48 protein-coding genes and 2 pseudogenes are annotated in these 57,671 nt (G+C 72.0%); 34 read left to right on the forward strand and 16 right to left on the reverse strand.

What is annotated here, in order from left to right:
• Positions 1 to 144 precede the first annotated feature (144 nt).
• Positions 145 to 920, reverse strand: a pseudogene (locus tag ACGFRB_RS31970) (saccharopine dehydrogenase); the annotation flags it as partial.
• Between the two features lie 2 nt (positions 921 to 922).
• On the opposite strand from ACGFRB_RS31970, the pseudogene ACGFRB_RS31975 reads away from it, so the two are divergent.
• Positions 923 to 1,792, forward strand: a pseudogene (locus tag ACGFRB_RS31975) (helix-turn-helix domain-containing protein); the annotation flags it as partial.
• Between the two features lie 302 nt (positions 1,793 to 2,094).
• Here ACGFRB_RS31975 and ACGFRB_RS31980 read toward each other — a convergent pair.
• Positions 2,095 to 3,000 (reverse strand): carbohydrate kinase, encoded by a 906-nt coding sequence (locus ACGFRB_RS31980; protein WP_393248036.1) that lies wholly within the window; start codon positions 2,998 to 3,000, stop codon positions 2,095 to 2,097.
• Positions 3,001 to 3,166: 166 nt separating this feature from the next.
• Between ACGFRB_RS31980 and ACGFRB_RS31985 the strand changes: the two genes are divergently transcribed.
• The 13 genes from ACGFRB_RS31985 to ACGFRB_RS32045 all read left to right on the forward strand — a co-directional run bounded on the left by ACGFRB_RS31985 (position 3,167) and on the right by ACGFRB_RS32045 (position 17,476).
• Positions 3,167 to 3,592 (forward strand): Rieske (2Fe-2S) protein, encoded by a 426-nt coding sequence (locus tag ACGFRB_RS31985; protein WP_361229203.1) that lies wholly within the window; start codon positions 3,167 to 3,169, stop codon positions 3,590 to 3,592.
• A gap of 192 nt (positions 3,593 to 3,784) precedes the next feature.
• A complete protein-coding gene (gene uvrC, locus ACGFRB_RS31990) occupies positions 3,785 to 5,863 on the forward strand; it encodes an excinuclease ABC subunit UvrC (RefSeq protein ID WP_393248038.1) in 2,079 nt (692 codons plus the stop codon).
• Positions 5,864 to 6,021: 158 nt separating this feature from the next.
• Complete coding sequence (rapZ, locus tag ACGFRB_RS31995; RefSeq protein WP_393248115.1) at positions 6,022 to 6,945, forward strand: RNase adapter RapZ; 924 nt, start codon at positions 6,022 to 6,024, stop codon at positions 6,943 to 6,945.
• Positions 6,942 to 7,979 (forward strand): uridine diphosphate-N-acetylglucosamine-binding protein YvcK, encoded by a 1,038-nt coding sequence (yvcK, locus tag ACGFRB_RS32000; RefSeq protein WP_363008365.1) that lies wholly within the window; start codon positions 6,942 to 6,944, stop codon positions 7,977 to 7,979. The genes rapZ and yvcK overlap by 4 nt, the downstream gene beginning before the upstream one ends.
• Positions 7,970 to 8,959: a DNA-binding protein WhiA gene (whiA, locus tag ACGFRB_RS32005; RefSeq protein WP_359884392.1), complete on the forward strand. Its 990-nt coding sequence runs from the start codon at positions 7,970 to 7,972 to the stop codon at positions 8,957 to 8,959. Before yvcK ends, whiA begins: the two co-directional genes overlap by 10 nt.
• 585 nt (positions 8,960 to 9,544) lie before the next feature.
• Positions 9,545 to 10,552, forward strand: a complete 1,008-nt coding sequence (gene gap, locus ACGFRB_RS32010) for a type I glyceraldehyde-3-phosphate dehydrogenase (protein ID WP_363008367.1) — start codon at positions 9,545 to 9,547, stop codon at positions 10,550 to 10,552.
• Positions 10,553 to 10,661: 109 nt separating this feature from the next.
• On the forward strand, positions 10,662 to 11,873 hold the full coding sequence (locus ACGFRB_RS32015) for a phosphoglycerate kinase (RefSeq protein ID WP_393248041.1): 1,212 nt from the start codon (positions 10,662 to 10,664) through the stop codon (positions 11,871 to 11,873).
• A gap of 7 nt (positions 11,874 to 11,880) precedes the next feature.
• The gene (gene tpiA / locus ACGFRB_RS32020; RefSeq protein WP_363008371.1) at positions 11,881 to 12,657 is read left to right on the forward strand and encodes a triose-phosphate isomerase; all 777 of its coding nucleotides are present in this window, start codon (positions 11,881 to 11,883) and stop codon (positions 12,655 to 12,657) included.
• Positions 12,658 to 12,824: 167 nt separating this feature from the next.
• Positions 12,825 to 13,055, forward strand: a complete 231-nt coding sequence (gene secG / locus ACGFRB_RS32025) for a preprotein translocase subunit SecG (protein ID WP_363008373.1) — start codon at positions 12,825 to 12,827, stop codon at positions 13,053 to 13,055.
• A 77-nt stretch (positions 13,056 to 13,132) separates the two neighbouring features.
• Complete coding sequence (locus ACGFRB_RS32030; RefSeq protein ID WP_003976875.1) at positions 13,133 to 13,468, forward strand: RNA polymerase-binding protein RbpA; 336 nt, start codon at positions 13,133 to 13,135, stop codon at positions 13,466 to 13,468.
• 264 nt (positions 13,469 to 13,732) lie between these two features.
• Positions 13,733 to 15,394 (forward strand): glucose-6-phosphate isomerase, encoded by a 1,662-nt coding sequence (gene pgi, locus ACGFRB_RS32035; RefSeq protein WP_393248043.1) that lies wholly within the window; start codon positions 13,733 to 13,735, stop codon positions 15,392 to 15,394.
• Positions 15,395 to 15,467: 73 nt separating this feature from the next.
• Positions 15,468 to 15,950, forward strand: coding sequence for a PH domain-containing protein (locus ACGFRB_RS32040; RefSeq protein WP_393248117.1), 483 nt, complete (start codon positions 15,468 to 15,470; stop codon positions 15,948 to 15,950).
• Positions 15,947 to 17,476 (forward strand): PH domain-containing protein, encoded by a 1,530-nt coding sequence (locus ACGFRB_RS32045; RefSeq protein WP_393248045.1) that lies wholly within the window; start codon positions 15,947 to 15,949, stop codon positions 17,474 to 17,476. The genes ACGFRB_RS32040 and ACGFRB_RS32045 overlap by 4 nt, the downstream gene beginning before the upstream one ends.
• A 59-nt stretch (positions 17,477 to 17,535) precedes the next feature.
• On the opposite strand, the gene pgl is transcribed toward ACGFRB_RS32045, so the two are convergent.
• From pgl to tkt, 5 genes are read right to left on the reverse strand one after another with little or no spacing between them, the layout of a single operon-like run.
• A complete protein-coding gene (gene pgl / locus ACGFRB_RS32050) occupies positions 17,536 to 18,318 on the reverse strand; it encodes a 6-phosphogluconolactonase (protein ID WP_393248047.1) in 783 nt (260 codons plus the stop codon).
• Positions 18,315 to 19,472 (reverse strand): glucose-6-phosphate dehydrogenase assembly protein OpcA, encoded by a 1,158-nt coding sequence (gene opcA, locus ACGFRB_RS32055; RefSeq protein ID WP_393248049.1) that lies wholly within the window; start codon positions 19,470 to 19,472, stop codon positions 18,315 to 18,317. The genes pgl and opcA overlap by 4 nt, the downstream gene beginning before the upstream one ends.
• Entirely contained in the window at positions 19,469 to 21,001 is a 1,533-nt protein-coding gene (zwf, locus tag ACGFRB_RS32060) for a glucose-6-phosphate dehydrogenase (protein WP_363008386.1), read from the reverse strand. The genes opcA and zwf overlap by 4 nt, the downstream gene beginning before the upstream one ends.
• Positions 21,002 to 21,006: 5 nt before the next feature.
• Positions 21,007 to 22,125, reverse strand: a complete 1,119-nt coding sequence (tal, locus tag ACGFRB_RS32065; RefSeq protein ID WP_393248051.1) for a transaldolase — start codon at positions 22,123 to 22,125, stop codon at positions 21,007 to 21,009.
• Positions 22,126 to 22,170: 45 nt separating this feature from the next.
• Complete coding sequence (gene tkt / locus ACGFRB_RS32070; RefSeq protein ID WP_393248053.1) at positions 22,171 to 24,258, reverse strand: transketolase; 2,088 nt, start codon at positions 24,256 to 24,258, stop codon at positions 22,171 to 22,173.
• Positions 24,259 to 24,650: 392 nt separating this feature from the next.
• Between tkt and ACGFRB_RS32075 the strand changes: the two genes are divergently transcribed.
• From ACGFRB_RS32075 to ACGFRB_RS32085, 3 genes are all read left to right on the forward strand, one after another.
• The gene (locus ACGFRB_RS32075) at positions 24,651 to 25,604 is read left to right on the forward strand and encodes a heme o synthase (RefSeq protein WP_393248055.1); all 954 of its coding nucleotides are present in this window, start codon (positions 24,651 to 24,653) and stop codon (positions 25,602 to 25,604) included.
• Between the two features lie 95 nt (positions 25,605 to 25,699).
• Positions 25,700 to 26,020 carry a hypothetical protein gene (locus ACGFRB_RS32080; protein ID WP_361229249.1) on the forward strand — a complete coding sequence of 107 codons (321 nt, stop codon included), beginning with the start codon at positions 25,700 to 25,702 and terminating at the stop codon, positions 26,018 to 26,020.
• 231 nt (positions 26,021 to 26,251) lie between these two features.
• Positions 26,252 to 27,760, forward strand: coding sequence for an Ig-like domain repeat protein (locus ACGFRB_RS32085; protein WP_393248056.1), 1,509 nt, complete (start codon positions 26,252 to 26,254; stop codon positions 27,758 to 27,760).
• Positions 27,761 to 27,894: 134 nt separating this feature from the next.
• Here ACGFRB_RS32085 and ACGFRB_RS32090 read toward each other — a convergent pair whose 3' ends face one another.
• The 3 genes from ACGFRB_RS32090 to ACGFRB_RS32100 form a co-directional block, all read right to left on the reverse strand.
• Positions 27,895 to 28,851: a heme A synthase gene (locus ACGFRB_RS32090; RefSeq protein ID WP_393248058.1), complete on the reverse strand. Its 957-nt coding sequence runs from the start codon at positions 28,849 to 28,851 to the stop codon at positions 27,895 to 27,897.
• 250 nt (positions 28,852 to 29,101) lie between these two features.
• Positions 29,102 to 29,869 carry an ABC transporter permease gene (locus ACGFRB_RS32095; protein WP_363008398.1) on the reverse strand — a complete coding sequence of 256 codons (768 nt, stop codon included), beginning with the start codon at positions 29,867 to 29,869 and terminating at the stop codon, positions 29,102 to 29,104.
• Complete coding sequence (locus tag ACGFRB_RS32100; RefSeq protein ID WP_393248060.1) at positions 29,866 to 30,789, reverse strand: ABC transporter ATP-binding protein; 924 nt, start codon at positions 30,787 to 30,789, stop codon at positions 29,866 to 29,868. The genes ACGFRB_RS32095 and ACGFRB_RS32100 overlap by 4 nt, the downstream gene beginning before the upstream one ends.
• Positions 30,790 to 31,046: 257 nt before the next feature.
• On the opposite strand from ACGFRB_RS32100, the gene ACGFRB_RS32105 reads away from it, so the two are divergent.
• From ACGFRB_RS32105 to ACGFRB_RS32150, 10 genes are all read left to right on the forward strand, one after another.
• Positions 31,047 to 34,652: a S8 family serine peptidase gene (locus ACGFRB_RS32105; protein ID WP_393248062.1), complete on the forward strand. Its 3,606-nt coding sequence runs from the start codon at positions 31,047 to 31,049 to the stop codon at positions 34,650 to 34,652.
• A gap of 229 nt (positions 34,653 to 34,881) precedes the next feature.
• Complete coding sequence (locus tag ACGFRB_RS32110) at positions 34,882 to 35,664, forward strand: DUF72 domain-containing protein (RefSeq protein WP_393248064.1); 783 nt, start codon at positions 34,882 to 34,884, stop codon at positions 35,662 to 35,664.
• 141 nt (positions 35,665 to 35,805) lie between these two features.
• Complete coding sequence (locus tag ACGFRB_RS32115) at positions 35,806 to 36,561, forward strand: helix-turn-helix transcriptional regulator (RefSeq protein ID WP_393248066.1); 756 nt, start codon at positions 35,806 to 35,808, stop codon at positions 36,559 to 36,561.
• Entirely contained in the window at positions 36,558 to 37,973 is a 1,416-nt protein-coding gene (sufB, locus tag ACGFRB_RS32120; protein ID WP_361229270.1) for a Fe-S cluster assembly protein SufB, read from the forward strand. Before ACGFRB_RS32115 ends, sufB begins: the two co-directional genes overlap by 4 nt.
• Before the next feature lie 80 nt (positions 37,974 to 38,053).
• Entirely contained in the window at positions 38,054 to 39,235 is a 1,182-nt protein-coding gene (gene sufD, locus ACGFRB_RS32125; protein ID WP_393248068.1) for a Fe-S cluster assembly protein SufD, read from the forward strand.
• On the forward strand, positions 39,235 to 39,552 hold the full coding sequence (locus ACGFRB_RS32130) for a non-heme iron oxygenase ferredoxin subunit (RefSeq protein WP_363008409.1): 318 nt from the start codon (positions 39,235 to 39,237) through the stop codon (positions 39,550 to 39,552). Before sufD ends, ACGFRB_RS32130 begins: the two co-directional genes overlap by 1 nt.
• Positions 39,553 to 39,559: 7 nt before the next feature.
• The gene (gene sufC / locus ACGFRB_RS32135; protein ID WP_361229279.1) at positions 39,560 to 40,324 is read left to right on the forward strand and encodes a Fe-S cluster assembly ATPase SufC; all 765 of its coding nucleotides are present in this window, start codon (positions 39,560 to 39,562) and stop codon (positions 40,322 to 40,324) included.
• Positions 40,321 to 41,589 (forward strand): cysteine desulfurase, encoded by a 1,269-nt coding sequence (locus ACGFRB_RS32140; RefSeq protein WP_363008411.1) that lies wholly within the window; start codon positions 40,321 to 40,323, stop codon positions 41,587 to 41,589. Before sufC ends, ACGFRB_RS32140 begins: the two co-directional genes overlap by 4 nt.
• 12 nt (positions 41,590 to 41,601) lie before the next feature.
• Complete coding sequence (gene sufU, locus ACGFRB_RS32145; protein ID WP_361229285.1) at positions 41,602 to 42,075, forward strand: Fe-S cluster assembly sulfur transfer protein SufU; 474 nt, start codon at positions 41,602 to 41,604, stop codon at positions 42,073 to 42,075.
• Positions 42,072 to 42,410, forward strand: coding sequence for a metal-sulfur cluster assembly factor (locus tag ACGFRB_RS32150; protein WP_361229288.1), 339 nt, complete (start codon positions 42,072 to 42,074; stop codon positions 42,408 to 42,410). The genes sufU and ACGFRB_RS32150 overlap by 4 nt, the downstream gene beginning before the upstream one ends.
• 148 nt (positions 42,411 to 42,558) lie before the next feature.
• Here the strand turns inward: ACGFRB_RS32150 and ACGFRB_RS32155 are convergent, their stop codons facing one another.
• Positions 42,559 to 43,620, reverse strand: coding sequence for an oxidoreductase (locus ACGFRB_RS32155; RefSeq protein WP_393248071.1), 1,062 nt, complete (start codon positions 43,618 to 43,620; stop codon positions 42,559 to 42,561).
• Positions 43,621 to 43,691: 71 nt separating this feature from the next.
• On the opposite strand from ACGFRB_RS32155, the gene ACGFRB_RS32160 reads away from it, so the two are divergent.
• The 3 genes from ACGFRB_RS32160 (at position 43,692) to dapD (ending at position 45,652) form a co-directional block, all read left to right on the forward strand.
• The gene (locus tag ACGFRB_RS32160) at positions 43,692 to 44,012 is read left to right on the forward strand and encodes a multidrug efflux SMR transporter (RefSeq protein ID WP_363008416.1); all 321 of its coding nucleotides are present in this window, start codon (positions 43,692 to 43,694) and stop codon (positions 44,010 to 44,012) included.
• Positions 44,012 to 44,572 (forward strand): TetR/AcrR family transcriptional regulator, encoded by a 561-nt coding sequence (locus tag ACGFRB_RS32165; RefSeq protein ID WP_393248073.1) that lies wholly within the window; start codon positions 44,012 to 44,014, stop codon positions 44,570 to 44,572. Before ACGFRB_RS32160 ends, ACGFRB_RS32165 begins: the two co-directional genes overlap by 1 nt.
• A gap of 96 nt (positions 44,573 to 44,668) precedes the next feature.
• Positions 44,669 to 45,652 (forward strand): 2,3,4,5-tetrahydropyridine-2,6-dicarboxylate N-succinyltransferase, encoded by a 984-nt coding sequence (gene dapD, locus ACGFRB_RS32170; RefSeq protein WP_363008420.1) that lies wholly within the window; start codon positions 44,669 to 44,671, stop codon positions 45,650 to 45,652.
• A 420-nt stretch (positions 45,653 to 46,072) separates the two neighbouring features.
• Here dapD and ACGFRB_RS32175 read toward each other — a convergent pair whose 3' ends face one another.
• A complete protein-coding gene (locus ACGFRB_RS32175) occupies positions 46,073 to 46,528 on the reverse strand; it encodes a GNAT family N-acetyltransferase (protein WP_393248074.1) in 456 nt (151 codons plus the stop codon).
• Between the two features lie 104 nt (positions 46,529 to 46,632).
• Positions 46,633 to 48,480, reverse strand: coding sequence for an endonuclease/exonuclease/phosphatase family protein (locus tag ACGFRB_RS32180; RefSeq protein ID WP_393248076.1), 1,848 nt, complete (start codon positions 48,478 to 48,480; stop codon positions 46,633 to 46,635).
• Positions 48,481 to 48,727: 247 nt separating this feature from the next.
• Between ACGFRB_RS32180 and ACGFRB_RS32185 the strand changes: the two genes are divergently transcribed.
• The gene (locus ACGFRB_RS32185; RefSeq protein ID WP_393248078.1) at positions 48,728 to 50,236 is read left to right on the forward strand and encodes a hypothetical protein; all 1,509 of its coding nucleotides are present in this window, start codon (positions 48,728 to 48,730) and stop codon (positions 50,234 to 50,236) included.
• Between the two features lie 111 nt (positions 50,237 to 50,347).
• Here the strand turns inward: ACGFRB_RS32185 and ACGFRB_RS32190 are convergent, their stop codons facing one another.
• From ACGFRB_RS32190 to ACGFRB_RS32200, 3 genes are all read right to left on the reverse strand, one after another.
• Complete coding sequence (locus ACGFRB_RS32190) at positions 50,348 to 51,592, reverse strand: TerD family protein (RefSeq protein WP_393248119.1); 1,245 nt, start codon at positions 51,590 to 51,592, stop codon at positions 50,348 to 50,350.
• A gap of 45 nt (positions 51,593 to 51,637) precedes the next feature.
• Positions 51,638 to 51,877: a hypothetical protein gene (locus ACGFRB_RS32195; RefSeq protein WP_363008428.1), complete on the reverse strand. Its 240-nt coding sequence runs from the start codon at positions 51,875 to 51,877 to the stop codon at positions 51,638 to 51,640.
• Positions 51,878 to 51,997: 120 nt separating this feature from the next.
• On the reverse strand, positions 51,998 to 53,173 hold the full coding sequence (locus ACGFRB_RS32200; RefSeq protein WP_393248080.1) for an MFS transporter: 1,176 nt from the start codon (positions 53,171 to 53,173) through the stop codon (positions 51,998 to 52,000).
• Between the two features lie 410 nt (positions 53,174 to 53,583).
• Between ACGFRB_RS32200 and ACGFRB_RS32205 the strand changes: the two genes are divergently transcribed.
• The 3 genes from ACGFRB_RS32205 (at position 53,584) to ACGFRB_RS32215 (ending at position 57,650) form a co-directional block, all read left to right on the forward strand.
• Positions 53,584 to 55,440 carry a protein-arginine deiminase family protein gene (locus ACGFRB_RS32205; protein WP_393248082.1) on the forward strand — a complete coding sequence of 619 codons (1,857 nt, stop codon included), beginning with the start codon at positions 53,584 to 53,586 and terminating at the stop codon, positions 55,438 to 55,440.
• Between the two features lie 72 nt (positions 55,441 to 55,512).
• On the forward strand, positions 55,513 to 56,973 hold the full coding sequence (locus tag ACGFRB_RS32210; protein WP_393248084.1) for a sensor histidine kinase: 1,461 nt from the start codon (positions 55,513 to 55,515) through the stop codon (positions 56,971 to 56,973).
• Entirely contained in the window at positions 56,970 to 57,650 is a 681-nt protein-coding gene (locus ACGFRB_RS32215; RefSeq protein WP_393248088.1) for a response regulator, read from the forward strand. The genes ACGFRB_RS32210 and ACGFRB_RS32215 overlap by 4 nt, the downstream gene beginning before the upstream one ends.
• Positions 57,651 to 57,671: the final 21 nt, after the last annotated feature.

Below are 57,671 nucleotides of genomic sequence, written 5' to 3' on the forward strand. Positions count from 1 at the left end.
GCCCCCCACCTCTCCGGCGCCCCCCCCCCCCCCGGGCGGCCCCCCCCCCCCCCCGGCCCCCCCCCCCTCGGTCGTACCGTTCACAGCCCGGCCCCCCGGCCCCCCGGCCCCCCGGCCCCCCGGCCCCCCGGCACGGGGCGCCGGTCAGCCGAGTGTGCCGAGCGGGACGTGCGGCGAAAGGTGCGTGGACAAGGCGTTCAGGAAGTCCGGGGCGTCGAAGACCGCGCCCGCGGAGGCGACGCCGGTGGTCCTGGTCCGGCCGGTGAGGATGCGGTCGACGGCCTCCACCGCGAGCGGCGCGCTGATGGCGTAGATGTCCTGACCGGAGACGACCGCACGGCGCTCCACGCCGTGGGAGCGGACGAGAACGTCGACGACGAAGGTCTGCGCGGAGCGACCGCGCCCGTCGACGGCGGTCGGGGCCGAGGCGTCGGGAGCGGACAGGTCCGCGGCCGCCTTCGCGGTCATGTAGGTGCGCACCTCCGGGACGGCCAGGTGGCTGGGAATGGTGACGACACATCGGCCATGGTGAACTCCCCGAGGACGCTCTGGGGGCCCAGCGGGGCCGGGAAGGGCCACTCGAGGGTCGGCAGGGCGTCGTCGTGGTACTCCAGCCGGCCGCCGGTGTAGCGGACCCGGCGCCCGCCCCGTCGCCGCCCCGAGACCGCGCCCGCGGCGAGTGTCCCGGCCGTGGGATGCCAACTGCTCAGGCCGTAGGCGATGTGTGCCTCGTCCGCCGCCGTCCAGTCGCCCATCGCGGTGGTGACCAACAGGTCGCCGAGGGCACCGAAGAAGGCCATCGCCGGGACCACCAGGGTGCCCTCGTCGAGGGCGCGCCGCTCGAAGCGCGCGAACGTGTCGAGGTTCGCCTCGATCTCGGCCGCCACGTCGACGTACGGAATGCCGGCCCGCAGCGCCGCTGGTCTTCGGCTCGGCGCCGGACGCCCTGCCGGGTCCCTGGTACGACGTCAGGGTGTGCGGCACGCGAGCCGTGCGGGTCGGCCGGTTCCTGCTGGAGCCGGACTGCGGGCTCGACCGGCTGGCGGACGCCGGCACCGTGATCGTCCCCGCCCTGGCGGACATCGACGAGGACCCGCCGGCCGACCTCGTCGAGGCGGTGCGCGCGGCCCACGCGTCGGGCGCGCGCGTGGTCTCCCTGTGCACGGGGGTGTTCGTGCTCGCGGCCGCCGGCCTCCTGGACGGGCTGCACGCGACCACGCACTGGGCCCACACCGAGGAACTGGCCGCGCGCTATCCCCGGGTGAAGGTCGACCCGGACGTGCTCTACGTCGACAACGGCGGAGTGCTCACGTCCGCGGGCAAGTCCGCGGCGATGGACCTGTGCCTGCATCTGGTCCGCCACGACCACGGCCCGGCGATCGCCAACACGGTCGCCCGCCGTCTGGTCGTGCCGCCCCACCGGGCCGGTGGCCAGGCCCAGTTCGTGGTCACCCCGGTACCCGCCCAGGACGGCCATCCCCTGACCGAACTGCTTCCCTGGGTGATGCGGCGGCTGGACCAGCCGCTCACCGTGGAGGGTCTGGCCCGTCAGGCGAACATGAGCTCGCGCCACTTGGGCCGCCACTTCCGCTCGATCACCGGCACCACCCCGCTGCGGTGGCTGCTGGCGCAGCGGATCCGCCGCGCTCAGGAACTGCTGGAGACCACGGACGACAGCGTCGACACCATCGCCTCGGCCTCGAGTCTGGGCACGGCGACGACACTGCGCCGCCACTTCCATCGCGCGATCGGCGTGCCGCCGGACACCTACCGCCGCACGTTCCGGGCGTGAGACCGCGATCGTTCCCACCCTCACCCCTCTTCCCACCCCCGACCGGAAACGCACCCACCCACCTCCCCCCAAGCGGACGGGGTGCGGGGCGGTGCGCGCGGGACAGCGACGGGAGCGGGGGCCGGGAAGGGGGTCGTGTTCGAAACGTAAAGCGTGATTTGTGGCGCGGAAAAAGAACGTTTTACGCACTACGGAGGCGCCCGCGCCGTAAATCATGCAGTGCGGAACACGAGCCCCCGGACCGGCCCACGCGCCCCCACCACGCCCCCCAGCGCACCGCACCAGCACCCCGAACGCGCCCCCTACAGCTCACCCCCGTACGGCGGCTCCGCCCCCGCCCGCGTACACGTCACCGCCGCCGCCCGCGCCGCGAACGCCAGCAGCTCCCGCCACGCCTCCACCCCCAACGCCCCCAGCGCCTCCGGCGCACAGCGCACCCCGCGCCCCACCAGCCCGTGCAACAACGCCGCGTTCACCGTGTCGCCCGCCCCGATCGTGTCCACGACCCGCACCCGCACCGCCGGCACCGACACCTCGTACTCCCGCGTGAACACGGTCAGCCCCGCCGCGCCCCGGGTCAGGACGACCGCGCCCGGACCCCGCTCCAGCCATGACGCGGGGGTGCCGCCCAGCCAGTCCGCGTCCTCCTCGGACAGCTTCAGGACCGAGACGTGCGGCAGCCAGTTCGCGAAGCGGGTGCGGTAGGCGACGGGGTCGGGCAGCAGCCCGGGCCGGATGTTGGGGTCGAGCAGGGTGAACAGGCCGTCCCGCGCCGAGCGCCGCAGAAGCGCCTCGTAGGCGGTGGCACCCGGTTCGAGGGCCAGGGAGAGGGTGCCGAAGGCGACCGCCCGGACGTCCTCGGGCAGCGGGCCGGGCAGGGCGAACAGCCGGTCGGCGGTGCCTTCCACGTAGAAGCCGTAGCGGGCGGAGCCGTCGGGGCCCACGGAGGCGACGGCCAGGGTGGTCGGTTCGGGTCCGCGCTGGACGAGGTCGGTGGCGACTTCGGCGCCCTGGAGCCCGGCCATCAGCGCGTCCCCGAACGCGTCCGTCGACACACGGGAGCAGAACGCGGCCCGGGCGCCCAGCCGCCCGAGGGCGATGGCCGTGTTGTAGGGCCCGCCGCCGGGCCGTGGCAGCAGCGGGGCCAGGGGGCCGGGCGGCCCGTCGGGAACCAGGTCGATCAGGGACTCACCGGCGACGACGATCACGTACCGGAAGGTAACCCATGAGGTGCCGCGGCGGACAGGAGTGCGTACGGCCCCGGGGGAGGGGGTCGTCCGGCCCGCCGGTATCGTCGACGGGGTCCCCTCTGGATCCCTTGGGTCCCCTTATGCCCCATGGGTCCGTTCTCTCACGACCGCCCGTGGAGTACTCATGTCCGGCCAGTCCACCCGCCGTACCGTCCTCAAAGGCGCCGCCCTCGCCGGAGCCGCCGGACTGGGCGTAGCCGCCTGCTCCACCGACTCCAATCTCGGCCACGCGCAGAACCCGGTGCCGACCGCTCCGGTGGACCTCGGCGCGCCCGCGGACGTCCCGGTGGGCGGTGCCAAGCTCTACCGCGAGCAGCGGCTCCTCGTGCACTGCCCGGCCGAGGGCCAGTACAAGGCGTTCAGCGCCCAGTGCACCCACGCCGGCTGTGTCCTGGACAAGATCGAGAACAACGAGGGCAACTGCCCCTGCCACCACAGCCGCTTCGACGTGGCCACCGGCAAGGCGATCCAGGGCCCGGCGACCGTGCCGCTGCCCGAGGTCCCGGTGCGGGTCGAGAACGGCAAGCTGATCGCCGGCCCCAAGGCCTGATCCCCACTCCCGGGTCCGGGGCGCGCGCCCCGGACCTCCCGGGGTTCCCGAAAGGGCATCCGCCCGCCCCCGGCCCGCTCCCCAGCCGCCGGCCCGCCCGCCCCGGCCCGCTTGCCGTCGGCCCGCCCGTCCCCGCCGGTCCCCCCGATGGAGGCGCCCGGACTGTCGGTTCCCGCCAGTAGGGTGGGAGCCATGGCCGACCCGTCCAGCTACCGCCCCCAGCCGGGGCAGATCCCCGACTCTCCGGGGGTCTACAAATTCCGCGACGAGCACCGCCGGGTGATCTACGTCGGGAAGGCGAAATCGCTGCGCCAGCGCCTGGCCAACTACTTCCAGCCGCTGGCGAGCCTCCACCCGCGCACCGCGACGATGGTGACCACGGCCGCCTCCGTGGAGTGGACCGTCGTGTCGACCGAGGTCGAGGCGCTCCAGCTGGAGTACTCCTGGATCAAGGAGTTCGACCCCCGGTTCAACGTCAAGTACCGGGACGACAAGAGCTACCCCTACCTCGCGGTCACGCTGAACGAGGAGTTCCCGCGGGTCCAGGTGATGCGCGGCCACAAGAAGAAGGGCGTGCGCTACTTCGGTCCGTACGCGCACGCGTGGGCCATCCGCGAGACCGTCGACCTGATGCTGCGGGTCTTCCCCGTCCGTACCTGCTCCGCGGGTGTCTTCCGCAACGCCGCCTCCGCCGGCCGTCCCTGTCTGCTCGGCTACATCGGCAAGTGCTCGGCGCCGTGCGTGGGCCGGGTCACCCCCGAGGAGCACCGCGAACTGGCCGGGGAGTTCTGCGACTTCATGGCCGGCCGCACCGGTACGTACATCCGCCGCCTGGAGAAGCAGATGACGCTGGCGGCCGAGGACATGGAGTACGAGCGGGCGGCCCGGCTGCGCGACGACATAGGCGCGCTGCGCAAGGCCATGGAGAAGAACGCCGTGGTGCTCGCCGACGCCACGGACGCCGACCTGATCGCGCTCGCCGAGGACGAGCTGGAGGCGGCCGTCCAGATCTTCCACGTACGCGGCGGACGCGTGCGCGGCCAGCGCGGCTGGGTCACCGACAAGGTCGAGGCCGTCGGCGCCGCCGGCCTGGTCGAGCACGCCCTCCAGCAGCTGTACGGCGAGGAGAGCGGCGACGCGGTCCCCAAGGAGGTCCTGGTCCCCGCCCTGCCCGAGGACCCCGACGCGGTCGCGCAGTGGCTGGCCGCCCGCCGAGGCTCCCAGGTGTCCCTGCGGATCCCGCAGCGCGGCGACAAGAAGGACCTGATGGAGACGGTCGCGCGCAACGCGCGGCAGGCGCTCGTGCTGCACAAGACCAAGCGGGCCAGCGATCTGACCACCCGCTCCCGGGCCCTGGAGGAGATCGCCGACGCGCTCGGCCTGGACTCGGCGCCGCTGCGCATCGAGTGCTTCGACATCTCGCACCTCCAGGGCGAGGACGTGGTGGCCTCCATGGTCGTCTTCGAGGACGGGCTGCCCCGCAAGAGCGAGTTCCGCCGCTTCCAGATCAAGGGCTTCGAGGGGCAGGACGACGTCCGCTCGATGCACGAGGTGATCGGCCGCCGCTTCCGGCGCTATCTCGCCGAGAAGGAGAAGACGGGCGAATGGGTCGACGGCGGTGTCGGTGAGGCCGACGCCGCCGGTGAGACCGGTGAGCCCGGCGCCGTGCCCGCCGGATCCCCGGCCCAGGACGTCACCGCCTCCGAGAACGACGCCCCGGACCCCTTCGCCGCCCCGGAGGACGACGGACGCCCCAAGCGCTTCGCGTACCCCCCGCAGCTCGTCGTGGTCGACGGCGGACAGCCGCAGGTCGCCGCCGCCCAGCGGGCCCTGGACGAGCTGGGCATCGACGACGTCGCCGTCTGCGGCCTGGCCAAGCGCCTGGAGGAGGTCTGGCTGCCCGGCGACGACGACCCGGTGGTGCTGCCCCGCTCCAGCGAGGGCCTGTACCTTCTCCAGCGGGTCCGTGACGCCGCTCACGACTTCGCCATCCGTTACCAGCGGTCCAAGCGGAGCAAGCGCGTCCGCAGCAGCCCCCTGGACGCGATCCCCGGCCTCGGCGAAACGCGCAAACAGGCGCTCATCAAGCATTTCGGCTCGGTCAAACGTCTCCGGCAGGCGACAATCGAGCAGATCTGCGAGGTCCCCGGCATGGGCCGCAAGACGGCGGAGGCCGTGGCGGCGGCCCTCGCGCAGGCGGCTCCGGCCGCGCCCGCCGTGAACACGGCCACAGGAGAGATCATGGAAGACGACGGGGGCACCACCGCATGACCGAGCACGACCAGCACCGAAGCGAGCACCGAAGCGAGCACCGAAGCGAGCAGCCGACCGGCCAGCGAAGCGCCCGGCAGGAGAACGACGAGCCGAAGGGCGGCGAGCAGATGGCCGGACACGTGGGCGAGCGTGTGCACGAGGACGGAGCGCCGGACATGGACCCGGACACGGCGGAGCCCGCCGCCGACACCAATGCCGCCGACACCAACGGCGACACGCCCATCCCCGAGCTGGTGATCATCTCCGGGATGTCCGGCGCCGGCCGGTCCACCGCCGCGAAATGCCTGGAGGACCTCGGCTGGTTCGTCGTCGACAACCTGCCGCCCGCCCTGATCCCCACCATGGTGGAGCTGGGCGCCCGCTCGCAGGGCAACGTGGCCCGGATCGCGGTCGTCGTGGACGTGCGCGGCCGGCAGTTCTTCGACAACCTCAAGGACTCCCTCGCCGACCTCGACGCCAAGCAGGTCACCCGGCGGATCGTCTTCCTGGAGTCCTCCGACGACGCCCTGGTCCGCCGCTTCGAGTCGGTCCGCCGCCCGCACCCCCTCCAGGGCGACGGCCGCATCGTCGACGGCATCGCCGCCGAGCGCGACCTGCTGCGCGAGCTGCGCGGCGACGCCGACCTGGTGATCGACACCTCCAGCCTCAACGTCCACGAACTGCGCGCCAAGATGGACGCCCAGTTCGCCGGTGACGAGGAGCCCGAGCTGCGGGCCACCGTGATGTCCTTCGGCTTCAAGTACGGCCTGCCCGTCGACGCCGACCTCGTGGTCGACATGCGCTTCCTGCCCAACCCGCACTGGGTCCCCGAGCTGCGCCCGTTCAGCGGCCTGAACGAGGAGGTCGCCGCCTACGTCTACAGCCAGCCCGGCGCCAAGGAGTTCCTGGACCGCTACACCGAGCTGCTCCAGCTGATCGCCGCCGGCTACCGCCGCGAGGGCAAGCGGTACGTGACCATCGCCGTCGGCTGTACGGGCGGCAAGCACCGTTCCGTGGCCACCGCCGAGAAGCTGGCCGCGCGGCTGGCCTCCGAGGGCGTGGAGACCGTGATCGTCCACCGTGACATGGGGCGCGAGTGAAACCGTACCGACGGCGTGCGTCCACCCTGTCGGTGCGGCGCACGCTCCGCAGACGGGGCGCGCAGCCCAAGGTCGTCGCGCTCGGCGGCGGCATGGGCCTGTCGGCCTCGCTCGCCGCGCTGCGCCGGATCACCGGCGACCTGACCGCCGTGGTCACCGTCGCCGACGACGGGGGCTCCAGCGGCCGGCTCCGCGAGGAACTGGACGTACTGCCCCCGGGCGATCTGCGCAAAGCGCTCGCCGCGCTCTGCGGGGACGACGACTGGGGCCAGACCTGGGCCCGGGTCATCCAGCACCGCTTCCAGTCCAAGGGCGAGATGCACGGCCACGCCGTCGGCAATCTGCTGATCGTCGCCCTCTGGGAGCAGCTGGGCGGCGACCCGGTGCAGGCCCTGGACCTGGTCGGCAAGCTGCTCGGCGCGCACGGCCGGGTGCTGCCCATGTCCGCCGTACCGCTGGAGCTCCAGGCCCTGGTCAAGGGGCACGACCCGGCCCGTCCGGACGACGTGGACACGGTACGGGGCCAGGCCACCGTGGCGCTCACCCCCGGCGAGGTGCAGTCCGTGCACCTGGTCCCGCACGACCCGCCGGCCGTCCCGGAGGCGGTCGCGGCCGTCCTGGACGCCGACTGGGTGGTGCTCGGTCCGGGCTCCTGGTTCTCCTCGGTCATCCCGCATCTGCTGGTGCCCGAATTGCTCGACGCCCTGGTGGAGACCAAGGCCCGCCGGGTGCTCTCCTTGAACCTCGCGCCGCAGCCCGGAGAAACCGAGGGCTTCTCTCCGCAGCGTCATTTGGAGGTTTTGGCACGACACGCCCCTAAACTCGCCCTGGACGTGGTGCTGGCCGACGAGGCCGCCGTGCCCGACGCGTCGGCAAGAGAACCCCTCGCCGAAGCCGCCAAGCGGCTCGGCGCCGCGGTCGAGCTGGCGCCGGTGGCCCGGCCCGACGGCACTCCGAAGCACGACCCGGAGCTGTTGGCCGCCGCGTACGACCGTATTTTTCGGATGCATGGAAGGATCGGCCCATGGCGATGACGGCAGCGGTGAAGGACGAGATTTCCCGGCTCCCCGTCACCCGGACCTGCTGCAGGAAGGCCGAGGTCTCGTCGATCCTGCGGTTCGCGGGCGGGCTGCACCTGGTGAGCGGCCGGATCGTGATCGAGGCGGAGCTGGACACCGCGATGGCGGCCCGTCGGCTCAAGCGGGACATCCTGGAGATCTTCGGGCACAGCTCCGAGCTGATCGTGATGGCGCCCGGCGGGCTGCGCCGGGGCTCGCGCTTCGTCGTGCGCGTGGTCGCGGGCGGCGACCAGCTGGCCCGCCAGACCGGTCTGGTCGACGGCCGGGGCCGGCCCATCCGGGGCCTGCCCCCGCAGGTCGTCTCCGGGGCCACCTGTGACGCCGAGGCGGCCTGGCGCGGCGCCTTCCTGGCGCACGGCTCGCTGACCGAGCCGGGCCGCTCCTCCTCCCTGGAGGTCACCTGCCCCGGCCCGGAGGCCGCGCTCGCGCTGGTCGGCGCCGCCCGGCGGCTCTCCATCGCCGCGAAGGCCCGTGAGGTCCGCGGGGTGGACCGGGTCGTGGTCCGCGACGGCGACGCGATCGGTGCCCTGCTGACCCGGCTCGGCGCGCACGAGTCGGTGCTGGCCTGGGAGGAACGGCGGATGCGGCGTGAGGTCCGCGCCACCGCCAACCGGCTCGCCAACTTCGACGACGCCAACCTGCGCCGCTCGGCCCGCGCGGCGGTCGCCGCCGGCGCCCGGGTGGCCCGCGCGCTGGAGATCCTCGGCGAGGAGGTGCCCGAGCACCTCGCGGCCGCCGGGCGGCTGCGGATGGAGCACAAGCAGGCCTCCCTGGAGGAGCTGGGCGCGCTCGCCGACCCGCCGCTCACCAAGGACGCGGTGGCCGGCCGGATCCGGCGGCTGCTCGCGATGGCCGACAAGCGGGCCCAGGACCTGGGCATCCCGGGGACCGAGTCCAATCTGACGGAGGAGCTGGACGACAGCCTCGTCGGCTGACGTCCCCCGCTCCCCACCCGCCCCGACCCTCTCCTCCCTTCTGCCGGTGCCTCCCCGAGGCACCGGCAGAAGCCGTTTCCGGGCCAGGGCCAGGTACTCCGGTCAGGTGCCCGAGTCGCGGGGGAAAAGGGCCGTCGCGGGCCCGTGGTTCGTACCGGACACGCCGATAGGCCGAATCTGCGGCATGGATGGCGCGATTCATTCGAAGACGTGGATTCACGGCCGCGCAGCGGTCACCACCCGTGACATCGTCCACCCCGGCTTCGGCCACGGGCGCGTCCCGAATACGGCGGAACGGGAGGCTCTGCTCGGAATGACCGTCATTTCGCTCCGACGCCATTCCGAGTGCTCAGTCGAGCACCTATTTTCGTCACGCTGCGTAGTCGAAATCAGGGCATCGGGAGGGCTGATACCCAGGGGGAAACAAGGCCTGTAGGCGTTTTACCGGCACATTTCGGGCAGGGGGAGGCGCACTCGATGTCACGCGCGGCCACCATTAGAGGTAGGGTCGTAAGTGGTCGGGGACATCCCAAAATTGAAGCTCGCCGGGCGTCGAAACCCGGCGTACCACGAGGAGATCGGTTCGTGACGATCCGCGTAGGCATCAACGGCTTTGGCCGTATCGGGCGCAACTACTTCCGGGCGCTCCTTGAGCAGGGTGCCGACATCGAGGTCGTGGCCGTCAACGACCTGGGCGACACCGCGACCACGGCCCACCTGCTGAAGTACGACACCATCCTGGGCCGTCTCAAGGCCGAGGTGACCCACACCGAGGACACCATCACCGTCGACGGACACACCGTCAAGGTGCTGTCCGAGCGCGACCCCGCGCAGATCCCGTGGGGTGAGCTGGGCGTCGACATCGTCGTCGAGTCCACCGGCATCTTCACCAAGCGCGCCGACGCCGCCAAGCACCTGGCCGGCGGCGCGAAGAAGGTCCTCATCTCGGCTCCGGCCAAGGACGAGGACATCACCATCGTCATGGGCGTCAACCACGACGCGTACGACGCGGCGAACCACCACGTCATCTCCAACGCGTCCTGCACCACCAACTGCGTGGCGCCGATGGCCAAGGTCCTCGACGAGAACTTCGGCATCGTCCGCGGTCTGATGACCACGGTCCACGCGTACACCAACGACCAGCGGATCCTCGACTTCCCGCACCGCGACCTGCGCCGCGCCCGCGCCGCCGCGGAGAACATCATCCCGACCACGACCGGTGCCGCCAAGGCCACCGCCCTGGTCCTCCCGCAGCTCAAGGGCAAGCTCGACGGCATGGCCATCCGCGTGCCGGTCCCCACCGGCTCGGTCACCGACCTGGTCGTGGAGCTGTCCCGCGAGGTCACCAAGGACGAGGTCAACGCCGCGTTCAAGAAGGCCGCGGAGGGCGACCTCAAGGGTCTGCTCTTCTACACCGAGGACCCGATCGTCTCCTCGGACATCGTGGGCGACCCGGCCTCCTGCACCTTCGACTCGTCGCTGACGATGGTGCAGGACGACAACTCGGTCAAGGTCCTCGGCTGGTACGACAACGAGTGGGGCTACTCCAACCGACTCGTCGACCTCACCGTCTTCGTCGGCGGTCAGCTCTAGACTCTAGGGCGGGCTTCGGCGTGAAGCAGGGCTCGGGCAGTGCGATGGCGCGCTGCGCGGGCCCTGCGTCGTGTGCTCCACCACGTGCAACAGGGAGTCAGAGAAACACATGAAGACGATCGACGAGCTGCTCGCCCAGGGCGTCTCCGGCAAGCGGGTGTTCGTCCGCGCCGACCTCAACGTGCCCCTCGACGGCACGACCATCATCGACGACGGACGCATCCGCGCCGTCGTCCCGACCGTCAAGGCGCTGGCCGAGGCCGGTGCCCGGGTCGTGGTGGCCTCGCACCTCGGCCGCCCGAAGGGCGCGCCCGACCCGGCGTTCTCGCTCGCCCCGGCCGCCGAGCGCCTGGGCGAACTGCTCGGCGCCGACGTGGCGTTCGCGACCGACACGGTCGGCGAGTCCGCCAAGGCCACCGTCGCGGCCCTCGCCGACGGGCAGGTCGCCGTCGTCGAGAACCTCCGCTTCAACGCCGGTGAGACCTCCAAGGACGACGCCGAGCGCGGCGCGTTCGCCGACCGGCTGGCGGGCCTCGCGGACGTGTACGTGGGCGACGGCTTCGGCGCCGTGCACCGCAAGCACGCCTCGGTCTTCGACCTCCCGGCCCGGCTGCCGCACTTCGCCGGCTACCTCATCGCCACCGAGGTCGGCGTCCTGAAGAAGCTCACCGAGGACGTACGGCGGCCGTACGTGGTCGCCCTCGGCGGCTCCAAGGTCTCCGACAAGATCGGCGTCATCGACAACCTGCTCGACAAGGCCGACCGCATCCTCATCGGCGGCGGCATGCTCTTCACCTTCCTGGCCGCCAAGGGGCACGAGGTCGGCACCTCGCTGCTCCAGGAGGACCAGAAGCAGAAGTGCCTGGAGTACCTGGCGGAGGCGGAGCGGCGCGGAGTGGAGTTCGTGCTCCCGCTCGACGTCCTGGTCTCGGCGGAGTTCCCGGACCTGAAGGCGAAGGCCGCGACCCACCCGGAGACCGTCGCCGCGGACGCCATGCCCGCCGGCAAGCTGGGCCTGGACATCGGCCCGAAGACCCGCGAGCTGTACGCCGCCAAGCTCGCCGACGCGGGCACCGTGTTCTGGAACGGCCCGATGGGCGTCTTCGAGCACCCCGACTACGCCGAGGGCACCCGCGCCCTCGCCCAGGCGCTGCTCGACGCGCCCGGTTTCACCGTGGTCGGCGGTGGCGACTCGGCCGCCGCCGTCCGCACCCTGGGCTTCGACGAGAATGCCTTCGGCCACATTTCGACCGGCGGCGGCGCCTCCCTCGAATACCTCGAGGGCAAGACGCTTCCCGGCCTCGCCGCACTGGAGGACTGATCCACCGATGAGCACCCGTACCCCGCTGATGGCGGGCAACTGGAAGATGAACCTCAACCACCTGGAGGCCATCGCCCACGTCCAGAAGCTCGCCTTCGCGCTGACCGACAAGGACTTCGACGCCGTCGAGGTCGCGGTTCTCGTGCCCTTCACCGACCTGCGCTCCGTGCAGACCCTGGTGGACGGCGACAAGCTGAAGATCAAGTACGGCGCCCAGGACCTCTCGGCGCACGACTCCGGTGCGTACACCGGCGAGATCTCCGGACCGATGCTGGCGAAGCTGAAGTGCGCGTACGTGGCCGTCGGCCACTCGGAGCGCCGTCAGTACCACGCCGAGACCGACGAGGTCTGCAACGACAAGGTGAAGGCCGCCTTCCGGCACGGCCTGACCCCGATCCTGTGCGTCGGCGAGGAGCTGCCCGTCCGTACGGCCGGCGACGCCGTCCCGCACACCCTGGCCCAGGTCGAGGGCGGTCTGAAGGACATCCCGGCCGAGCAGGCCGAGTCCGTCGTGATCGCCTACGAGCCGGTCTGGGCGATCGGCACCGGCGAGGTCTGCGGCGCCGACGACGCCCAGGAGGTCTGCGGGGCGATCCGCGGCAAGCTGGCCGAGCTGTACTCGCGGGAGCTGGCCGACAAGGTCCGCATCCAGTACGGCGGCTCCGTCAAGAGCGGCAACGTCGCCGAGATCATGGCGAAGCCCGACATCGACGGCGCGCTGGTCGGCGGCGCCGCGCTGGACGCCGAGGACTTCGTCAAGATCATCCGGTTCCGCGACCAGTGACACCCGGCGGATCCGCCGGTGGCGCCGGAAGACGGCGCGACCAGTGACGATCCGCGTCTGACGATGTAGAGCCGTGACGGCGATCCGTCGTACCCTTGCGGGGGCCGGGCAGGTACCTGCCCGGCCCCTGTCCTTACAAGTCCGAGGAAGTTGGTCCAGCCGTGGTTATGGGGTTTTCGATCGCCCTGATCGTCTTCAGTGCGCTGCTGATGCTGCTCGTGCTGATGCACAAGGGCAAGGGCGGCGGCCTCTCCGACATGTTCGGTGGCGGCATGCAGTCCTCCGTCGGCGGCTCCTCGGTCGCCGAGCGCAACCTGGACCGGATCACCGTGGTGATCGGCGTGCTGTGGTTCGCGTGCATTGTCGTACTTGGCCTGCTGATGAAGATGGACGGGTAACTCCAACCACTGGACGCGCGTTGGGCCTTACGTAGACTGGGGCATCTTCGAGCACCATCACGCAGGGAGTTACGACCGTGGCAAGTGGCAACGCGATCCGGGGAAGCCGGGTCGGAGCGGGGCCGATGGGGGAGGCCGAGCGGGGCGAGTCGGCTCCGCGTCTCCGGATCTCCTTCTGGTGCTCGAACGGGCACGAGACCCAGCCCAGCTTCGCCAGTGACGCACAGGTCCCGGAGACCTGGGACTGCCCGCGCTGTGGCTTTCCGGCAGGTCAGGACCGGGACAACCCGCCGGACCCGCCGCGCACGGAGCCGTACAAGACGCACCTCGCGTATGTACGGGAGCGGCGCAGCGACGCCGACGGGGAGGCGATCCTCGCCGAGGCGCTCGCCAAGCTCCGCGGCGAGATCTGAGGGACAGAGGGACATCCGCGCGGCGACGCGCGCGGTACGACGAAGACGACGGACGGGCCTCGCCCGCGAACACGGTTCGCGGCGGGGCCCGTTCGCCGTGTCCGGGGCCGTACGCACAGGGCCCCGCACGCGCCGGCCGCGCAAGTCGTGCACGCGGGGACCGGCCGGGCCGCCGCCCGGGGCACGCGCCGGACGGGTTCGGGGCCCACGATCAACTAAGTTGTCAGGGCGGGGCATACAACCGGCAAGACGAAGAAATGGGCGATGTCCGAGATGACGAACGCAGGCACCAGGCTGAACCAGCTGCCCGAGTGGGCGGCCCTCGGCAAGCACCGTGAGCAGCTGGGCGACACCCATCTGCGCGAGCTGTTCGCCACCGACCCCGGCCGCGGCACGGGGTACGCGCTGCGCGTCGGCGACCTGTATCTCGACTACTCCAAGCACCTCGTGACCGATCAGACCCTGGAACTGCTGCGCGACCTGGCCGCCGCCACCGGCGTCGCGCAGCTGCGCGACGCCATGTTCCGCGGCGAGAAGATCAACACCACCGAGGACCGCGCCGTCCTGCACACCGCGCTGCGCGCCCCGCGCGGGGCGGTCGTCGAGGTCGACGGGGTGAACGTCGTTCCCGAGGTGCACGCCGTCCTCGACAAGATGGCGGGCTTCGCGGACCGGGTCCGCGCGGGCGAGTGGACCGGCCACACCGGCAGGCCGATCAAGAACATCGTCAACATCGGCATCGGCGGCTCCGACCTCGGCCCCGCCATGGCCTTCGAGGCGCTGCGCTCCTTCACCCGCCGCGACCTGGTCGTCCGCTTCGTCTCCAACGTCGACGGCGCCGACCTGCACGAGGCCGTCCGCGACCTCGACGCCGCCGAGACCCTCTTCATCGTCGCCTCGAAGACCTTCACCACCATCGAGACGATCACCAACGCCACCTCCGCCCGGGAATGGCTCCTCGGCGAGCTCGGGGCCGGTCAGGAGGCCGTCGCCCGTCACTTCGTCGCCCTGTCGACCAATGCCGGGAAGGTCCGCGACTTCGGCATCGACACCGCGAACATGTTCGAGTTCTGGGACTGGGTCGGCGGCCGCTACTCCTACGACTCCGCCATCGGCCTGTCCCTGATGATCGCCATCGGCCCGGACCGCTTCCGCGAGATGCTCGACGGCTTCCACCTCGTCGACGAGCACTTCCGCACCGCCCCGCCCGAGGAGAACGCCCCGCTGCTGCTCGGCCTCCTCGGCATCTGGTACGGCGCCTTCTTCGACGCCCAGTCGCACGCGGTCCTGCCGTACTCGCACTACCTGTCGAAGTTCACCGCGTACCTCCAGCAGCTCGACATGGAGTCCAACGGCAAGTCAGTCGACCGCGACGGCCGGCCCGTCGACTGGCAGACCGGCCCGGTCGTCTGGGGCACCCCCGGCACCAACGGCCAGCACGCCTACTACCAGTTGATCCACCAGGGCACCAAGGTCATCCCGGCCGACTTCATCGGCTTCGCCCGGCCCGTCGCCGACCTGCCGGCCGGCCTCGCCGCCCAGCACGACCTGCTCATGGCCAACTTCTTCGCCCAGACCCAGGCACTGGGCTTCGGCAAGACGCCCGAGGAGGTGCGGGCCGAGGGCGTGGCCGAGGAGCTGGTCCCGCACAAGACCTTCCGGGGCAACCACCCCACCACCACCATCCTGGCGGACGCCCTCACCCCGTCCGTCCTCGGCCAGCTCATCGCCCTCTACGAGCACAAGGTCTTCGTCCAGGGCGCCGTCTGGAACATCGACTCCTTCGACCAGTGGGGTGTCGAACTCGGCAAGGTCCTCGCCAAGCGGATCGAGCCGGTCCTCACCCGGGGCGAGGGCGGCGCGGACCTGGACCCGTCCACCGCCGGACTCGTCGCCGCCTACCGCTCGCTGCGCGGCCGGAGCTGACCCGGTGACGAGGGGGGAGCGGGGCGCGTATGAGAACCACGGCGGGCACGGGCAGGACCACGGGGAGCGGGAGGTGCGGCTGCGCCCGCCGCGGAACGCCGTCGACGGCCGGGCCGTCGGCTGGTGGCGGACGCAGCTTCTGATCGGCACCGCCGTGCCGGTGCTGATCCTGGCGGTGCTCGGCGCCTTCATCGGGCCGGCCAGGTTCTGGCTGCTCGCCTCCGGCGGCGCGGTGGCGGTGCTCGGCCTCGCCGCCACCGCGGGCCTGCCCGGCTGGTGGTTCCGGGTGCACCGCTGGGAGGTCACCGAGGACGCCGTGTACGTCCGGACCGGGGCGTTCTGGCAGGAGTGGCGGATCGCCCCGATGTCCCGGATCCAGACGGTCGACACCGTACGGGGCCCGCTGGAGCAGACGTTCAAGCTGGCCACCGTCACCGTCACCACCGCCTCCTCCAAGGGCGCCCTGCGCATCGAGGGCCTCGACCACGCGCTCGCCGCCGAGCTGGCCGAACGGCTCACCGCGATCACCCGGGCCACCCCGGGGGACGCGACATGAGCAGCCCCGAGGCGACCCCCGGCCACGACGGGGGCGGGGGCTGGCGGCGGCTCGCCCCGCGCTCGCTGCTCGCCGGTGCCGCCGTGCTGGTCGGCGTCGCCGGCGGCGCCGCGATGCCCACGTACGTCACCCTCTCCGGCGGCTCCCGCCCGCTGTGGCAGGCCGTCGCCTGGGTGCTTGCCGGATCGTTCCTGCTGGTCGGTGGCGGCATCGCCGCCGACTGGGTCCGGCTGCGCCGCACCCGCTACCGCGTCGGACCCGAGCGGATCGACCTCCACAGCGGGCTCCTCGTCGTCAAACGCCGCTCCCTCGCCCGCGACCGGATCCGCAGCGTCGACCTCACCGCCAACCCCCTCGAACGCGTCCTCGGCCTCGTCAAGGTCCGGATCGGCACCGGCGAGCACACCGGCGGCGAATCCACCCTTGAACTCGACCTGGTCACCCGCGCCGAGGGCGAACACCTGCGCCGCACCCTGCTCGCCCGCCCCGCCGAAGGGCCCGGCGACACCGCCCACGACGGCGTTCTCGCCTCCCTCGACCCGCGCTGGATCCGCTACGCCCCGGTCTCCTTCGTCGCCCCGCTGCTCGGCCTCGCCGCGGGCGGGGCGATCATGCAGGTCAGCGACTGGTTCGGGGCCCAGGAGACGGTCATCCGCTGGGTGGGTGAGCGTTTCGAGGACGTCTCGCTGACCTGGATGATCGTCGATCTGGTGCTGCTCGTCACCGCCGCCGGCATGATCGGTGCCCTCGGCGTGTGGATCGAGTCGTGGTCCGGCTACCGGCTGGAGCGCGAGCCCGGCGGCACCCTCCGGGTCCGCCGCGGCCTGTTCACCTCCCGCTCCGTCTCCCTGGAGGAGCGCCGGCTGCGCGGCGTCGAGCTCGTCGAACCCCTTGGTGTACGGCTCTTCCGCGGCGCCCGCGTCGACGCCGTCGCCACCGGGCTCGCCCAGGACGACGACGACAAGCACGGCGACCTGAAGAACCTGCTGCCACCGGTGCCGCGCGCCGTCGCCGACCGAGTCGCCGCCCAGGTGCTGCGCGAGGCGGAACCGCCCACGAGCGCCCCGCTCGCCGCCCACCCCCGGGCCGCCCGCGTCCGCCGCGTCCGCCGGGCGCTGGCCGCCGCGCTCGGACCGGCGGCCGGGCTCGCCGTCCTCGGGGCCTGGCTCACCCCCGTCCTCGCGTACGTGGCGGCCGGTGTCGCCGTCGTCCTCACCCCGCTCGCCCTGCTGCTCGCTCGGGACACCTACCGCAGCCTCGGACACGGCGTCAGCGGCACCTACCTGGTGACCCGTTCGGGCAGCGTGCGCCGCTCCACGGTCGCCCTCCAGCGCGCCGGGGTGATCGGCTGGACCGTCCGGCGGTCCTGGTTCCAGCGGCGCGCCGGGGTGCTCACGCTGCGCGCGACGACGGCTGCGGGGGAGGGCGCGTACACCGTCCACGACGCGGGCGAGAGCCAGGGCCTCCGCTTCGCCGCCGAGGCCGTACCGGACCTCCTCGCGCCCTTCCTGGAGCCGAGGGAGTGACGACGAAGGCCCGGCCCACCGAACCGGTGGACCGGGCCTCGTGCTTCGCCGTCGAGGGATCAGGCGGAGGCCGGCGGGTACAGGTCCCGGGGCAGCTCCGAGGCCGCCGCCGCGTCCAGCAGCCACAGCGTGCGCGCCTGCCCGCGGGCCCCGGCCGCCGGAGCCTGGATCTCGCCCGCGCCGGACAGCGCGATGGCCGCGGCCTTCGCCTTGTCCGCGCCCGCCGCGAGCAGCCAGACCTCCTTCGCGGCCCGGATCGCCGGAAGCGTCAGCGAGATCCGGACCGGCGGCGGCTTGGGCGCGCCGTGCACCCCGACGACCGTCCGCTCGGTCTCCCGGACCGCCGGCAGCTCGGGGAAGAGCGAGGCCACATGCGTGTCCGGGCCGACCCCCAGCATCAGGACGTCGAAGGTCGGCACCCCGTGGTGGTCGCCCGGCACGACCGCCGCGGCGAGCTGTGCCGCGTACGCCGCGGCCGCCGCCTCCACGTCGGAGCCGTACGGACCGTCCGAGGCCGGCATCGCGTGCACCCGCGCCGGGTCCAGCGGGACGCTGTCGAGCAGCGCCTCGCGGGCCTGGGTGACATTGCGCTCCGGGTCGCCCTCCGGCAGGAAGCGCTCGTCGCCCCACCACAGGTCGAGCCGTCCCCAGTCGATCGCGTCGCGGGCGGGCGCCGCGCGCAGGGCCGCGAGCAGCCCGTTGCCGTTGCGGCCGCCGGTGAGCACCACCGAGGCGGAGCCCCGGGCGGCCTGCGCGTCCACGATTCTGGTGATCAGCCGGGCCGCGGCGGCCTCGGCCATCAGTTCCTTGTCGCGGTGGACGACCAGCTGGGGCACGCTCACTTCGCCGCCGCCTTCCGGGAGGAGGACTTCCGGCCGCCGCGCCGGGACGATCCGGCGGCGGACTCGTCGCCCGTCGCCTGCTCGGTGACCGTGTCCGGCTCGTCCGCGACGGACCGGTCCACGGCCGACTCGTCGCCCGGCTCCGCGCTCTCGGCGGTCTCAGCGATCTCGGTGGCCTCGGCGCTCTCGCCGGCCTCCGCGACCGGCTCCGGCGCGGTCGTCGCCGCCCGCTCGTCCAGCCGCTCCAGGCCGTACTTCAGCGCCGACGCGTAGGTGTCGTCCGGGTCCAGCCGGCGCAGCTCCTCCGCGATCAGCTCGGCCGTCTCACGCCGCTTGAGCGCCACCGCGCGGTCCGGCTGGCCCTGGATGGACAGCGTCGCGAGGGAGCCGTCCGGGCGGTCGAGCACGATCGGACCGGCGTCGGTCTCCAGGCGTACGGAGGTCAGCCCCGGGCCCGTCGACGCGGCGCGCCGCACCGGAACCTGGAGCCGGTCCGCCAGCCACATGGCGAGCAGCTCGACGCTCGGGTTGAACTCCTCGCCCTCGACCGCCGCCGAGGTGACCTCGCACCGCACCTGGTCGAGCGCGGCGGCCAGCATCGAACGCCACGGGGTGATCCGGGACCACGACAGGTCCGTGTCGCCCGGGGTGTACGCGTCGGCGCGCGCGGTCAGCTCCTGGATCGGCTGTTCGGCGGCGTACGTGTCGGTGACACGGCGCTGGGCGAGGGCGCCCAGCGGATCGTTGGCCGGGTCGGCCGGCGCGTTCACCGGCCACCAGACGACGACCGGCGCGTCCGGCAGGAGCAGCGGCAGCACCACCGACTGGGCGTGGTCGACGACCTCGCCGTACAGCCGGAGCACCACCGTCTCGCCGGTGCTGGCGTCGGCGCCGAGGCGGACCTCGGCGTCCAGCCGCGCGTTGGCGCGGTCCCGCGGGGTGCGCGAGACCCGCTTGATGACGACGAGGGTGCGCGAGGGGTGCTCGCGGGACGCCTCGTTGGCCGCCTTGAGCGCGTCGTAGGCGTTCTCCTCGTCGGTGACGATGACGAGGGTCAGCACCATGCCGACGGCCGGGGTTCCTATGGCCCGCCGCCCGAGCACCAGCGCCTTGTTGATCTTGGAGGACGTGGTGTCCGTCAGGTCGGTCTTCATGGCCGGCGCCAGCTCCTGCCGTCTCGTGCGAGCATCTCGTCCGCCTCGACCGGACCCCAGGTCCCGGACTCGTACTGGGCGGGCGTGCCGTTCTGGTCCCAGAACCGCTCGATCGGGTCGAGGATCTTCCAGGACAGCTCGACCTCCTCGACCCGCGGGAAGAGGTTGGAGTCGCCGAGCAGGACGTCGAGGATGAGCCGCTCGTACGCCTCCGGGCTGGACTCGGTGAAGGACTCGCCGTAGGCGAAGTCCATCGACACGTCCCGGATCTCCATCTGGGTGCCGGGCACCTTGGAGCCGAAGCGCATCGTGACGCCCTCGTCCGGCTGGACGCGGATCACGATCGCGTTCCGGCCGAGCTCCTCGGTCGCCGTGTGGTCGAACGGGGAGTGCGGGGCGCGCTGGAAGACCACCGCGATCTCGGTGACCCGGCGGCCCAGCCGCTTGCCGGTGCGCAGATAGAAGGGGACGCCCGCCCAGCGGCGGTTGTCGATGCCCAGCTTGATCGCCGCGTAGGTGTCGGTCTTCGACTGCGGGTCGATCCCGTCTTCCTCCAGGTAGCCGACGGCCCGCTCGCCGCCCTGCCAGCCCGCCGCGTACTGCCCGCGGACCGTGGACTTCGCGAGGTCCTTCGGCAGCCGTACGGCGCCGAGCACCTTGGTCTTCTCCGCGGCGAGCGCGTCGGCGTCGAAGGAGGCGGGCTCCTCCATCGCGGTGAGCGCCAGCAGCTGGAGCAGATGGTTCTGGATGACGTCACGGGCCGCGCCGATGCCGTCGTAGTAGCCGGCCCGGCCGCCGATGCCGATGTCCTCGGCCATGGTGATCTGTACGTGGTCGACGTACGACCGGTTCCAGATCGGCTCGAAGAGGGTGTTGGCGAAGCGGAGCGCCAGGATGTTCTGGACGGTCTCCTTGCCGAGGTAGTGGTCGATCCGGAAGACCGCCTCGGGCGGGAAGACCTCGTGGACGATGTCGTTGAGTTCCTTCGCCGACGCCAGGTCGTGGCCGAAGGGCTTCTCGATCACCGCGCGGCGCCAGGAGTCGTTCTTCTGGTCGGCGAGCCCGTGCTTCTTCAGCTGCTGGACGACCAGGGGGAAGAACTTCGGCGGTACGGAGAGGTAGAAGGCGAAGTTGCCGCCCGTGCCCTGCTCCTTGTCCACGTCCTCGATGGTGGCCTTCAGCTGCTCGAAGGCGTCGTCGTCGTCGAAGTCGCCCTGGACGAACCGCATGCCCTGGCTCAGCTGCTGCCACACCTCCTCGCGGAACGGGGTGCGCGCGTGCTGCTTGACGGCGTCGTGGACCTCCTGGGCGAAGTCCTCGTCGTGCCACTCACGGCGGGCGAAACCGATGAGGGAGAAGCCCGGCGGCAGCAGACCCCGGTTGGCGAGGTCGTAGACGGCGGGCATCAGCTTCTTGCGGGACAGATCGCCCGTGACACCGAAAATCACCAGACCCGACGGCCCCGCGATACGCGGGAGCCGTCGGTCTGCGGCGTCACGGAGCGGATTGGCTCCGGTGACTGCGCTCAAGGGGACTACGCCTCCGAGGGTGCGAGGCGGGTGAGCTCCGCCTCGGTCGACGTGAGCAGGTCGGTCCAGGCGGCCTCGAACTTCTCGACGCCCTCGTCCTCCAGGACCTGGACGACATCGTCGTACGAGATGCCCAGCTTGGCCACCGCGTCGAGGACCCGGCGGGACTCCTCGTAGGTGCCGCGGATGGTGTCGCCGGCGACCACACCGTGGTCGGCGGTGGCCTCCAGGGTGGCCTCCGGCATGGTGTTGACGGTGCCCGGGGCGACCAGGTCCACCACGTACAGGGTGTCCTTGTACGCCGGGTCCTTCACACCGGTCGAGGCCCACAGCGGACGCTGCTTGTTGGCGTGCGCCTTGTCGAGGGCGGCCCAGCGGGCGGAGCCGAAGACCTCCTCGTAGGCCTCGTAGGCCAGACGGGCGTTGGCGAGCGCCGACTTGCCCTTGAGGGCCTTGGCCTCGTCGGTGCCGACACCGTCCAGGCGCTTGTCGATCTCGCTGTCCACGCGGGACACGAAGAACGACGCCACCGAGTGGATCTCGGAGAGGTCGAGGCCGCGCTCGCGGGCCTTCTCCAGGCCCGCCAGGTAGGCGTCCATGACCGCCCGGTAGCGCTCCAGCGAGAAGATCAGCGTCACGTTCACGCTGATGCCGAGGCCGATGACCTCGGTGATCGCCGGCAGACCCGCCTTGGTGGCCGGGATCTTGATGAGGGTGTTGGGGCGGTCCACCAGCCAGGCCAGCTGCTTGGCCTCGGCGACGGTCGCGACCGTCTCGTGGGCCAGGCGCGGGTCGACCTCGATGGAGACCCGGCCGTCCTGGCCCTCGGTCGCGTCGAAGACCGGGCGCAGGATGTCGGCGGCGTCGCGGACGTCGGCCGTCGTGATCATGCGGATGGCCTCGTCCACGGTCACCTTGCGGGCGGCGAGATCGGCCAGCTGCCGCTCGTAGCCGTCGCCCGAGGAGATCGCCTTCTGGAAGATGGACGGGTTGGTGGTCACGCCCACCACATGGCTCTGGTCGATCAGCTCGGCCAGGTTGCCGGACGTGATCCGCTTGCGCGAGAGATCGTCCAGCCAGATCGCGACGCCTTCGTCGGAGAGGCGCTTGAGAGCGTCTGTCATGAGAGTTGCATCTCCATTAGTCGTACGTAATCGCGCGTATCCGCGTCAGCGCGCGGCGGCGGCGATCGATTCCCGGGCGGCCGAGGCGATCGCCTCCGGCGTGAATCCGAACTCGCGGAACAGGACCTTGGCGTCCGCCGAGGCACCGAAGTGCTCCAGGGAGACGATCCGGCCGGCGTCGCCGACGTACCGGTGCCAGGTCAGGCCGACCCCGGCCTCGACCGCGACCCGCGCCTTGACCGACGGCGGCAGGACGGAGTCCTTGTACGCCTGGTCCTGCTCCTCGAACCATTCCACGGACGGCATCGAGACCACCCGGGTCGGCACGCCGGCGGCCTGGAGCTGCTCGCGGGCCTCGACGGCCAGGTGCACCTCGGAGCCGGTCGCGATGAGGATGGCCTCCGGCGTGCCGCCGTCGGCCTCGAACATCACGTAGCCGCCCTTGACGGTGTCCTCGTTCGGCGCGTAGACGGGCACGCCCTGGCGGGTGAGGGCCAGACCGTGCGGGGCGCCCTTGCCGTACACCCGGGTGTGGCGCTCGGTGATCTCGCGCCAGGCGATCGCCGTCTCGTTGGCGTCGGCCGGACGGACCACGACGAGACCCGGGATCGCGCGCAGCGCGGCCAGGTGCTCCACCGGCTGGTGGGTCGGGCCGTCCTCGCCGAGACCGATCGAGTCGTGCGTCCACACGTACGTCACCGGCAGGTGCATCAGCGCGGACAGCCGGACGGCGTTGCGCATGTAGTCGGAGAACACCAGGAAGGTGCCGCCGTAGATCCGGGTGTTGCCGTGCAGGGCGATGCCGTTCATCTCCGCGGCCATGGCGTGCTCGCGGATGCCGAAGTGGATCGTCCGGCCGTACGGGTCCGCCTCGGGCAGCGGGTTGCCCTCGGGGAGGAACGAGGACGACTTGTCGATCGTGGTGTTGTTCGAGCCGGCGAGGTCGGCCGAGCCGCCCCACAGCTCGGGCAGCACCGAACCGAGCGCCTGGAGCACCTTGCCGGAGGCGGCGCGGGTCGCCACGCTCGAACCGGGCTCGAAGACCGGCAGCTTCTCGGCCCAGCCGGCCGGCAGCTCATTGGCCTGGATCCGGTCGAAGGAGGCCGCCCGCTCCGGGTTGGCCGTACGCCACGCGGCGAGCGACTTCTCCCACTCGGCGCGGGCCTCGCGGCCCCGGTCGCCCAGCGCGCGGGTGTGCCCGATGACCTCGTCGGAGACCTCGAAGGACTGCTCCGGGTCGAAGCCGAGGACGCGCTTGGTGGCGGCGACCTCGTCGGCGCCGAGCGCCGAGCCGTGCGCGGCCTCGGTGTTCTGCGCGTTCGGGGCGGGCCAGGCGATGATCGAGCGCATCGCGATGAACGACGGGCGCTCGGTCTCGGCCTCGGCGGCCCGGATCGCCGCGTACAGCGCGACCGGGTCCAGATCGCCGTCGGCCTTGGGCTCCACGCGCTGGACGTGCCAGCCGTACGCCTCGTACCGCTTCATCGTGTCCTCGGACACGGCGGTCTCGGTGTCGCCCTCGATCGAGATGTGGTTGTCGTCCCACAGCAGGGTCAGGTTGCCGAGCTTCTGGTGACCCGCGAGCGAGGACGCCTCGGCGGAGATGCCCTCCTGGAGGCAGCCGTCGCCGGCGATCACGTACACGTGGTGGTCGAACGGGGAGGTGCCCTTGGCCGCCTCCGGGTCGAACAGACCGCGCTCGTAGCGGGCGGCCATGGCCATGCCCACCGCGTTGGCGACACCCTGGCCCAGCGGACCGGTGGTCGTCTCCACGCCCGCCGTGTGGCCGTACTCCGGGTGACCCGGGGTCTTCGAGCCCCAGGTACGGAAGGCCTTCAGGTCGTCGAGCTCCAGCCCGAACCCGCCCAGGTACAGCTGGGTGTACAGGGTCAGCGAGGAGTGCCCGGCGGAGAGGACGAACCGGTCGCGGCCCACCCACCGCGGATCGGCCGGATCGTGCCGCATCACCTTCTGGAAGAGGGTGTACGCGGCGGGTGCGAGGCTCATCGCCGTACCGGGATGGCCGTTGCCGACCTTCTGCACGGCGTCGGCGGCGAGAACGCGGGCGGTGTCCACGGCCCGCTGGTCCAGATCGGTCCATTCGAGGTCTGTGGTCGTCTGCTTAGTGCTCACCCTGAGTCAGGGCTCCTCTCCGCATGTCGTGGGCCGGTGACGGAGGGTGTCCCGGCGTGGTCGAGCCTACCCCTGGAAATCGCCACTCTTTTCGTGTCCAGGCCCCTCAAATGAGCGGCTTTGGCAACACGGTGAAGGGGTGGCCGTCTTCGCCTTCCGGGGCCGGGCCGGAGGCGGGGTCCGCGCGTGCCGGCTCAACGACCGAGAAGCTCGGATGCACCCCCGGTCCCGGGAGTGTTCGCGCAGGTCGCCCCGGGGCCGCCGGTGAGGCCGGGTGACACGAGCCCACCCCGAAGAAGAACGAGGTATGGGCAACGTCTACAGTGGCGTGGTACGCGCAAGTTTCGTCCTGCCCGCAGGCGGGGAGGCTTGCTGGGATTTCTCTGTCAGGGGTGTGCGTGACGGCCGTCGAGTCCCGACCCGCAGGGGTCGTCTTGACTCCCAGCCCGGCGGGCCATCGGCCGTTCGGGGCCCGCGTCAAGGCATTCGTGGCGCTGACGAAGCCGCGGATCATCGAGCTTCTGCTCATCACCACCGTTCCGGTGATGTTCCTCGCCGAACAGGGCGTGCCGAACCTCTGGCTGGTGCTCGCCACCTGCTTCGGCGGCTACCTGTCCGCGGGCGGCGCCAACGCGCTGAACATGTACATCGACCGCGACATCGACGCGCTCATGGACCGTACGGCCCAGCGTCCGCTGGTCACCGGCATGGTCTCGCCGCGCGAGGCGCTGGTCTTCGGCATCTCCCTCGGCGTGGTGTCGACGCTCTGGTTCGGACTGCTCGTCAACTGGCTGTCCGCCTGGCTGTCGCTCGGCGCGCTGCTCTTCTACGTGGTCGTCTACACGATGATCCTCAAGCGGCGCACCGCCCAGAACATCGTCTGGGGCGGCATCGCCGGCTGTCTGCCGGTCCTCATCGGCTGGTCGGCGGTGACCGACTCGATGTCCTGGGCCGCCGTCATCCTCTTCCTCGTCATCTTCTTCTGGACGCCGCCGCACTACTGGCCGCTGTCGATGAAGGTGAAGGAGGACTACGCCCGCGCGGGCGTGCCGATGCTCCCGGTGCTGGCCTCCAACAAGGTCGTCGCCAAGCAGATCGTCCTCTACAGCTGGGTGATGGTCGGCGTCTCGCTGCTGCTCACCCCGCTGGGCTACACCGGCTGGTTCTACACCGCGGTGGCCCTGGTCACCGGCGGCTGGTGGCTGTGGGAGGCGCACGCGCTCCTGAGCCGCGCCAAGGCCGAGGTGACCGGCGCGAAGCTCAAGGAGATGCGCCTGTTCCACTGGTCCATCACCTATGTCTCGCTGCTGTTCGTGGCGGTCGCGGTGGACCCCTTCCTGCGCTGACACCTTCAAGGACCCGGGCGACGGCCGGGGTGCGTGGCCCACGCCACGTGCCCCGGCCGTCGCCACGTGATCTACCCGCGAGTAGCATCTGCTGCATGGCAGAAACGAAGCAGGCGGAGCGCAAGGCGGCCAAGCTGGCCCGCGAGATCAAGGCGTTCTCCGGTAAGCACGGCGGCGCCGAGGGTCAGCTGGCCCACATCGGCCAGGCGGGCACCCGGATCGTCCTCGTCGGCGAGGACGGCGGCTGGGGCGACCTGGTGGCCCCCGACTACGCGATCGCCCAGCAGGCCGCCGAGCTGGCCGGGCTCACTCTGCACGACGAGTTCGACGGCGAGTTCGCCGCGAAGGTCGTCACGGGGCCGTACGAGTGGACCCGCATGGCGGGCATCCAGGTCGGCGGTCCGTCGAACGGCTGAGCCGTTCCCCTCTCTTCTCCACCGACTGACACCGCTGGTCCGGTCGGCTTCCGCGCCCGCGTCCTGCCACAGGACGCGGGCGCGGAAGCAATCCGGTGGCGAGTGGGTGATGTCGGAGGGAGGCTCAGGGTGTCGCCGCCCGGCAGGGCAAGGCGCCCATATAAAGCATTTGTGAATAATTCGCCGTATGTGTCGTGTATGTCGCATGTATCGGGGTGCCGCCGCTCGCGTGTGCGCGCCCTGCTGGCGGCTCTGGCCGCCGCACTGTTCCTGACCGGTCTCGCCGCCCCGGCCGCCCATGCGGCCCCGCCGGCGGGCACAGTGCTGAGCTGGGGCTTCAACCTCGCGGGCCAGCTGGGCAACGGCACCACCACCAGCAGCGACGTCCCTGTGGGGGTGCACCTCCCCGCGGGCACCAGGGTCACCGCCGTGGCCGCGGCCAACTTCCACGCTCTGGCGTTGACGTCCGACGGCCGCGTCCTCGCCTGGGGCGTCGGCTACGCGGGCCAGCTCGGTGACGGCACCGACACCGGAAGCACCACCCCGGTCGCCGTCGACCTTCCGGCGGGCACCACCGTCACCGCCATCGCCGCGAACGGCGCGCACAGTCTGGCGCTGACGTCCGACGGCCGGGTCCTCGCCTGGGGCGCCAACACCTACGGCGAGCTGGGCGACGGCACCACGACCGACCGGTTCACCCCCGTCGCCGTCCACCTCCCCGCCGGTATCACCGTCACCGCCATCACCGCGGGCTACAACGAGAGCGTGGCGCTGACCTCCGACGGCCGCCTCTACGCCTGGGGCCGCAACGACCTCGGTCAACTGGGCGACGGTACGACGACCGGCAGCACCCTCCCTGTCCTCGTCGACATCCCCGCCGGCACCACCATCACCGCGGTCTCCATGGGCAGCTACCACTCTCTGGCGTTGACCTCCGACGGCCGTGTCCTCGCCTGGGGCGACAACGTCAATGGTCAGCTCGGCAACGGCACCACGACCGGCAGCACCACCCCTGTCGCCACCCTCATCCCGGCGGGCACGACGATCACGGCGGTCGCCGCGGGTACCAACCACAGCCTCGCGCTGACCTCCGACCACCGGGTCCTGGCCTGGGGCTCCAACATCGGCGGCCAGCTCGGCAACGGCTCCCTCATGGAGAGCGACACCCCTGTCACGGTCCTTCTCCCCCCGGGCTTCACCGTCACCGCCATCGCCGCAGGACACAGCGACAGCCTGGCGCTGACCTCCACCGGCCAGATCCTCGCCTGGGGCGCCAACTACTTCGGTGCGCTGGGCGACGGCTCCACCATCCCCCGGGAGACCCCCATCCTCACCGACCTCCCAGAAGGCGCCCGGGCCACCGCGATCGCCGCGGGCCGCTGGTACAGCCTGGCGGTGGTGGAGGAGCCGTCGAGCACCACCACGCTCACCGCATCCCCGACCACGGTCACCAAGGGACAGCCGGTCACCCTGACCGCCGAGGTGACCTGTGACCTCGGCACCCCCACCGGTGAGGTCACCTTCTACAGCGGCGACACCCCGATCGCCTCGGCCCCCGTAGGCGGTGACGGCCGCGCCGAGATCTCCGTATCCGACCTCGGGGTGGGCACCCACCAGGTCACGGCCCACTACGCGGGCGACGCCACCTGCCCGGCCTCCGTCTCCGCGCCGGTCACGATCACCGTGAACGCCGAAGGCGGCGGCTACGGGGACTACGGGGACCACGACCCGTACAGCTGATCCCACCGGAAGGGCCGCCGGATCCCGCCGACCGCGGCGACCGTCGACGCCCGGTCGGCCAAGGCCTCCGCACACACGACAAGGGGCGCTCCGCGGGGAGCGCCCCTTGTCGTGTGTCTCGTATCCGCGACCTCTTACAGTGCGGCCATCTCCGGAGCCTTCGCAGGGAGCTCCGGCTCCGCCGACGGGCGCTCGCGCAGGCTCATGGCCAGCCGGACGACGGCGACCCACATCAGCGAGGAGCCGAGCATATGGGCGCCGACCAGGATCTCGGGGACGCCGGTGAAGTACTGGACGTAGCCGATGACGCCCTGCGCGGCCAGCACGACGAGCAGGTCGCGGGCCCGGGCGCGGGTGTCGTCCGGGGCGTCGACGACGCGCAGGATCAGCCACATCGCGATGCCGAGCGCGCAGACCAGCCACGCGGCGATGGCGTGGATGTGGGCCGCGTTGGTCCAGTCCCACGGCATACGCGGGACGTCACTGCTGTCGCCCGCGTGCTTGCCGGCGCCGGTCACCGTCGTACCGAGCGCGATCAGCACCGCCGAGACGACGACGATCGCCCAGGACAGCTTGCGTACGGGACGCGGCACGCGCGGCTTCGGCGCGCCGTCGCCCTCGCCGACCCGGATCCAGGTGATCGTGGTGACGGTCAGCAGTGCGTTGGCGGCCATGAAGTGGCCGGCCACGGTCCACGGGTTGAGGCCCATCCAGACGGTGATGCCGCCGATCACGGCGTTGCTCATCACCATCCAGAACTGGGCCCAGGCGAGCCGGGAGAGGTTCCGGCGGCGGGGCTTGGCGCTGCGCGTGGCGAAGATGGCCCAGCCGACGGCGGCGGACAGCACGTAGGTCAGCATGCGGTTGCCGAACTCGACGGCACCGTGGAAGCCCTGCTCGGCGGTGACGATCAGGCTGTCGTCCGTGCACTTCGGCCAGGTGTCGCAGCCGAGGCCGGAGCCGGTCAGCCGGACCGCGCCGCCGGTGACGATGATGATCACGCTCATCACGACGGCGGAGAGCGCGGCGCGCCGGACGATCCGGGGAGACGGAGTCCAGCGCTGGGCGATGAAGGCAAGGGGGGTTTGCACAGGCCCATCGTAGGCGGGGGCTTGTGCACGGTTTCACGAGGGGGTGGTTCCGGGGCGAGTCGACGCGAAACGTCACCGCATCGCCACGTACCGCGTCAACCGGACGCCCCTGAGGCGGGCCCTGAGACGGCCCCTGAGTACTCCCAAGAAATCCTGGAGAGCCCCTGGGAGAGGCCCCCGGAGGCCCCCGGGCATCCCTGGAAAACGCACGGGGGCGCACCCCGAGAGGTGCGCCCCAGCGGCCCCGGCCTTACTCCCAGCGGAAGAACCTGGCCGCCGCGCCCAGCCCCAGGACCGCCCACACGGCGAGGATCAGCGCGTCGCCCCACGGCATCATCGCGCCGCCTTGGAGGACGTCCCGCAGGCCGCCGGAGAGGGCCGCGATGGGCAGCAGCCCGAGGACGCTCTGCGCGGCCTCGGGGAACTTGTCGAGCGGGACGACCACGCCGCCGCCGATGAGCAGCAGCAGGAAGACCAGGTTGGCGGCGGCCAGGGTCGCCTCGGCCTTGAGGGTGCCGGCCATCAGCAGGCCGATGCCGGAGAAGGCCGCCGTGCCGAGCACCAGCAGGAGCAGCACGGCGAACGGGTTGCCCTCGGGCGACCAGCCGAGCGCGAAGGCGATGACGGTGAGCAGGACCACCTGGAGGATCTCGGTGACCAGCACCGACAGCGTCTTCGCGGTCATCAGGCCCCAGCGTGGCAGCGGGGAGGCCGCGAGCCGCTTGAGCACCCCGTAGCGGCGTTCGAAGCCGGTGGCGATGGCCTGGCCGGTGAAGGCGGTGGACATCACCGCGAGGGCGAGGATGCCGGGGGCGAGGAAGTCCACGGCCTTGCCGTCGCCCGTGTCGACGATGTCGACGGAGGAGAAGAGCACGAGCAGCAGGGTGGGGATCACGACCGTGAGGAGCAGCTGCTCGCCGTTGCGCAGCAGCATCTTCGTCTCCAGGACGGCCTGCGCGCCGATCATGCGCGGGAGCGGGGCCGCTCCCGGCTTCGGGGTGTACGTACCGGCGCTCATCCGCGCAGCTCCCGCCCGGTCAGTTCGAGGAACACGTCTTCGAGGGTGTGGCGCTCGACGGAGATCCGGTCCGGCATCACGCCGTTCTGGGCGCACCAGGACGTGACCGTCGCGAGCAGCTGGGGGTCGATCTCCCCGGTCACACGGTAGGCGCCGGGGGTGGTCTCGGTGGCCGCGCTGCCGTCGGGCAGGGCCTTCAGGAGCGAGCCGGTGTCGAGGCCGGGGCGGCCGGTGAAGCGCAGGGTGTTCTCCGCGCCGCCGCGGCACAGCTGCTCCGGGGAGCCCTGGGCGATGACCTTGCCGCCGTCGACCACGGCCACGTCGTCGGCGAGCTGTTCGGCCTCGTCCATGTGGTGGGTGGTGAGGATGACGGAGACGCCGTCGGTCCGCAGATCGCGGACCAGATCCCAGGTCGCGCGGCGGGCCTGCGGGTCGAGTCCGGCGGTCGGCTCGTCGAGGAAGACCAGTTCCGGCCGTCCTACGACGGCCATGGCGAGCGCGAGCCGCTGCTGCTGGCCGCCGGACAGCCGCCGGTAGCCGGTGCGGCCGCAGCTGCCCAGGCCCAGGCGTTCGATCAGGGCGTCCACGTCGAGCGGGTGCGCGTGCAGCCGGGCCACATGGCGCAGCATCTCGTCGGCGCGGGCGCCGGAGTAGACGCCGCCGGACTGGAGCATCACACCGATCCGAGGCCGCAGCCGGGCGGCGTCCCTGACGGGATCGAGGCCGAGGACCCGGACGGTTCCGGAGTCCGGCCCGCGATACCCCTCGCAGGTCTCGATGGTGGTCGTCTTGCCCGCCCCGTTCGGGCCGAGGACGGCGGTGATGCCGGGGTGGGCGGTCAGATCGAGACCGTCGACCGCGGTCTTTTCTCCGTACCGCTTCACCAGACTTTCGATCCGGAGGACGGGCTCGCTTCGCATGGTGGTCAAGTCTAGAGACGCGTCCGCGGTGGTCGGTCCACGGGGGCGGGGCGGGCCGGTGGGGCGGGTGGCACGGGATTGGCCTGAAGCGGACCCCTGGTACCTACTTGTGACCATCTTGTCATGGCTGCATCATCTTTAGCGGCTCAGGCCGCGCCTGCACCCCCCGCAGCACGACCGGCATCCCGCACCCCGCCACCGCAGGACAGCAGCGGATTGAGCGTCCGGTACGAACCCGCTTTCACCAAGGAGAGTTCGTGGCTCGACGCAGGAAACAGGTCCCCCGCGGTACAGGGCGAGGAGCGAACCTCGCCGCCCTGACCGCCCTGATCACCGCCCTTCCCCTGGGGCTCGGGGCACTCCCGGCCCAGGCGAGCGCCGCCGCCCCCGCACCGGGCGGCGCCCTCATCGCCAAGAGCGACGCGAAGCTGGTCGGCCAGTTCGCCGCCAAGGCCGCCAAGGGCACTGACGGCAAGGTCACCTTCTGGGTGAACCTCACCGGCAAGGCCGACCGGTCCGGCGCCCACAAGGCCAAGGGCAAGAAGGCCAAGGCCCGCGCGGTGTACGACACCATGACCACCTACGCCGGCCAGGCGCAGGCGGGGGTGCTCGACGAGATCGCCCGCGAGGGCGGTACCGCGAAGTCCTTCTGGATCGCCAACACCGTCAAGGTGACCGGCACCCGGGCGCTCGCCGAGAAGCTCGCCGCCCGCTCGGACGTCGCCTCCCTCGACTCCGACAGCGCGCTGACGCTCCCCGACCCGCTGCCCGGCGAGGCCGAGCCGAAGACGGACGGGGTCGAGTGGAACATCGACCGGATCAACGCCCCCAAGGTCTGGAACGAGCTGGGGGTACGCGGTGACGGAGTCGTCGTCGCGTCCATCGACAGCGGGGTCCAGTACGACCACCCCGCGGTCAAGGCCAAGTACCGGGGTCTGAAATCGGACGGCTCGTACGACCACAACTACAACTGGTTCGACCCGGCGAAGGTCTGCGCGAACGCCACCCCGTGCGACAACAACGGCCACGGCACCCACACCATGGGCACCATGGTCGGCGACGACGGCGCGGGCAACACGGTCGGTGTCGCCCCCGGCGCCAAGTGGGTCTCCGCCAAGGGCTGCGAATCCAGCTCCTGCACTCGGGAGTCGCTGCTCGCCTCCGGCCAGTGGGTGATCGCCCCCACCGACCTGAACGGCGCCAACCCGCGCCCGGACCTCGCCCCCGACGTGGTCAACAACTCCTGGGGCATGACGGGCTACGACCCCTGGTACCGCGAGACGGTGCAGGCGTGGCGCGACGCCGGCATCTTCCCGGCGTTCTCCAACGGCAACAACGGTTCGGCCTGCAACACCTCCGGAGCCCCGGGCACGTACACGAACTCGTACTCCTCGGGCGCCTTCGACATCAACAACGCCATCGCCGGCTTCTCCTCGCGCGGCACCGGCGAGAACGGCGGGATCAAGCCCAACCTGGCGGCCCCCGGCGTCAACGTCCGGTCCTCCTGGGCCGGCGGCGGTTACAGCACCATCTCCGGTACGTCGATGGCCTCCCCGCACACCGCCGGCACCGTCGCCCTGATGTGGTCGGCGTCGCCCGCGATCCGCGGCAACGTCGCCGAGACGGAGAAGCTGCTCGACCAGAGCGCGATCGACGTCAACGACACCACCTGCGGCGGCACCGCGGCCAAGAACAACGTCTTCGGCGAGGGCCGGCTCGACGCCTACGCCGCGGTCAGCGCCACCCCGCGCGGCGCCCTCGGCGCCCTGTCCGGCACCGTCACCTCCGGCGGCGGCGCCCTCGGCGACGCCCAGCTGAGCCTGTCCGGCCCGATGAAGACCACGGTCGTCACCGGCGCGGACGGCTCCTACGCGCTGCCGAAGCTGATGGTCGGCGACTACACGGCCGAGGTGAGCAAGTTCGGCTACGTCACCGCCACGGGCACCGTCACGGTGGTCGAGGACCAGGCCGTGACGAAGGACTTCGCCGTCGAACAGGCCCCGTCGGCCAAGCTCACCGGCAAGGTCTCGACCGAGGCCGGCCCCGAGGCCGGTGCCACCCTCGCCGTCCAGGGCACCCCGGTCCGCGGCACCACCGCGGCCGACGGCAGCTACGCGCTGACCCTGCCGGTCGGCGCCTACGACGTGGCCGTCACCCCGGTCAGCCGCTGCGCCGCGGGTACCAGCACCGGCGTCAAGCTGAGCGGCGACACCACCCGGGACATCGACCTGGCGCCCCGTACCGACACCTTCGGCACGGCCTGCCGGCTCACCAGGGCGGCCTTCCCGACGGGCACCGACAAGCTCACCCTGTCGAGCCAGACCACCGGCTCGGCCGTGGTGAACCTGCCCTTCCCGGTGGCGCTGTACGGCAAGACGTACCGCACCGCCACCGCCACCACCGAGGGCGTCCTCGCCTTCGGCACCAGCTCCACCTCGTCCACCAACAGCACGCTGCCGACGACCACCACGCCCAACGGCGCGCTGTACCCGTTCTGGGACAACCTCCAGCTGGACGCCAACTCGGGCATCTACAGCGGAGTCTCCGGCACCGCCCCGCACCGCCGGTTCACCGTCGAGTGGCGCGATGTGCAGATCTACGCCAGTACCGCCCAGCGCATCACCTTCTCCGCGGTGATCGGTGAGGACGGCGAGGTGTCCTACCACTACAAGGACATCGACGCGGGCAGCTACGAGAACGGCTCCAGCGCCACCATCGGCCTGGAGAACGCCACCGGTACCGACGGCCTGCTCTACTCGTTCAACGAGCCGGTCGTCACCGACGGCATGAGCATCACCTTCCGCACCACCAAGAGCGCGGTCGTCGCCGGCACCGTCACCGACGGCAACGACAAGCGGGGCGTCGAGGGCGCCACGGTCTCCGTCCGCCAGGGCGGCGTCGAGGTCGGCACGGCCACCACCGGCGCCGACGGCGGCTACCTCGCCCAGGTCCCGGCCACCGGCGACAAGGCGACCTACACCCTCGCCTTCGGCGCCGCGCACTACACCGGCGCCACCGCCGCGCGGGACGCCAAGGCCACCGAGATCGCCACGGCCGACGCGGTCCTTGCCACCGGCCGGGTCAAGGCCGACCGTACGGCGGTGACCGAGATCGTCCCGGCGGACCAGAGCCGTGCCCGGGAGCTCGTCCTCGGCAACGACGGTTCCGCGACCGCGTACACGGTCAAGGAGAAGAACGGCGCCTCCTGGCTGAAGATCAGCCCGGCCTCGGGCGACCTGGCGGCGGGCGGCACCCAGAAGGTGGCGCTCACTCTCGACACCCAGGGCGCGACCCCGGGCTCGGTACTCACCGGCACCCTCCAGATCGCCTCGGAGTCCGGCCGCACGCCGCTGACGGAGCTGCAGGTCAAGGTCGTCGTGCCCGCCTACCAGGTGGCCGTCGACGCCGGCGCGACCGCGGCGTCCACGGACACCCGCGGTGACGGCTGGCGTCCCGACCAGGAGTACCAGGCCGGCTCGTACGGCTACCTCGGCTCCACCGGCAAGGTCACCACGACCAAGGCGATCTCCGGCACAGGCGACCCGGAGCTGTACCGCAGCGCCCGCCAGGGTGCCTACGAGTACCGCTTCGACAACCTGCCGAACGGCGTCTACCAGGTCGACCTCGGCTTCGCGGAGCTGGGCAACGCCAAGCCGGCCGACCGGGTGATGGACGTGATGGCCGAGGACACGGAGAAGATCTCCAACCTCGACGTCGCGCTGACGGCGGGCACCTTCGCCGCCCACGACCGGACCTTCACGGTCGAGGTCACCGACGGCCAGCTGAACCTGCGCTTCGTGGGCGTCAAGGGCAAGACCCTGGTCAACTCCGTCCGGGTGAGCCACCGGCCCGACCTCGGCTGACGGACGCGGGCCCGGGCGCGGGACGGACACTGATCCCGCACCCGACCTGACAGAGTGAGAACCAATCGAGCGGCACCGGGCCCGTCCCTCCGGGGGCGGGCCCGGCGTCGTCCCGGCATATGCCCAGGCGCGGCATCGATGACATCGATGGTCCGGCATATGCCAGGACGACGCCCCTCCCGGCCCTCCGCCGACGGATGGAACGGCCCCGACCGGGCACCCGCCCCCTGTGACCGTCTTCACCGGCACCTGCGGCTGGGAGTACCGGGACTGGCGGGACGTGCTCTACCCCGAGGGCGTCCCGCAGCGGTGCCGGCTGGAGGAGTACGCGCGCCACTTCGCCGCTGTCGAGAACGACGGTGCCTTCTACCGGCTCCCCGAGCGGGACGGCTTCGCGCGCTGGCGGGAGCGCACCCCCGGCGGATTCGTCATGGCGGTGAAGGCGAGCCGCTACCTCACCCATCTCAAGCGGCTGAAGGACCCCGGGGAGCCGGTCGCCCGGCTCATGGACCACGCGCGGGGTCTCGGCGACCGGCTCGGCCCGGTGCTGCTCCAGTTGCCGCCGACGCTGCGGGCCGATCCGGCGCTGCTCGCCGACGCCCTCGCGGCCTTCCCGGCCGGGGCGCGGGTGGCGGTGGAGTTCCGCCACCCCTCCTGGTGGACGGACCAGACCGCCGCCGTCCTCGCCGACCACGGCGCGGCGCTGTGCTGGGCGGACCGGGGCTCACGGCCGGTGACCCCCCTGTGGCGGACCGCCGGCTGGGGATATCTGCGGCTGCACGAGGGCCGGGCGCGGCCGTTTCCCTCGTACGGCCGCCAGGCGCTCGCGAGCTGGGCGGAGCGGATCGCGGGGACCTGGGGAAACGGGGCGGAGGTCTTCGTTTTCTTCAACAACGACACCGGTGGCGCGGCGGTTCGCGACGCACGGGCCTTCCTCCGCTCGGCGGCCTCCCAGGGGCTCGCGACGGCCTTGCCGAAGGGGGTCGGGAAGGGGGCCGCGAGACGGACGTAAAGCCTGGTCAGCGGGGTGGTGACACAGCCCTCCGATGATCGTTTCCGCAGGTCAGGTAAGGCTTGCCTACGTGATGCACCGCACCACCGGACGGCCGGACCTCGCTTGTCAGCCCGTGATTAATTACGCAACAATGGCGTTGTGAAAAACGTCGGAGAGGCTCCCACGGAGGAACTCGCGACCGGAGAGCGCTCGACGCGCAACCGGGTCGCGCGCTCCATCCTGGACCACGGGCCCTCGACCGTCGCCGATCTGGCCCAGCGGCTCGGCCTCACCCAGGCCGCCGTCCGCCGCCACCTCGACTCGCTCGTCGGCGACAACGTCGTGGAGGCCCGCGAGAAGCGCGTCTACGGGGCCCGTTCCCGCGGCCGCCCCGCCAAGGTCTTCGCCCTCACGGACGGCGGCCGGGACGCCTTCGACCAGTCGTACGACAAACTGGCCGTCGAGGCGCTGCGCTGGATCGAGCGCAACGCCGGCGGGGAAGCGGCCGTCGCCGCCTTCGCCCGCGACCGCGTCGAGGCGCAGGCCGAGGCGTACCGCGCGGCCGTCGAGGCCGCCGGCCCCAGTCACCGCACGGAGGCGCTGGCGAAGGCGCTGAGCGCGGACGGGTACGCTGCCACGGCACGTCACGCGCCGGTCGGCGAACAGCTCTGCCAGCACCACTGCCCGGTCGTCCACGTCGCCGAGCAGTATCCGCAGCTGTGCGAGGCGGAGACGGAGATCTTCTCCCGCCTCCTCGGGACCCATGTCCAGCGCCTGGCCACCATCGCGCACGGCGACGGCGTCTGTACGACGTACATCCCGGACATCGCGCACGGCGACTTTGGGACCACCGCGCAGACGCGGACCACATCATCCACAGCATCAGCCAGCAAGGCCGGGAGGAACCCCGCATGACCACCGAGATCAGCCACCCCGAGCTCGAGGGCCTGGGTCGGTACGAATACGGCTGGGCCGACTCGGACGCAGCGGGTGCCGCCGCCCAGCGCGGTCTCTCCGAGCACGTCGTCCGCGACATCTCCGCGAAGAAGAACGAGCCGGAGTGGATGCTGAAGCTGCGCCTCAAGGGGCTGAAGCTCTTCGGCAAGAAGCCCATGCCGACCTGGGGCTCCGACCTCTCCGGCATCGACTTCGACAACATCAAGTACTTCGTGCGGTCCACCGAGAAGCAGGCCGAGTCCTGGGAGGACCTGCCGGAGGACATCAAGAACACGTACGACAAGCTCGGCATCCCGGAGGCGGAGAAGCAGCGCCTCGTCGCCGGTGTCGCGGCCCAGTACGAGTCCGAGGTCGTCTACCACCAGATCCGCGAGGACCTGGAGGAGCAGGGCGTCATCTTCGTCGACACCGACACCGCGCTGAAGGAGCACGAGGAACTCTTCAAGGAGTACTTCGGCACCGTCATCCCGGTCGGCGACAACAAGTTCGCCTCCCTGAACACCGCCGTGTGGTCCGGCGGCTCGTTCATCTACGTGCCGAAGGGCGTGCACGTCGAGATCCCGCTCCAGGCCTACTTCCGTATCAACACGGAGAACATGGGCCAGTTCGAGCGGACGCTGATCATCGTCGACGAGGACGCCTACGTCCACTACGTCGAGGGCTGCACCGCCCCGATCTACTCCTCCGACTCGCTGCACAGCGCCGTCGTCGAGATCATCGTGAAGAAGGGCGGCCGCTGCCGCTACACGACCATCCAGAACTGGTCGAACAACGTCTACAACCTGGTGACCAAGCGCGCCGTCGCCTACGAGGGCGCCACCATGGAGTGGGTCGACGGCAACATCGGCTCCAAGGTCACCATGAAGTACCCGGCCGTCTACCTGATGGGCGAGCACGCCAAGGGCGAGACGCTGTCCATCGCCTTCGCGGGCGAGGGCCAGCACCAGGACGCCGGCGCCAAGATGGTCCACATGGCCCCGAACACCTCCTCCAGCATCGTCTCCAAGTCGGTGGCGCGAGGCGGCGGCCGCACCTCCTACCGCGGTCTCATCGAGATCGGCGAGGGTGCCCCGGGCGCCAAGTCGAACGTGCTGTGCGACGCGCTGCTCGTCGACACCATCTCCCGCTCCGACACGTACCCCTACGTGGACGTGCGCGAGGACGACGTCACGATGGGCCACGAGGCCACCGTCTCCAAGGTCTCCGAGGACCAGCTCTTCTACCTGATGCAGCGCGGCATGACCGAGCAGGAGGCCATGGCGATGATCGTCCGCGGCTTCGTCGAGCCGATCGCCAAGGAGCTGCCGATGGAGTACGCGCTGGAGCTGAACCGGCTGATCGAGCTGCAGATGGAAGGCGCGGTCGGCTAAGGCGCGGCGCCTGGCCCCGCCCGCCCCACCCCGTACGCAGCGAACGATTCTCAACGCAGGAAGAGAGCACTACGACAGCCATGGCTGAGGCTCAGAACATCCCCGCGGGCTCGACCACCGCGGGCTCGATCGCGGTGGCCGCCGAGTCCACCGTCGCCACCCGCATGAGCGCCCCGCCGTCCTTCGACGTCGCGGACTTCCCCGTGCCGCACGGCCGCGAGGAGGAGTGGCGCTTCACCCCGCTGGAGCGGCTGCGCGGACTCCACGACGGCACGGCCACCGCCAACGGTGAGGGCGTGCGCGTCGAGATCGAGGCCCCCGAGGGCGTCACCGTGGAGACCGTCGGCCGGGACGACGCCCGCCTCGGCCGGGCCGGCAAGCCCGTCGACCGGGTCGCCGCCCAGGCGTACTCCGCCTTCGAGAAGGCGTCGGTCGTCACCGTCGCCAAGGAGGCCGTGCTCACCGAGCCGATCCGGATCTCCGTGCGCGGCCAGGGCGGCGTCGCCTTCGGCCACCAGGTGATCGAGGTCGGCGCGTTCGCCGAGGCCGTGGTCGTTCTCGACCACACCGGTGACGGCGTGCTCGCCGCCAACGTCGACTTCGTCCTCGGCGACGGCGCCAAGCTCACCGTCGTCTCCGTCCAGGACTGGGACGACACCGCCGTCCACGTCGCCCAGCACAACGCCCTCGTCGGCCGCGACGCGACCTTCAAGTCCGTCGTCGTGACCTTCGGCGGCGACCTGGTCCGGCTGCACCCGCGGGTCGAGTACACCGCCCCCGGCGGCGACGCCGAGCTGTTCGGTCTGTACTTCACCGACGCCGGCCAGCACCAGGAGCACCGCCTCCTGGTCGACCACAACACTCCGCACTGCCGCTCCAACGTGGCCTACAAGGGCGCGCTGCAGGGCCAGGACGCCCACGCGGTGTGGATCGGCGACGTCCTCATCCAGGCCAAGGCCGAGGGCACCGACACCTACGAGCTCAACCGGAACCTCGTCCTCACCGACGGCGCCCGGGTCGACTCGGTCCCGAACCTGGAGATCGAGACGGGCGAGATCGCCGGCGCCGGCCACGCCTCCGCCACCGGCCGCTTCGACGACGAGCAGCTCTTCTACCTGATGGCCCGCGGCATCCCGGAGACCGAGGCCCGCCGCCTGGTCGTCCGCGGCTTCTTCGCCGAGCTGGTCCAGCAGATCGGTGTCCCGGACGTCGAGGAGCGCCTGCTCGCCAAGATCGAGGCCGAGCTGGGGGCGTCCGTCTGATGGCCTTCGTCCGCGTCTGCGCGCTGAGCGAACTCGGCGAGGACACCCCGAAGCGGGTCGAGATAGACGGCACGCCGGTCTCCCTCGTACGTACCGAGGGCGAGGTGTTCGCGATCTACGACGTCTGCTCGCACGCGAACGTCTCCCTCTCCGAGGGCGAGGTGGAGGACTGCCGGATCGAGTGCTGGCTGCACGGTTCCGCGTTCGACCTCCGCACCGGCAAGCCGTCCGGCCTTCCCGCGACGCGCCCCGTCCCCGTATACCCCGTAAAGATCGAAGGGGACGATGTGCTCGTCTCCGTCACCCAGGAGTCCTGAGTCACCCATGGCAACGCTTGAAATCCACGACCTGCACGTCTCCGTCGAGGCCGAGAACGGTCCGCGTGAGATCCTCAAGGGTGTCGACCTGACCATCAAGCAGGGCGAGACCCACGCCGTCATGGGCCCCAACGGCTCCGGCAAGTCGACCCTGGCGTACTCGCTGGCCGGCCACCCGAAGTACACGATCACCGGCGGCACCGTCACCCTCGACGGTGAGGACGTCCTGGAGATGTCGGTCGACGAGCGTGCCCGTGCCGGTGTCTTCCTCGCCATGCAATACCCGGTCGAGGTCCCCGGCGTCTCGGTCTCCAACTTCCTGCGCACCTCCGCCACCGCGATCCGCGGTGAGGCCCCCAAGCTGCGGCTGTGGGTCAAGGAGGTCAAGGAGGCCATGGCGAAGCTCCAGATGGACCCGGCGTTCGCCGAGCGCAACGTCAACGAGGGCTTCTCCGGCGGTGAGAAGAAGCGCCACGAGATCCTCCAGCTGGAGCTGCTCAAGCCGAAGATCGCGATCCTCGACGAGACCGACTCCGGCCTCGACGTCGACGCCCTGCGCATCGTCTCCGAGGGCGTCAACCGCGTCCGTGAGCAGGGCGAGGTCGGCACCCTGCTGATCACGCACTACACGCGGATCCTCCGCTACATCAAGCCCGACTTCGTGCACGTCTTCGCGAACGGCCGCATCGTCGAGTCCGGCGGCGCCGAGCTCGCGGACCAGCTGGAGAACGAGGGCTACGACAAGTACGTGAAGGGTGGCGCATCCGCGTGAACTCCGCCCATCAGGGGCTGACCGGCCTCCTCGACACCGAGGCGATCCGCAAGGACTTCCCGCTGCTGGACCGTCTGGTCCACGACGGCAAGAAGATCGTGTACCTGGACTCCGCGGCCACCTCGCAGAAGCCGCGCCAGGTCCTCGACGCGCTCACCAACTACTACGAGCGGCACAACGCCAATGTGCACCGCGGCGTCTACACGGTCGCCGAGGAGGCCACCGAGCTGTACGAGGGCGCCCGCGACAAGGTCGCCGCGTTCATCAACGCGCCGAGCCGCGACGAGGTCATCTTCACCAAGAACGCCTCCGAGTCGCTCAACCTCGTGGCCAACATGCTCGGCTGGGCCGACGAGCCCTACCGGGTCGATCACGAGACCGAGATCGTCATCACGGAGATGGAGCACCACTCCAACATCGTGCCGTGGCAGCTGCTCGCGCAGCGCACCGGCGCGAAGCTGAAGTGGTTCGGGCTCACCGACGAGGGCCGGCTCGACCTGTCCAACATCGACGAGCTCATCACCGAGAAGACCAAGGTGGTGTCCTTCACCCTGGTCTCCAACCTGCTCGGCACCGTGAACCCGGTCGAGGCCATAGTCCGGCGCGCCCAGGAGGTCGGTGCGCTCGTCTGCGTCGACGCCTCCCAGGCGGCCCCGCACATGGTGCTCGACGTGCAGGCGCTCCAGGCCGACTTCGTGGCCTTCACCGGCCACAAGATGTGCGGCCCGACCGGCATCGGCGTCCTCTGGGGCCGCCAGGAGCTGCTCGAGGACCTGCCGCCGTTCCTCGGCGGCGGCGAGATGATCGAGACCGTCTCGATGCACTCCTCGACCTACGCCCCGGCGCCGCACAAGTTCGAGGCGGGTACGCCCCCGATCGCCCAGGCCGTCGGCCTCGGCGCGGCCGTGGACTACCTGACGGCGATCGGCATGGAGAACATCGCGCGCCACGAGCACGCGATCACCGAGTACGCCGTCCGCCGCCTCCAGGAAGTCCCGGACCTGCGGATCATCGGCCCGGCCACGGCCGAGGACCGGGGCGCCGCGATCTCCTTCACGCTCGGCGACATCCACCCGCACGACGTGGGCCAGGTCCTCGACGAGCAGGGCATCGCGGTCCGGGTCGGCCACCACTGCGCCCGCCCGGTCTGCCTGCGCTACGGAATTCCGGCGACCACGCGTGCGTCGTTCTATCTGTACTCCACTCCGGCCGAGGTCGACGCCCTGGTCGAGGGGCTGGAGCACGTCCGTAACTTCTTCGGATAGGGCGGCTGACCTGTGAAGCTGGATTCGATGTACCAGGACGTCATCCTGGACCACTACAAGCACCCGCACGGGCGGGGCTTGCGGGACGGCGACGCCGAGGTGCACCACGTCAACCCGACCTGTGGTGACGAGATCACGCTGCGTGTGAAGTACGACGGCGAGCGTGTCGAGGACGTGTCGTACGAGGGCCAGGGCTGCTCCATCAGTCAGGCCTCGGCCTCCGTCCTCAACGAGCTGCTCGTCGGCAAGGAGCTGGCCGAGGCGCGAAGGATCCAGGACACGTTCCTGGAGCTGATGCAGTCCAAGGGCCGGATCGAGCCGGACGAGGCGATGGAGGAGATCCTGGAGGACGCGGTCGCGTTCGCCGGTGTCTCGAAGTACCCGGCGCGCGTGAAGTGCGCGCTGCTCAGCTGGATGGCGTGGAAGGACGCGACCGCCCAGGCCCTGGGCGGGGACGACCAGAAGTCTGTGAGGAAGTCGGCATGACCGAGAACGCCGAGGCCACCCTGAAGCCGGCCTCCGAAGAAGAGATCCGCGAGGCGCTGTACGACGTCGTCGACCCCGAGCTGGGGATCGATGTCGTCAACCTCGGACTGATCTACGGGATCCACGTCGACGAGTCCAACGTCGCGACCCTGGACATGACCCTGACGTCGGCGGCCTGCCCGCTGACCGATGTGATCGAGGACCAGGCGAAGTCCGCGACCGACGGCATCGTCAACGAGCTGAAGATCAACTGGGTCTGGATGCCCCCGTGGGGCCCGGACAAGATCACGGACGACGGCCGCGAGCAGCTTCGCGCGCTCGGCTTCAACGTCTGATCGGTCTGATCGGTCCGACCGTCTGATCCGTGCGATCCGTCTGCTTCAGGCGATCCGTACGCAGGCGCGGACAAGCAGGTACGCCCGAGGGCCCCGGTGGGAACACCGGGGCCCTCGGGCGTATCGTTTCGCCGCTTCCGTGGTCAGGTCAGGCGAGCGGCGTGCCCGCGCTCTCGGCGAGCGCCGGGGCCAGGTTCTCCTTGCGGATGCGCTGGTCGATGTAGAGCAGGGAGGTCATCAGCGGCTGGAGCGGGGCCATCAGTGCCTGGACGACGAGCTGGATGAGCCCGACGGTCAGGAACACGCCCCACATGGCCGTGAAGAAGTGCCGCGGGTGATGGGGGTCGTCGGCGATGGCGCTGCCGAACGGGATCATGGTCGCGAACGAGATGACCTGCTGGACCATCCCGGCGACCGCGCCGAGGATCAGCCCCATCAGCAGCGTGCAGCCGGCGATGCGCCACCAGGAGCCGCGGACCAGATGGGCGGAGCGGCGCAGCGCGGCCACCGGGCGCTGGTTCTCGATGACGGCGGCGGCCGGGGCCAGCAGGAACTTCCCCCAGAGCCATACGGCGAGGGGGAGGGAGGCCAGAGCGAGCAGCATGACCACTCCGCCCGCGATCGCGACGCCCGACCCGCTGTCGCCGTGGTCCTGTGCGAGAAGCCCCCCGATCAGCGTCACCATGCCGATTGCGATCAGGACCATAGGCAGAACGGCGGCCAGACCGGACAGGAAGACCGAGCCGATCACCGCGCCGACGCGCGACCAGGCGCGGCGCCAGACGGCCCCGAAGAGGGCGGGCCGGCCGAGGACCGCTTCCTGCGTCACGGTGTGGACGGTGGCGTTGACGAGGGCGCCGGCGACGAGCATGCCGATGATCATGACCAGCCAGGCCGTACCGAAGGTGACGATCAGCGGCTGGAAGTCGGCGAAGCCGGGATCCGCGTCGTCGGGCAGGTCGTCCAGCCGCGCCACGTTGTCCACGACGCTGCCGTAGGCGACCAGCGCCACGCCGCCCAGCAGGGCCGCGACGGTTCCGTAGGCGATCGCCGTGATGCCGAGGAGCGGTTTCCAGTAGCGGCCGTAGGTGCTGAAGACGCCGCCGAGAAGGTCGCTCACGCGCAGCGGCGCGAGGGGTATGACGCCCGGCTTGGGCGGCGGGGGCGGGGGCGGATAGCCGTATCCGTACGGTCCCGGTGGGTAGGTCATGCGCACACCGTAGCCGCCCTTGATCGCACGGATGTACGACCACGATATGTACGCCCGTACACTCGGATGTCATGGGATACGGACTGCTCGCCGGAGCCATCGCCGCGGAGATCGTCGCGACCACCTCGATGAAGTACAGCGACGGCTTCTCCAGGCTCTGGCCCTCGCTCCTCACCGGCACCGGCTACCTCGTCGCCTTCGCCCTCCTCGCCCAGGCGCTCAAGACCCTCCAGGTCGGCACCGCCTACGCGATCTGGTCCGGCATCGGCACCGCCGCCGTCGCCGTCATAGGCTTCCTCTTCCTCGGCGAGAGCCTCGGCCCCGCCAAGATCGCCGGCCTCGCCCTGATCGTCGCCGGGGTCGCCGTCCTCAACCTGGGCGGCGCGCACTGATGGCCGCCGCCGCGCCCCGGGCCCGCCGTCACGACCCCGGCCGCCGCGACCGGATCGTCGACGCCGCCCTGCGCGTCGTCGGCCGGGCCGGGCTCGCCGGACTCAGCCACCGCACCGTCGCCGCCGAGGCCGATGTGCCGCTCGGCTCCACCACGTACCACTTCGCCTCCCTCGATGAACTCCTCGTCGCCGCGCTGCGCAAGGCCAACGACACCTTCGGCCGCGCCCTGCGCGAGAGCCCCGGGGTCGCCGACCCGACGAGCGACCTCGCCGCCGTCCTCGCCCGGCTCATGGGCCGCTGGCTGAGCGGCGAACGGCGCGGCGTGGAGCTGGAGTACGAGCTCTACCTCGCCGCCCTGCGCCGTCCCGCGCTGCGCCCGGTGGCCGCCGAGTGGGCCGAGGAGGTGAGCCGGATCCTCGCCGCGCGGACCGACCCGGCGACCGCCCGGGGCGTGGTCGCCCTGATGGACGGCATCTGCCTCCAAGTGCTGCTCACGGACGGCCGGTACGACGAGGAGTACGCGCGCGCCCTGCTGGCCCGGGTGCTGGATCCCGCCTGAGGCCCCCGCCGCGGGTGAGGTCCGCGGGGCGCGGGCCGCTGACGCGAAGACCGGCCGGTTGGCCCGCGCGGGGCCTCGAAGGTTAGGTTTTCCGTCATGACCACTGCTCCTCGCACCACCGGCGCCGTCGCCGCCGGCCTTGCCACCCTCGCCGGCGACGGCACCGTTCTCGACACCTGGTTCCCCGCCCCGGAGCTGACCGACGCGCCCGGCCCAGCCGGCACCGAGCGGCTCGGCCCCGACGAGGCCGTGAACGCGCTCGGCGAGGGCGCCGCCAAGGCCCTCGGCGTGGACGCCCGCCGCGGGGTCGAGGTGGTCGCCGTCCGTACGGTCATCGCCTCCCTCGACGACAAGCCGCTCGACGCCCACGACGTCTACCTGCGCCTGCACCTGCTGAGCCACCGTCTGGTGAAGCCGCACGGCCAGAACCTGGACGGCATGTTCGGCCTGCTCGCCAACGTCGCCTGGACCTCGCTCGGCCCGGTCGCCGTCGACGATGTCGACAAGGTGCGCCTGAACGCCCGCGCCGAGGGCCTGCACCTGTCGGTCACCTCGATCGACAAGTTCCCGCGGATGACCGACTACGTGGCGCCCGCCGGCGTCCGGATCGGCGACGCCGACCGGGTCCGCCTCGGCGCCCACCTCGCCGCCGGCACCACCGTCATGCACGAGGGCTTCGTCAACTTCAACGCCGGCACGCTCGGCACCTCGATGGTCGAGGGCCGGATCTCCGCCGGGGTCGTCGTCGGCGACGGCTCCGACATCGGCGGCGGCGCCTCCACCATGGGCACCCTCTCTGGCGGCGGCAAGCAGATCATCTCCATCGGCGAGCGCTGCCTGATCGGCGCCGAGGCGGGCATCGGCATCGCGCTCGGCGACGAGTGCGTCGTCGAGGCCGGTCTGTACGTCACGGCCGGCACCCGGGTCGCGCTGCCCGACGGCCAGATCGTCAAGGCCCTGGAGCTCTCCGGCGCCGACAACGTCCTCTTCCGCCGCAACTCGGTCACCGGCGCCGTCGAGGCCCGCCCCTACAAGGCCAACTGGGGCGGCCTCAACGAGATGCTGCACAGCCACAACTGACCCGCACGCGGCGCTAGGGCGTGTTTCGAAAGTCCCTCCTGGCCCGCGACACCTGGCACGCACTCCCCCGTGGCCCTTCGGGCACGGGAGGTGCCCCCACGCTGCGTTGTCGGAGTCATCCAAGTACGTCCAGTACGAGGATGATCCTCCGTCTTGCGATGCTGCTCGGCATCCGAAGGATGAATCAAGGCGCCGAGACGGAGCGAGCGAAGCGAGCGCAGTGCACCAGACGCCGCAGGCCCCGCCCTCCGGGCGGACGGAGCTACTTTCGAAACACGCCCTAGGGCCCCGGCCCGTCGCCCGGTCGCGACCGGCCGCCCTGCCCGCCGTTTCGTACGGTGGGCGGGGCGGCCGTCTGTTTCGCCGGGAGCCCCGGAGTTCTCAGGCGCCGTGGCCGCCCCATTCGGATAGTCAGAGCGCTCAGAGCGCGAGCTTGAAGCCGTCGTGGCTGCGGGCGAAGCCCAGCGAGGCGTAGAAGCGGTGGGCGTCCGTCCGGCTCTTGTCGCTGGTCAGCTGGACGAGCGCGCAGCCTCGGGCGCGTGCCCGCGCCACCGCGCCCGTCATCAGCGCGCGCCCGAGGCCGTCGCCGCGCCGGTCGGCCCGGATCCGGACCGCCTCGATCAGGGCCCGCTCGGCGCCGCCCTTGCCGAGGCCCGGGATGTAGGTGGCCTGGAGGCAGCCGAGAACGGCCGCGCCGGGCTCCGCCGTCTCGGCCAGGACGAGCAGCTCGTTGCGCGCGTCGGCCTCGATGTCCGCGAACGCCCGCGCGTAGGCGGGGGTGACGGTCACCGAGGCCGGGTCCACCACCCGCTCCTCGTCGGCGAGGAGCGCTAGGACGGCGGGGAGATCGGCACGGGTGGCGGGACGCAGGATCACGCCCGGAGTCTCGCACACCCGTACAGGAGTTCGATCGAATTCGATCAAGGGTAGTCGGGCTCGATCACGCTTGATCGAGCCCGACTGGGGATGATCGGAGGTGCTCAGGGGCGGAAGCGCAGCACCTGCGGGTCGTGGTCGCTGTTCTGGTCGGCGAACTCCGCGTTGATGTGCACGCTGTCGTACGCGAAGTGGTGCACGCCGGGGCTGGTCAGGATCTGGTCGAGCACCTGACTGTTGCCCTGGTAGACGTACGAGTAGCGCTCGTTCGCGGGCAGCGACAGCGCGGCCGGGGACAGCACCCCGCCCTCGGTCATCGCCCGCGTGGCGGCGGAGAACTCGAAGTCGTTGATGTCGCCGACGACGAGCACGTCCGCCTGCTTGTCGAGCGCCACGATGTCCTTGACGAAGGCGTTGACGGCCTGGCCCTGGAGCAGCCGCTTCTGCTCGGAGGAACGGTTCGGCGGCTGGTGGTGCGAGACGATCGACTCGTCGCCGCCCTTGGAACCGAAGTGGTTGGCGATCACGAAGACGGTCCGGCCGCGGAAGGAGAACTCGCCCGCGAGCGGCTTCCGGCTGTCGGTCCAGGCGGCGTTCGCCGGGTCGACGCGGCCGGGGGAGAGGGTCAGATGGGCGTCGCCGTGCGTGCCGGTGACCCCGGTCGCGGTGGTGGCGTCGCCGCCCGGGCGGTCCACGAAGGAGACGCGTGCGGGGTTGAAGAGGAAGACCTGACGGATGTTGCCGCCGGGCTCGCCGCCGTCCTTGCCGTTCTCCGGGTCGACCGAGCGCCAGTCGTACGCGGGACCGCCCGCCGCCACGATCGCTTCCGTGAACTTCTTCACGGTCTCGCCGGCGGTGACGACCCCGTCGTTCTTCGGGCCGTTGTCGTCCTGGATCTCCTCCAGGGCGACGATGTCGGGCGAGGAGAGGTTCTCGACGACCGCCTCGGCGAGCGCGTCGAACTTCTCCTGAGGATCGGTCGGGTCGAGGTTCTCCACGTTGTACGTGGCGACCGCCAGCTCGTTCTTGTGCTGAGGGGCCGTCTTCTCGCGGACCAGACCGCGGTCCTCGACCTCGCCCAGGGTGGCGGCGACCAGGGTGTAGCCGCCGTACTGGTTGAAGTCCAGCGGGCCCTCGGTGACGCCGTTCAGCCGGTCGCCCACGTTCGCCTTGGGGAAGGGGCGCTCGGCGAGCGGCGCGAGCTGCTGGATCTGGAGCCGGCCGCCGTTCTGGGAGTCGTACGAGCCGTAGACCGTGCCGCCGCGGACGCTGGGGTTCTCGTCCGGCTTCACCGTGACCCACAGCTCGGCGTACGGGTCGCTGGCGCCGACCACGCGCGCGGAGCCGATCCGGACGTTCATGCCCTCCAGGGACTCGTAGTAGTCCAGGGCGTACGAACGCGGCCGCAGCGGAAGCCGGCCGATGGAACCGCCGTCGGCCGGGTCGCCCGCCGGGGCGTACGCGGCCGGCACCGAGTCCGCCGTGATGGTGACGGCGGCCGGGACCGGGTTGCCCTTCGAGCGGACGGTGACCACCGGCTTGGAGATCTGGGTCATCGACTGGTTGCCGGAGGCGAGGCCGCCCGGCACGTACTCGCTCACCGTGCCGTCGACGCTCACCGCGTCACCGGCGGCGACGGTCGGCACCGAGCTGGTGAAGACGAAGACGCCCTCGCTGGTGGCCGGGTCGCCGTCGGGATTCGGGTCCTGCATCCAAAAGCCGCGCGAGCCGTAGGTACGCACAGCGGTGACGACGCCCTCGACGCCGGTCACCTGCCGGCCGGCGAGCGGGGAGACGCGGGTGGTGCCCTGGATGTCGTGGATCCGCACGGGAGCGGCCGCGGTGGCGGACGCCTCGTCGGCGGAGGCGGCCGCGCCGCCGAGCAGACCGGCGGCGAGGGCGGCGGCGACCACGGTGGCAACGGTCGCGGACCGGGATATGGAGGAAGACATCAAGGTGCTCCGAGAAGGGGTTGTACGAACGATCGAATGATCTACGCGCGTCAAGTACTGCTTACGTCCAGTGACCTTGTCAAATTCCCGCGCGTGGTCGACTCCCCGTGCGTGGTCGACGCGTGTACGAAGGCTGACGCGTGCGCGAACCGCCGGAGTGTCCCCCGAATGCGTCTAGGCTGAAGGCCGCTGGAGCCGGAGGCTCCCAGCTCGACCCGACCACCCCCGCCGAGGAGAACACCCCACGATGGCACCGGACCAGCCGATCCTTCCCCCCGTTCGACTGCGCTCGGACGCGGAGCTGGCCCGGGACGCCCTGGCCGCACCCCTCCTCGCCCGCGCCGTCCGGCTCGCCCGCTGGGCCGGCCCGGAGACCCGGGTCGGCGCGGGCGGCGAACTCGCCGACGCGCAGCTGCCCGCCGCCGCCGAGGCGCTCGGCCTGACCGCCGACGAGGACGGCGAGGCGGAGGCTGCCGAGGCCTGGCGGGTCGCCGTGGACACCGGCCTGGTCGAGATCCACGACCCCGAGGACGCCGAGAGCGGCAAGGAGGCCGAGGAAGCCGGGGACGCCGAGGGCACCGTCACCGCCGGCGAGAACCTGGCGGCGCTGACCGGAGGTTCGCCCAAGGACGTGCTCGCCGTCTGGCTGGAGGGCTTCGAGTCGGTCTTCGACGACGCCGCCGCGCCGTACATCGACGACCTCGACGCGCTCGTCGGCCCGGACGGCGAGATCGACTTCGAGGCCCTGGACTGGGACCCCGAGGCCGAGGCCGACTTCCTGGAGGGCGTGCTCGGCAACCTCTACCTGCTCACCGCCTCCGAGGGCGGCTCCGGCGAGGGCCCCGTGCCGCTGCCCGCGCTCGCCGCGTCGATGGTGATCCCCGACGACATGAACGAGCCCACCGACGACATCCTGGAGCAGGTCTCCGACGCGATGATGCGGCTGGACGAGCAGTTCCGGATCCTGGAGCCCATCGGCCTCGTCGAGTACCAGCCCGTCGACGAGGCCCTGATGGTCGAGGAGTCGGAAGAAGACGTCACCGACGCCGGGCGCACCGCCGCCGCCGCGGGCGCCGCCGAGGAGCTCGACGACGAGGACGTCAGCCGCTACGGCATGGTCCGCCTCACCCCGCTCGGTCTGTACGGCATCCGCTCCCGGATGCTCGACGCCGGCCTGGCCGCCCCCGCCGTCGGCGACCTCGCCGAGAAGGACGCCGACACCCTGCTGGCCGGGGTCGTCCACTACCCGCAGGAGGCGGCCCGCGCCGAGGTCGCCGGCTGGCTCGCCGCCCGGGAGGTCCCGGCCGCGGCCCGCGACCTGCTCGCCGCCGCCCGGGGCAGCGAGCCCGGCGCCCCGCTGCGCCGGCTCCACGCCCAGCAGGCCCTGTCCCTGGTCGGCGCGGAGGCCGAGCCGGTCGTCCGGGAGGTCCTGGACGACGCCGAACTCGGCGGTCTGGCCCGGGTCTGGCTCGCCGAGCGCGGCGCGGCCGACATCCCCGCGCCGCCGGAGTCGATGATCTTCTGGCTGGCCATCGACACCATCGCCGCCCACCTCGACGCCGAGGGCGAGCTGGAGGAACTCCAGGACCTCATCGAGGGCCTGACCGGCCGCCACGGCGGTTTCTTCGACCAGGCCTGGCGGGTCGACCACCCGTCCACGGCCGATGTCCTGGAGGCGATGGGCCGGCTGCACCGCGACAAGCCCTCCGCCAAGGAGGCCCGCAAGGCCGCGTTCAAGGCGCGCTCGCGCCGCTGAGCCCAGCCTCGTTCGTACGTTTTTCGTACGGTCCTTGTATGGCCCTTCGTACGCACTCGGCCGCCGCGCGAATCGCGCGGCGGCCGAGTGCTGTACCGGGACGGGAGGCGCTCAGAGCGCCTGGGCGGCGGGCTTCACCATGCCCCGTACGGTCCGGGACTTCACGAACTCGCCCATCGCCGTCATCTCCCACTCGCCGGAGAACTGCCGGATGAGCTTCGCCATCATCACGCCGGTCTGCGGCTCCGCCGTGGTCAGGTCGAAGCGGACCAGTTCCTCGCCGGTCGTCGCGTCGATCAGCCGGCAGTACGCCTTGGCGACCTCGGTGAACTTCTGCCCGGAGAAGGAGTTCACGGTGAAGACCAGGCCGGTGGTGTCGGCGGGCAGCCGGCCGAGGTCGACCACGATGACCTCGTCGTCGCCGGCGCCCTCGCCGGTCAGATTGTCACCGGAGTGCTTGACCGCCCCGTTCAGGATGGACAGCTTGCCGAAGTAGCAGCTGTCGATGTGATTGCGCTGCGGGCCGTAGGCGATCACGGACGCGTCGAGGTCGATGTCCTTGCCCCGGTACGCGGGCTCCCAGCCGAGGCCCATCTTGACCTGCGAGAGCAGCGGGCGTCCGCCCTTGACCAGGGAGACGGTCTGGTTCTTCTGGAGGCTGACCCGGCCCTTGTCGAGGTTGATCTTCCCGCTGCCGGCGGGCGGCGCCGGAGGAGCGGTGGGCGGAGCCGGCGGCGTCTGCCAGGCCGGCGGGGCCGCCGGCGGCGCGGGCGGGACCGGCGGTGCGGGCGGCGTCACGGGCATCGAGGCCGGAGCCGGAGCCGGGGCAGAGGCCGAAGCGGGGGCCGCGGCGGGCGTGGGCTCCTCGTCCACGCTCACACCGAAGTCGGTGGCGATGCCGGCCAGCCCGTTCGCGTACCCCTGGCCCACGGCGCGAGCCTTCCATACCCCGCCCCGCAGATAGATCTCCATGACCACGAGCGCGGTCTCCGTGGCGAGTCGCGGCGGGGTGAAGGTGGCGAGCACGCTGCCGCTGTCGGAGTCGCGCAGGGTCGCGGTGGGCTCGATGCCCTGGAAGGACTGGCCTGCGGCGTCGGGGCTCGCGGTCACGACGATCTTCTCGACACCGGCCGGGAGCGCGGCCGTGTCCACCAGGATCGCGTCCGGGGCCGTACCGCCGCCGGACCGGTAGGTGACACCGGGTCCGGCGGGCTGGTTGTAGAAGATGAAGTCGTCGTCGGAGCGCACCTTGCCGTCGGCGCCGAGCAGCAGGCCCGATACGTCGAGCCGCACCGGAGCGGTGACGTCCACCGCCACGCGCGCGGCGGTGAGAGGAATGTTCGAGCCGGGGGTCATAGCGGTCATGCCGGGGCTAACGAACAGGGTGGCTTTGCCGTTCCCTTACCCGCGCCCGGTTCGGCCACCCTGGTGACGCGGGTGCCGGCGGGCGGTACGTTCATTGCCGAATTTGTACGAACCCGTCCATCGCGCCATCACCAGCTGCGGGTCGCCGGCCTCCACCTCCGCCAGGAACCGGGCCGCCCGGCCGCCGCGCAGGGTGGCCGCGGCCCGGCCGCGATGGGTGATGACGACACTGCCGTCCGAGCGGTGGGCGTGGACGAATCCCTGGGGCTGAGGCATGGCGGGCATCCTGCCTTTCCGGGTCGCGCCCGTCACGCGCATATCCGCCGGTGCGTCTGTCTGTCTGCCCGCCGGTCTCTGCCCGCCCGTTCATCCGCCGGTAGGGGACTGCCCGCCCGTTCATCCGCCGGTGGGGGACTGCCCGCCGGTACGGACTCCGCGCCCCGCGCGGGCGACCAGGGCCGCACCGGCCAGGCCCGCGGCCCCGAGCAGCGGCAGCACCACCCGGACGTCGGCCACGGCCGCCAGCCCGGCGCCGAGGGCGAGGGCCACCGCGTTCGGCGCGAAGAGCAGGGTGTGCGCGGTGCCCGCCGCCCGGCCCACCGCTTCGGCCGGGACCTGCCGCTGCACCGCCGTCGTCGCGGCGATCAGTACCCAGGGCAGCCCCACCCCGATCAGGACGCTCGCGGCGAGCGCGCCCGGTTCGTACGGCAGGGCCCGCCCCGCCGCGCCCACCGCGAACAGCGCGAGCCCCAGCGCGGCCGGCGCCCGCTCCGGCAGCCGCCGCAGCAGCGGACCCGCCGTCAGCCCGGCGAGGACGGACCCGGTGCCCTGGAACGCGTACAGCACACCGGCGTACGCGGGGGAGCGGCCGAGGATCCGGTCGACGACGGCGTGGATCAGCGCGCCGTTGAGCCCCGCGAGCAGCATGGTGAAGCCGCCCGCCAGGATCAGCCGCCGGGTCACCGGGGATTCCCACAGCAGCCGGGCGCCGTCGAAGAGCCGGGGCCGCCGGTGCGGTGCGGGCCGCTCCTCCCGGACCCGCAGCAGGGCGAACGCCCCGGCCGCCAGCGCGAAGGTGGCCGCGTCGAGGAGGGCGACGGGCCCGCCGCCGTACCGGGCGAAGAGCCCCGCCGCGACGAGCGGGGCGAGTAGTTTCATCGCCTCGGTGACGGTCGTCCGCAGCCCGTTGAGGTCCCCGAGCCGGGCCTGGTCGAGCGCGCCCGCCGCGAGCGCCGTCTCCGCCGCCTCGTGGACGGCGCCCTGGGTTCCGTAGGCGAGGAGGACGGCGAACAGCAGCCACACCCTGCCGGGCCCGTCCACCATCAGCAGGAGCGGCAGCAGCGCCGCCATGGCCAGATTCGCCGTGATCAGCAGCGGCCGCCGCCGGACCCGGTCGGCGAGCGAGCCGAGCAGCGGCCCGAGGAGCGTGGGCGCCCACAGGGCGAAGGTGGTGAGGGCGGCGAGGCCGTCGGAGCCGGTGAGCGACTTGACCCAGACGCCGGCGACCAGCCACAGCGCCGTGGTGCCGAAGCCGGACACGAGGACGGCGCTCAGATAGAGGGGAACGCGCATGTCCGCAGGCTGGCCTCTGAGGTGGCCGTCCCGGATCGGTCATCTGCCCTACTTCCGGGCCGGGCCGGGACATCCCGAGACGCCGGCGGCATCCGGTGCCGACGCCATCCGGCGCGGACGGCTTCGGGTGCCTGCCACGTCCGGTGAGGTGATCCCGGGGTGACCTCGCGGCGAGCCCGGGGCGATCAGCCGAAAGTACGAGACGGACGCCGTCCGCCGCACCGGAACCGGCCATCGGATGGATGCCGCGCGACACGGCTCTGGCCGAGGGTGGGGCCATGGACCACGACACACCGCCGGCCCCCTCGCCCACCGTCCCCCGCGACCGTACGATCGGGCGCGCACCCCGCCGCCCCTCCCGCCGGACACGCGGGAGGACCGCCGCACTGGGGGCGGCTGTGCTCGCGGCCGTGACCGGGGCGCTCCCGGCACCCTCGGCACACGCCACGCCGCCCGGGCCGCTGATCCGGGCGGACACCGACCGGGACGGCCTCCTCACCCCGGACGACGACGCGGGCAAGGCGGCCTGGACCCGGGAGCGCGGCGCGCTGATGCTGCCCAACATCGACGACGACCAGCGGCGTTGCCCCGTCGCGGGCCCCGCGGGCGCGCGTCTGCCCGACGACCGTCTGGCGGACTGCGGCGACGCCGCGGACCCGGTGCTCGACGGCACGGCCGACCTCGCCGACCTCGCGCCGGTGCGGATCACCGCCGCACCCGTCGCGGCCGGGGCCACCGCCACCGTGGCCGCCGACCCGGCCTCCCGGGAGTATGTCCGGATCTTCGCCCGGCGGCACGGCCGGATGGTGCCGCTGGGGCCCGGCGACCGGCTGACCGCGGGCGAACTGCGGCACGGCGTCCGGCTCGGCGTGGAGGCCACGGACTTCGTCCGCGACCCCGCGAAGTGGGCGGGCTTCACCGACCTCGTCCTCCGGGTGGACCGCGACGGCGTCACGACCGAGGACCGGGTCCGGCTGCGGGTCGCGCCCCTGGTGTTCCAGCACGACTTGATGCCGATACGCCGGATGATGACGGCCGACCACACCACCGGGCCCGCCGAGCTGGAGCGCGGCACGCCCTACGATCCCGCCGCGCGGCCCCGCCCCGTGAAGCCGGGCGAAGCCGAGTTCCGCCGCGATCTGCGGCGCGGCCTCGACCGGGCCGGGCTGCCGGCCCCGCTCTTCAACTACCCCACCGGCGGCGACGTCTGGACGCAGGACCTGTTCAAGACCGCCTACGCGTCCATCCCCGCCCCGGGCGGCCGGGAACACCGGATCGGCGTCATCGTGCGGTCCGCCGACGTGATGCCCGGCACGGCCACCCCCGACTTCCCGCTCAGGGACGCCTCGCGGAGCGCGTTCGCGCTGCTCCGGGGCCCCGGCACGGGAGTGATCCAGCAGTACGACCCGGGGCGCGTGGGCAGTGACGACAGCCTGTACTACGGGTCGTTCAGCTCCACAGGGAACTTCGGAACCCTCCCGCCGTACACCTGGCGCGGCCACCGCTACCCGGTGGGCCGGATCGTCTACGGCGGAACGGCAGGCAAGGAGTCGCCGGACGTCTCCTTCACCCGGATGCTCGCCGCGCAGGGCTACCAGCGGCCCCTCGCGGTGGACACGAGCTGGCTGGGGGTGGGGCACATCGACGAGTTCCTGTCCTTCGTCCCGGCCCGGAACGACCGGGGCTGGGTGGCCGTCGTCGCCGACCCCGGCCTGGGGAGGCGGCTCCTGGAGGAGCTCGTGGCGCAGGGCCGGGGCGACGAGCCGCTGGTCCACGGGATCGCGCCGGGGGACACCGAGGACCCCGGCCTCACGGTCGCCGGCGCCCTGCGCAAGCCCTCGCTCACCCGGGGCACCGAGATCGCCCGGAAGGGCATCGACGCGGCCCTGCGCACCCTGAAGGAACAGGCCGGTCTGACGGACCGCTATGTCGTGCGGGTCCCCGCTCTCTTCGGGGAGATCGACCTGCCCGCCGGGTACCCGCGCCGGGACCTCGTCGCCAACTACCTGCCCGCCGCGGCCAACGGTGTGAGCACCGGCACCGGCGTCTACCTCGCGCCGCGCCAGCACGCTCCGCGCACCGCCGGCCGCGACGTTTTCGAGCGGGCGGCCGAGCGGGCCCTGAGCGGCACGGGCACCCGGATCTCCTGGGTGGAGGACTGGGCGTACGCGCACCACGTCGGCACCGTCGGCGGGGAGGTGCACTGCGTCACCAACGCGCTGCGCGGCCTGTCGGGGACCCGGCCGTGGTGGACCGAGCGGGACTGATCCCGGCGCCACCGGGCCGTCCCCGCGGCGGGCGGCGGCGACGCACGGCGGTGTCTCGTAGGGTCGGTGCCCATGAGCGACCGGCACTTATCCCTCCCGCACGCCTTCGGCGGGCTGCTGTTGTCCGGCCTGGCCGTCGCCGCGTGGGCGACCGTGCCCACCGCGGGCGTCGCGGTCGTCGCCGTGGGGGTGGCGGTGGCCGGCGTGGCGGTGGCGACGGCGGCCCGGCTGCCCCTGCCTCCCGGAGTCCGGCGGTGGCCGTGGCTCGTCGCCGTGGCCTCGGTGGCACTGACGGCCTGTCATCGGGGGCCGGTCGACGGCGCGACGGCCTGGTGGTGGGCCGCCGAGACCTGTGCCCTGCCCGTCCTCGCGGTGCCCGCCGTACGCCGGGCGAGCGGACGGCCTTGGGCCCTCGTCCACGCCCTCGGGTACGGCGCGGCGGTCGCCCTGCTTCCCCTGCGGATCGCCCCGTACCTCACGCCGCCCTCGCCGCCGGAGGAGATCGCCGTGCTGTGCCTGCTCTGGTCCCTGCCGGCGGCGGGCGCCGCGGCGCTCGGCGGGTATCTGCGCGTCCAGGACTGCGCCAGGCGCCGGGCGCTCGTGGACCAGCGGCGGCGCCACCGCCTCGAAGTCGCCCGCGATCTGCACGACTTCGCCGCCCACGACGTCATGGGCGTGGTGGTCCTGGTCCAGGCGGCACGGCACCTGGCACGGGAGGATCCCCGGCGGGCCGTGGAGCTGTTGCCGCGGATCGAGGAGGCGGGGCTGCACGCGCTGGCCGCGATGGACCGCACGGTCTCGATGCTCAACGCCGAGGAGGACCCGGACCGGGAGGCGGATCCCGAGGATCCCGTGGATCCCGTGGATTCCGCGGATACTGCGGTTGCTACGGGTCCGGGCGGTGGGGAAGACGAGGCGCCCGGCCCGGCCGGCGCCCCGGCCCGGACGTCCGGACGGCCCTCCCGCCCCAAGGACTCGCCGCCCGTCTCCGAGCGCCGCCGTGACCTGAGCGAACTTCCCGCCCTGGCGGCCCGGTTCACCCGCACGGGCACGGTTCGGGCACGGCTTGACGTAGCCGACGGCGTGCTGGACGGGTTGCCCGCGGAGGTGGGCGGGACCGGCTACCGCGTCGTCATGGAATCTCTCACCAATGTGCGCCGCCACGCCCCCACCGCCCTCGCCGTCCACATCGCCGCGCGGTGGGTCCCGTACGGCGACGGCCGGGCGCTCTGCCTCACCGTCACCGACGTGGCCGGGGCGCCGGCCGTGGGTGGTGGGGAGGCCGGGGCCGGAACCGGGGCGGCCGTTCCCGGCTCTCCGCTTCCGGAGCGCTCGGGCGGCGGCTTCGGCCTCGCCGGCCTCACCGACCGTGTCGAGGCGCTCGGCGGCACGCTCGCCGCGGGGCCGCACGGGACGGCGGGCTGGCGGGTCACGGCCGTACTCCCGTTGTCCGGCGGCGCCACCCCGACTACCGGCCGGCCCGGGCGCACCGCCCCGGCGCGGCCCACGACACGCGAGGAGACCCGCGCATGAGCGGCACCGGCGCCATCCGGATCCTGCTGGCGGACGATCAGGAGGCCATCCGGGCCGGCTTCCGTCTCGTCCTGGACGCCCAGCCCGACATGACCGTGATCGGCGAGGCGGCGGACGGTGCCACCGCGCTGGACGCGGCCCTGCGGCTGCGCCCCGATGTCCTGCTCGCCGACATCCGGATGCCGGGCCTCGACGGCCTGGAGCTGACCCGGCGGCTCGCCGGTCCCGGCGCGGACCCGCCCCTCCGGGTCGTCGTGGTCACCACCTTCGACCTCGACGCGTACGTCCACACCGCCCTGCGCGCCGGAGCCTCGGGGCTCCTGCTGAAACGTTCCGGACCGGCGCTGCTGGTCGAGGCGGTGCGCGCGGCGATGTCCGGTGACGCCCTCATCAGCCCCCAGATCACCGCGCGCATGCTGCACCGGCTCGTCCCGCCGGCCCGCCGGGAGCCGGCTCGTCCCGCCGAGCCGCTGACGCCGCGCGAGGCGGAGGTCGCGGCGCTGGTGGCCGCCGGTCTGTCCAACGCCGACATCGGCGAGGAGCTGTTCATCTCGCTCGCCACCGTCAAGACCCATGTGGCCGGCCTCCAGCGCAAGCTGGCGGTACGCAATCGGGTCGGCATCGCCGCCTGGGCCTGGGAGTCCGGCCTGGCCTCCACCGAGCAGTCCCCCCGGTAGGGGCTCCGACTCCGCGGGGAC

The sequence above is a fragment of the Streptomyces sp. NPDC048718 genome, from assembly GCF_043198875.1.
Lineage (GTDB): Bacteria > Actinomycetota > Actinomycetes > Streptomycetales > Streptomycetaceae > Streptomyces.

Bases quoted from the DNA above. Each gene is read 5' to 3' on its own strand.
- ACGFRB_RS32190 (WP_393248119.1), bottom strand. From the start codon at position 51,592: ATGACCCCCGGCTCGAACATTCCTCTCACCGCCGCGCGCGTGGCGGTG.
- rapZ (WP_393248115.1), top strand. From the start codon at position 6,022: ATGGACCCGGACACGGCGGAGCCCGCCGCCGACACCAATGCCGCCGAC.
- sufB (WP_361229270.1), top strand. From the start codon at position 36,558: ATGACCACCGAGATCAGCCACCCCGAGCTCGAGGGCCTGGGTCGGTAC.
- ACGFRB_RS32210 (WP_393248084.1), top strand. From the start codon at position 55,513: ATGAGCGACCGGCACTTATCCCTCCCGCACGCCTTCGGCGGGCTGCTG.
- ACGFRB_RS32080 (WP_361229249.1), top strand. From the start codon at position 25,700: ATGGCAGAAACGAAGCAGGCGGAGCGCAAGGCGGCCAAGCTGGCCCGC.
- ACGFRB_RS32185 (WP_393248078.1), top strand. From the start codon at position 48,728: ATGGCACCGGACCAGCCGATCCTTCCCCCCGTTCGACTGCGCTCGGAC.
- sufD (WP_393248068.1), top strand. From the start codon at position 38,054: ATGGCTGAGGCTCAGAACATCCCCGCGGGCTCGACCACCGCGGGCTCG.
- secG (WP_363008373.1), top strand. From the start codon at position 12,825: ATGGGGTTTTCGATCGCCCTGATCGTCTTCAGTGCGCTGCTGATGCTG.
- pgi (WP_393248043.1), top strand. From the start codon at position 13,733: ATGTCCGAGATGACGAACGCAGGCACCAGGCTGAACCAGCTGCCCGAG.
- ACGFRB_RS32015 (WP_393248041.1), top strand. From the start codon at position 10,662: ATGAAGACGATCGACGAGCTGCTCGCCCAGGGCGTCTCCGGCAAGCGG.
- whiA (WP_359884392.1), top strand. From the start codon at position 7,970: ATGGCGATGACGGCAGCGGTGAAGGACGAGATTTCCCGGCTCCCCGTC.
- dapD (WP_363008420.1), top strand. From the start codon at position 44,669: ATGACCACTGCTCCTCGCACCACCGGCGCCGTCGCCGCCGGCCTTGCC.
- ACGFRB_RS32180 (WP_393248076.1), bottom strand. From the start codon at position 48,480: ATGTCTTCCTCCATATCCCGGTCCGCGACCGTTGCCACCGTGGTCGCC.
- opcA (WP_393248049.1), bottom strand. From the start codon at position 19,472: ATGAAGACCGACCTGACGGACACCACGTCCTCCAAGATCAACAAGGCG.
- ACGFRB_RS31985 (WP_361229203.1), top strand. From the start codon at position 3,167: ATGTCCGGCCAGTCCACCCGCCGTACCGTCCTCAAAGGCGCCGCCCTC.
- ACGFRB_RS32155 (WP_393248071.1), bottom strand. From the start codon at position 43,620: ATGACCTACCCACCGGGACCGTACGGATACGGCTATCCGCCCCCGCCC.
- ACGFRB_RS32095 (WP_363008398.1), bottom strand. From the start codon at position 29,869: ATGAGCGCCGGTACGTACACCCCGAAGCCGGGAGCGGCCCCGCTCCCG.
- tpiA (WP_363008371.1), top strand. From the start codon at position 11,881: ATGAGCACCCGTACCCCGCTGATGGCGGGCAACTGGAAGATGAACCTC.
- uvrC (WP_393248038.1), top strand. From the start codon at position 3,785: ATGGCCGACCCGTCCAGCTACCGCCCCCAGCCGGGGCAGATCCCCGAC.
- ACGFRB_RS32100 (WP_393248060.1), bottom strand. From the start codon at position 30,789: ATGCGAAGCGAGCCCGTCCTCCGGATCGAAAGTCTGGTGAAGCGGTAC.
- ACGFRB_RS32195 (WP_363008428.1), bottom strand. From the start codon at position 51,877: ATGCCTCAGCCCCAGGGATTCGTCCACGCCCACCGCTCGGACGGCAGT.
- ACGFRB_RS32130 (WP_363008409.1), top strand. From the start codon at position 39,235: ATGGCCTTCGTCCGCGTCTGCGCGCTGAGCGAACTCGGCGAGGACACC.
- tal (WP_393248051.1), bottom strand. From the start codon at position 22,125: ATGACAGACGCTCTCAAGCGCCTCTCCGACGAAGGCGTCGCGATCTGG.
- ACGFRB_RS32200 (WP_393248080.1), bottom strand. From the start codon at position 53,173: ATGCGCGTTCCCCTCTATCTGAGCGCCGTCCTCGTGTCCGGCTTCGGC.
- ACGFRB_RS32215 (WP_393248088.1), top strand. From the start codon at position 56,970: ATGAGCGGCACCGGCGCCATCCGGATCCTGCTGGCGGACGATCAGGAG.
- ACGFRB_RS32150 (WP_361229288.1), top strand. From the start codon at position 42,072: ATGACCGAGAACGCCGAGGCCACCCTGAAGCCGGCCTCCGAAGAAGAG.
- sufC (WP_361229279.1), top strand. From the start codon at position 39,560: ATGGCAACGCTTGAAATCCACGACCTGCACGTCTCCGTCGAGGCCGAG.
- ACGFRB_RS32165 (WP_393248073.1), top strand. From the start codon at position 44,012: ATGGCCGCCGCCGCGCCCCGGGCCCGCCGTCACGACCCCGGCCGCCGC.
- ACGFRB_RS32045 (WP_393248045.1), top strand. From the start codon at position 15,947: ATGAGCAGCCCCGAGGCGACCCCCGGCCACGACGGGGGCGGGGGCTGG.
- ACGFRB_RS32160 (WP_363008416.1), top strand. From the start codon at position 43,692: ATGGGATACGGACTGCTCGCCGGAGCCATCGCCGCGGAGATCGTCGCG.